Origin of the sequence: Pseudomonas sp. NPDC087598 (genome assembly GCF_044743525.1) — a bacterium.
In the GTDB taxonomy this organism is placed as follows: domain Bacteria; phylum Pseudomonadota; class Gammaproteobacteria; order Pseudomonadales; family Pseudomonadaceae; genus Aquipseudomonas.
In genome coordinates, this window is the sequence record NZ_JBIUWQ010000055.1 from 1 (window position 1) to 43214 (window position 43214).

Sequence of the window (43214 nt, forward strand, 5' to 3'; positions counted from 1 at the left end):
GAGGATTATACCTGAGCTATGACCTCACGCGCCAGTTGAGGTCGGGTTTGATGCGGAAACATTGCGACTTAGAAGGTCGCGCAGTTGATTTTTCTCTTCCAGGCTCAGTTCGCTTTGACGAGCTTTCCTGAGCAGTTGTTCCAGATTTCGCTCGCGTTGGCGGGCTGACAAGCTAGTAATGGTGTCGAAAAACTGTTGTTCAAGGTTATCTCCGTCAATCAGCCATTCCTTTTCTGCCAGTGCCTTGAGCAATCGACCCTGTTCAGTGCCGTGCCATCGCGCGATCAATTGAAATGAGTTTAGCTTGGGATTCTTCTGTACGGCTTCGAGCAACGCCACAAGCAGCTGGGCGTTGGTCTGATTTTCGTCCGCAATGTGCCCGGCATCTTCGACGCGCTCGGCCAGTTGCGGGTGATGAAGCAGTGTGCGCAGGGCAGTCAGGGTCGGTGACTCGACGCCGATTGGCGTTCGTGGACGTTGCTGATCGCGATCGCCGCCACGCTTGCCGTTCTTGTCCCAGGGTTTCTTGTCCCACTTCTTGCCGCCGGCACCGGGTTTTTTCGGCGTCCATTCCTGCTGCGGCACATACATGTCCTGTGCCTGCGGCTGATGGTAGTCGCTGTAGTCCGGCATTGCGTCGTAATCGATGCCTGGATCGTAAGCGGGCGGCGCTTCCTGTGGTGCACTTTGGGCGAGTTGACTGACGGTCTCGCTGCTCAGGCCGGTAATTTCGGTCAGGCGCTGGCGCATCAGGATGCGCAGGTTGGCGCCCGGCACTTTGTCGATCAACGGTGCGGCGAGGGTGGCCATGTGGGCCTTGCCTTCGAGCGAGCGCGGGTCAGCTTCTTCCGTCAGTTGCTGGAAAAAGTAATCTGCCAATGGTTGCGCGTGCTGATTGATCCGCGCTTTGAACGCGTCAGTGCCTTCAGCGCGCACCAGAGTGTCCGGGTCTTCACCTTCGGGCAGAAACAGGAAGCGCGCACGGCGGCCGTCCTGCAGGCTTGAAAGTGTTGCTTCCAGTGCGCGCCACGCCGCATTGCGGCCGGCCTGGTCGCCGTCGAAGCAGAACAATACGTTCGGGACGACCCGGAACAGGCGCTTCAAGTGTTCTTCGCTGGTCGCAGTGCCCAGTGTCGCGACGGCATTCTTCAGGCCTTGCTGGGCGAGGGCGATGACGTCCATATAGCCTTCAACGACGATGATTTCATCGAGGTTGCGGTTGTTCTTGCGCGCCTCATAAAGGCCGTAGAGTTCCTGGCCTTTATGGAATACCGGGGTTTCCGGTGAGTTCAGGTATTTCGGCTTGTCGTCGCCGAGTACGCGACCGCCGAAAGCGATGATGCGCCCCCGGGTATCGCGGATCGGGAACATCACGCGATCGCGAAAGCGGTCATAGCGTTTGCCGGTTTCGGCGTTTTCGATCAGCAGGCCGGCATCAATCATGGCTTTTTGCTGAAGCGTGTCGCTGCTCAAGTGTTTGAACAGGTTGTCCCAGCCCGGCGGAGCAAAGCCGAGGCCGAAATCCCGGGCGATTTCGCCAGTCAGGCCGCGGCCCTTGAGATAGTCCACCGCGGCTTTGCGCGATGGATGGCTCTTGAGCGCCTGACGGTAAAAGTCGGCGGCGGCGGTGAGCAGCGGATACAGCGGCGAATCTGTCGGTTGGCGCGGTTTGTGGGCGCGGCCGCTTTCTTCGCGGGGGATTTCCATGTCGGCGGCCTTCGCCAGATCTTCGACTGCCTGGGGGAAATCCAGGTTGTCGTGATCCATGAGGAAGCCGAGGGCGTTGCCGCCAGCGCCGCAACCGAAACAGTAGTAGAACTGTTTGTCGGGACTGACGCTGAAAGACGGGGTTTTTTCTTTGTGAAACGGGCAACAGGCGGTGTAGTTCTTGCCGGCCTTCTTCAATTGCACGCGCGAGCTGACCACGTCGACGATGTCGGTGCGGTTCAGCAGGTCGTCAATGAAGCTCTGGGGAATCAGCCCGGCCATGGCGTTCTCGTCGTCTGCGCTGTGAATAGTCCGATACGAAGGGCTGTCGGACGCGGGTCGTTACTGTAGGCACGCAAAATATGCGGCTCGACCGGTGTCGTCTGCGTAATCGCTGTCGGGAAGTGTATCTGCCGAAAATCCACTGACGTTAGTGCTCATCAGCCTTCGACTATTTGAAAGTGTTGCGCTGAATCCGCTGACGGCTGGTTTAGGGCCTCGGATAGCTCAATAAAGCGGGCACGCATGCAGGTGCCTTGGGCTGATCGTCGTAAGAGGAATCAGTGGGTGTGCTCGTCAGTAGCCTTGAAAGGCTCGTCAGAAAAGACGTGCACCGCTGGCAAAAGAGCCAGGTCTGACGCGTGAAGCAGATTTGTCTCGGTCGCGTCTGCGGCTTCGACGGTGAAGCATCAAGCGTTTTACGCAAATGCCATTAGCCCGGCTGAAGGCCGGGCTTAGGCAAGAAGCTTGCTACGAACGTCTGTGTATTAGTACAGACGAACGGCGCGGCGCTGTTCGCGCTGAACTTTCTTGGCGTGACGCTTAACAGCGGCTGCTGCTTTGCGCTTACGCTCAGAAGTTGGCTACTGATACAAATCGCGGATCCGAACTTCACCCAGAAAAACGGCTTTTTCGCAGGAGAGCTTTAAACGACGCAGAGCTACGTCGAAGGGTTCGCTCTCTTTACCTCTGACGGCTTGCATCCAGAGCTACCTTCATTCATTACCGGGGGCAACATCCTCGCGGCAAAAGAGCCCTTGAAGACGTCGGTTTTTAAGGGTTGCGGATGTTAACCCCTCATCGCTCGGAATGCAAAGCCTCTGATCGAAAACCGCTGGTCGGGGCATCACGTGGCGACTATTATGCGCGCCTTCGAATTCAGCCTAAACAAGGCGCAAACCCATGCTAGTACTGGGATTAGAAACCTCCTGCGACGAAACCGGTGTCGCATTATATGACAGTGAGCGCGGCTTGCTGGCCGATGCATTGTTCAGCCAGATCGACCTGCATCGCGCTTATGGCGGTGTGGTGCCGGAGCTGGCGTCGCGTGACCACGTCAAGCGCATGCTGCCCTTGATTCGTCAGGTGTTGGCCGAGGCTGACTGTGTGCCGACCGAGATCGACGCGATTGCTTATACCGCGGGTCCTGGCCTGGTTGGCGCGCTGTTGGTCGGTGCTTCCTGCGCGCAGGCGCTGGCGTTTGCCTGGGGCATTCCGGCCCTCGGCGTACACCACATGGAAGGCCATTTGCTGGCGCCAATGCTGGAGCCAAAACCGCCGGAATTCCCGTTCGTCGCTTTGTTGGTCTCCGGCGGCCATACGCAGCTGGTTCAGGTCGACGGCATTGGTCAATACACGTTGCTCGGCGAGACTCTCGACGACGCGGCGGGCGAAGCGTTCGACAAAACTGCGAAGATGATGGGCCTCAATTATCCGGGCGGGCCGGAAATCGCCAAGTTGGCAGAGAAGGGCGTCGCCGGACGTTTCACTTTCCCGCGGCCGATGTGCGATCGCCCGGGTCTGCAATTCAGCTTCAGTGGTCTGAAAACATCTGCTCTCAACGCTTGGCAACAGTGCGTCAGCGCCGGGGACGACAGCGAGCAAGCCCGTTGCGACATCGCGCTGGCGTTCCAGCAGGCCGTGGTGGAGACTTTGACCATCAAGTGCAAGCGCGCCCTGAAACAGGCGGGCATGAAACGTCTGGTGATCGCTGGCGGCGTCAGCGCCAACAAGGCATTGCGTGTTTCGCTGGAGAAAATGCTCGGTGACATGAAAGGCGATGTGTTTTACGCCCGTCCCGAGTTTTGCACCGACAATGGCGCGATGATCGCGTTTGCCGGTTGCCAGCGTCTGCAGGCCGGTCAGCAGGAAAGTCTGGCGATCAGCGTGCAGGCGCGCTGGCCGATGGAGCAGTTGTCGGCGTTGTGATGAGCGGCGCTCATGAACGGTATTTAAAAATGCCGTTCGCGCCCGGCAAACAGGTCGCGTAGATTGCCGCGGTGGCGCCAGACGATCAGCAGCGTCAATGCGCTCATCGGTAACAGCGCTTCCGGTTCCTGCCAGGCGAGCAACGGCAGGGTCAGCGGCGTCGCGATCAGCGCCGCCAGCGAGCTGGTGCGGGTCAGGTAGAACGTCAGCAGCCAGGCACAGACGGCCAGCAGCGCGGCGGGTGGGTACAGGCCCAGCAGCATGCCGGCAGCGGTGGCAACGCCCTTGCCGCCACGAAAACGGAAGTACAGCGGGAACAGGTGACCGATCACGGCGCACACGCCGATCCAGGCCTGATCCTGCAGCGAAAGGCCCGCAGCCGCTGCGATCAGCACCGGCAGCAAGCCTTTGCACAGATCACCGAGCAGGGTCAGGATCGCCAGTTTGCGACCGGCCAGGCGCAGCATGTTGGTGGCGCCGGCATTACCCGAGCCACTCATTCGCGGATCCGGATTTCCGGTCAGGCGGCTGAGCAAAATGGCAAAGGACAGCGAGCCGAGCAGGTAGGCGAGAATCGCCAGTAACCAAAACATGCTAACTATTCCGGGCGAGGACGCCCTGATTCTAACGGCGCATTGCGCCCTTGTCGTGCAGCGGAGAAAAGTGCTTGGACAGAGTGTTTATCGAGGGCCTGGAAGTTGACACCGTGATTGGTGCATACGACTGGGAGCGCGGCATCCGACAGTGCCTGCGTCTTGATCTGAGCTTCGCCTGGGACAATCGCCCGGCCGCCGCCGGTGACGACCTCACCCTGGCGCTCGACTACGCCAGCGTTTCCACGCGCATCCAGGCGTTTGCCGAGCAGGCGCAATTCCAGTTGGTCGAGACTTTTGCCGAGCGTCTGGTTGAAGTGCTGATGACGGAATTCAAGATTACCTGGATCCGCCTGAAGCTGACCAAGCCAGGCGCTGTGCCGGCCGCCAAGGGTGGTGTGGGTGTGGAGATCGAGCGCGGATGTCGCTGACTCAGGTGTACCTCGGGCTCGGTAGCAATATCGAGCGCGAACCCCATTTGCGCGCCGGTCTCGATGCGCTGGCCACGTTTCTGGTGGATATCCGCTGTTCGGCAGTGTTCGAAAGCCAGCCGGTGGGGATCAAGAGCGGGCCGTTCTTCAACTTCGTGGTGTCGGCGTATACCGACTTGCCGTTGATGGAACTGGATCGGCGCTTGAAGTTCATCGAGGCTGATAACGGTCGTTATGCGCCGGAGCGCAAGGGTTTGCCGCTGGATATCGACGTGCTGCTGTATGGCGATCTGGTGGGTAACTTCGACGGTCTGGTCCTGCCGCGGGCGGAAATCCTGAAAAATGCTTTTGTGCTGTGGCCGCTGTCGCTGATTGCGCCGGATCGTGTGCATCCGGGCGTGGGAAAAAGCTTCGCGACGTTGTGGGCTGAGGCGCAGATTGATCAGGTGTTGGCGCCGGTGCCTTTCGAGTGGCGTGGCGAACAACTGACCCCGCCGAATCTTTAAAGCAAAAGATCGCAGCCTGCGGCAGTTCCTACAGGGAAATGCATAACCCCATGTAGGAGCTGCCGAAGGCTGCGATCTTTTGATCTTGCTTCAAGCGCTCTCTTTGTAAGCCTTCAGTGCCTTGAGCCTTTCACGTTTCAGTGCCTCGCCCAGCTCTGGCCCTTTGAATCCCTTCTCCAGCAACGGCTGCACCGCCACGCCACGTGCAACAGTCGCCGCGCCACGCAGATAATCCGCCTGTGGATAACTTCTCTGCTCAAGCCCTTTGCGCCCGCGTGCATCCATCTCGCAAGCAGCAATGAACTCTTCAAAGCGCTGGGGGCGGCGATACACATCAAAACTTTGCAGTAATTCCAGCAGCGTCGAAGCTTTCAACTCCAGCGCACGATGTCCATGGGTGTGGTACTGGCCGACCAGTAGCGCCAATTCCTGACAGTCCTTCGGCGCCTTGAAGCGCTCGTTGACCGCTTTGATCAGCTTCAACCCTTTGTGCTCGTGGGCAATGTGCCGAGGCCATTCTTCTTTGGGCGTAAGGCCCTTGCCGAGGTCGTGCAGCAGGCAGGCCCAGCGCACGGTCAGCGGTTGTTTGTGCAGCGCTGACTGCTCCAGCACGCTCAAGGTGTGGATGCCGCTGTCGATTTCCGGGTGATGGATTTCCGGTTGCGGCACGCCAAACAAGGCATCGACTTCCGGCATCAGTACTTTCAGCGCTGCGCATTCACGCAGAACCTCGACGAACACCTGCGGCTGATCTTCCATCAGTGCCCGGGAGATTTCCTTCCAGCTACGTTCGGCAGTCAGCGCTTCCAGTTCACCGGATTCGCTGAGCTGACGCATCAGCTCCATGGTCTCGGGCGCGACGGCAAAGCCCAGTCCGGCATAGCGTGCTGCGAAGCGGGCAACACGCAGCACACGCAAGGGATCTTCGGCGAACGCCGGGGAAACGTGGCGAAGAATACGGTCTTCCAGATCGCGCTGGCCGTGATACGGATCGGTCAGGTTCTGTTGATCGTCTTCGGCCATGGCGTTGATGGTCAGATCGCGGCGGATCAGGTCTTCTTCAAGCGTTACTTCGGGGCTGGCGTGAAAGGTGAAACCGCCGTAGCCACGACCGCTTTTGCGTTCGGTGCGGGCGAGGGCATATTCCTCGCCGCTTTTGGGGTGAAGGAATACCGGGAAATCCGCGCCGACCGGGCGATAGCCCTGCGCGAGCATTTCTTCAGTGCTGGCGCCGACGACGACCCAGTCGATATCGGTGACCGGTTTGCCCAACAGGCGATCACGTACCGCACCGCCGACCTTATAAATCTGCATAAAAAACCTCCGTTAGCCCGACAGAATAACCCTTGCGTCGGACTTTCGGAGGCCAGAACCGGATCAAAGATGAATGACGGCCAGGTCGAGCCGACCGTAATCCCCTTCGCTGTGTTCACTGCGTGGCGGAACGTGATGGGTTTTCATGATCTGGTCGCCCTGCAGGGTTTCCAGATGAATATCGAAGCCCCACAGGCGATGCAGGTGTTTGAGCACCTCGTCGGTGGAGTCGCCCAGCGGTTTGCGGTCGTGTTGCTGGTGACGCAGAGTCAGGGAGCGATCGCCCCGTCGATCGATGCTGTAGATCTGCACGTTCGGCTCACGATTGCCGAGGTTGTACTGCGCTGCCAGGGTTTCGCGGATGATCCTGTAACCGGTTTCGTCGTGGATTGCCGGTACCAGCAGATCGTCTTTCTGGTCGTCATCGAGGATGCTGAACAGTTTCAGATCGCGGATTACTTTGGGCGACAGGTACTGCAGGATGAAACTTTCATCCTTGAAGCTGCTCATGGCGAACTTGATGGTCGAAAGCCAGTCGGTTCCGGCAATGTCCGGAAACCAGTGACGGTCTTCGTCGGTGGGCTCTTCACACATGCGCCGGATGTCACGGTACATGGCAAAGCCAAGTGCGTAGGGGTTGATGCCGCTGTAGTAGGGGCTGTCAAAACCTGGCTGGAACACCACGCTGGTGTGCGAGGTGAGGAATTCCATCATGAAACCGTCGGTGACCAGGCCTTCGTCATACAGGTCGTTCATCAGTGTGTAGTGCCAGAACGTTGCCCAGCCTTCGTTCATCACCTGAGTCTGGCGTTGTGGATAGAAATACTGGGCGATCTTGCGCACGATCCGCACAATCTCGCGCTGCCACGGTTCCAGCAATGGCGCGTGTTTCTCGATGAAGTAGAGGATGTTTTCCTGCGGTTCCGCGGGGAAGCGCGCATTGTCCTTGTCGCTGTATTTGTCTGCGCCTTTGGGAATCGTGCGCCACAGATCGTTGATCTGCTTCTGCATGTGCTCTTCACGATCCTTCTGACGCCGCCGTTCTTCTTCGGCGGAAATCGGATAGGGGCGCTTGTAGCGGTCGACGCCGTAGTTCATCAAGGCGTGGCAGGAGTCGAGCAAGTCTTCCACCGCGTCGATGCCGTGGCGTTCCTCGCATTGCATGATGTACTGCTTGGCGAATACCAGGTAATCGATGATCGAGCTGGCATCGGTCCAGGTGCGGAACAGGTAATTGCCCTTGAAGAAGCTGTTGTGGCCATAGCACGCGTGGGCCACCACCAGCGCCTGCATGCAGATGGTGTTTTCTTCCATCAGATAAGCGATGCACGGATCGGAGTTGATCACGATTTCGTAGGCCAGCCCCATCTGCCCGCGACTGTAGGATTTTTCGGTGCTGAGGAAGTGCTTGCCGTAGGACCAGTGGTGGTAACCCAGCGGCATGCCGACCGAGGCGTACGCGTCCATCATTTGCTCGGCGGTGATCACTTCGATCTGGTTGGGGTAAGTATCCAGCGCATAACCGGCCGCGATACGGGCGATTTCGCGGTCGTAGGTCTGGATCAGCTCGAACGTCCATTCGGAGCCGGTAGAAATGGGTTGGCGCTTCTGCTCTTTGGCGGTCATGTCACTAACCTGCGCTGGAAGAGTTCACGGAAGACCGGATAGATATCCCCGGCCGAGACCAGTTGCTGCTGGGCAAACGTGTCGGAAAAGGCTTCGGCGATGCGTTCGTATTCGTACCAGAGGGCCTGATGTTCGCGCGGGGTGATCTCCACATAAGTGTAGTACTGCACAAACGGCATGATCTGGTTGATCAGGATGTCGCGGCAGATCGGCGAGTCGTCGTTCCAGTTGTCACCGTCGGAAGCCTGTGCGGCGTAGATGTTCCACTCGTTGCTCGGATAGCGCTCGGCCATGATCTCCTGCATCAGTTTCAGGGCGCTGGAAACGATGGTGCCGCCGGTTTCCCGCGAATAGAAAAACTCCTCTTCATCGACTTCCCGGGCACTGGTGTGGTGGCGGATGAATACCACGTCGATCTTGTCGTAGTTACGCTTGAGGAACAGGTACAACAGGATGAAAAAGCGTTTGGCGATGTCCTTGGTCGCCTGGGTCATGGAGCCGGAGACGTCCATCAGGCAGAACATCACCGCTTTCGAGCTGGGGTTGGGCTGTTTGATCAGCAGGTTGTATTTCAAATCGAAGGTATCGAGAAACGGCACGCGATGGATGCGCGCACTGAGCTTTTCGATTTCGGCTTCGAGTTCCTGAATATCGCCGAAGTTGTCCGGTTCTTCGCGTCTCAGGCGCTCCAGCTCTTCTTTGACTTCGCGCAGTTTCGCCCGGCTGCTGCCGGACAGGGCGATGCGCCGTGCATGGGCCGAGCGCAGGGTGCGGATGATATTGATGCGTGACGGATTGCCTTCGTTGCTGATCCCGGCGCGTACGGTTTTAAAGGTGTCGGTGCCGCTGAGGTTGCGTTTGACCAGGTTGGGCAGTTCGAGATCTTCGAACATGAATTCGAGGAATTCTTCCTGGGTGATCTGGAAGACAAACTCGTCCATACCCTCGCCGGAGTTGCCGGCCTTGCCCGGCCCGCGTCCGCCGCCACCACCCGGTGGCCGGGCGATGTGTTCGCCGGCAGTGAACTCCTTGTTGCCGGGATGAACCACGGTCTGCTTGCCGCCGCGGCCGTGGTGAAGCACCGGCTCGTCGATGTCGCGACCGGGAATGCTGATCTGCTCGCCGTGCTCCATATCGGTAATCGAGCGCCGGCTGACCGCCTCTTCGACAGCCTTCTTGATGTGGTCACGGTAACGCCGCAGGAAACGCTGACGGTTCACCGTGCTCTTGTTCTTGCCATTGAGACGTCGGTCGATCACATAGCTCATAGACCCCTCCGGGGAGCTTCAAGTCATAAGCTTCAAGCTGCAAGTGAAAGCTATCCCGTCCTCGAGATCGGTTTTTGCTGTTCTCTTGCAGCTTGTCGCTAGAAGCTTGCAGCTGCTTTATTGCGATTTGCGGACCCGTAGGTACCATTCGGAAAGAAGCCGTACCTGTTTGTCGGTGTAGCCGCGTTCGACCATTCGTGTAACGAAGTCGTTGTGTTTCTGCTGATCCTCTTTGCTGGCCTTGGCGTTGAAGCTGATGACTGGCAGCAGATCCTCGGTGTTCGAGAACATTTTCTTCTCGATGACCACCCGCAGTTTTTCGTAGCTGAGCCAGGTCGGGTTCTTGCCGTTGTTGTTGGCCCGGGCGCGCAGGACGAAGTTGACGATCTCGTTGCGGAAATCCTTCGGATTGCTGATCCCGGCCGGTTTTTCGATTTTTTCCAGTTCCTCGTTGAGGGCCACGCGGTTGAGGATTTCGCCTGTTTCCGGATCGCGGTATTCCTGATCCTGAATCCAGAAGTCCGCATACAGCACGTAGCGGTCGAAGATATTCTGACCGTACTCGCTGTAAGACTCGAGGTACGCGGTCTGAATCTCTTTGCCGATGAACTCGATATAACGCGGTGCCAGGTATTCCTTCAGGTAGCGCAGGTAGCGCTCACGGGTTTCAGCCTGGAACTGTTCCTGTTCGATCTGCTGTTCCAGCACATAGAGCAGGTGCACCGGGTTGGCGGCGATTTCGTGCGGATCGAAGTTGAACACCTTGGACAGGATCTTGAATGCAAACCGGGTCGACAGACCGTTCATGCCTTCATCCACGCCCGCAGAGTCGCGGTATTCCTGAATCGATTTGGCTTTCGGATCGGTGTCCTTGAGGTTTTCGCCGTCGTAGACGCGCATCTTCGAATAGATGTTGGAGTTTTCCGGCTCCTTGAGGCGCGACAGCACGGTGAACTGCGCGAGCATCTTCAGGGTGTCCGGTGCGCAATGCGCCTTGGCCAGAGAACTGTTGAACAACAGTTTGTCGTAGATCTTCACCTCGTCGCTGACCCGCAGGCAGTACGGCACTTTGACGATGTAGATCCGGTCGATGAACGCTTCGTTATTCTTGTTGTTGCGGAAGGTGTGCCACTCCGATTCGTTGGAGTGCGCCAGCAGGATCCCGGTGAACGGAATCGCGCCGAGACCTTCGGTACTGTTGTAGTTGCCTTCCTGAGTCGCAGTCAGCAACGGATGGAGCACCTTGATCGGTGCCTTGAACATTTCGACGAATTCCATCAAGCCCTGGTTGGCCCGGCACAGCGCACCGGAGTAGCTGTAGGCATCGGCGTCGTTCTGTGGGTATTCCTCGAGTTTGCGGATGTCGACTTTACCGACCAGCGCGGAAATGTCCTGGTTGTTCTCGTCACCCGGTTCGGTCTTGGCCACGGCGATCTGGTTGAGGATCGACGGATACAGTTTGACCACGCGGAACTGGCTGATGTCGCCGCCGAATTCGGCCAGGCGTTTGGTCGCCCATGGCGACATGATGGTATTCAGATAACGCCGTGGAATTCCGAAATCTTCTTCGAGGATCGCGCCATCTTCGGTGGCGTTGAACAGACCCAGCGGCGATTCGAATACCGGCGAACCCTTGATTGCGTAGAAGGGCACTTTCTCGATCAGCTGTTTCAGCTTCTCGGCCAGGGACGATTTACCGCCACCAACAGGGCCGAGGAGATAGAGGATCTGTTTCTTCTCTTCCAGGCCTTGGGCGGCATGGCGGAAATACGAGACGATCTGGTCGATGCATTCTTCCATCCCGTGGAAGTCTTCAAAGGCCGGATAGCGACGGATCACCTTGTTGGAGAAGATGCGTGACAGCCTCGAGTTGGTCGAGGTGTCGAGCAGTTCCGGTTCGCCGATGGCCAGCAATAGACGCTCGGCGGCGGAAACGTAGGCGCTACGGTCTTTTTTGCACAGCTCCAGGTACTCTTGCAGCGAGAGTTCTTCCTGGCGTGTGGACTCGAAGCGTTGTTGGAAGTGGCTAAAGATACTCATGACGTCACCTCGCTCGATACGTGGAGCCGACGCCGGATCACTCAGTCGATGCTGGCAAGCAGCCGCTGTGGCAGCTGATTGTTTACCCCCCAGAACACTTTCACGACCGACAATCGTAAAAGTCACTCCCGATGACCCGTGCGCCGGTGTACCGGCTCTCCCCTGTTTTGGATGGCCTGGGCTTAAGGATAGTTGGGAATTCGGGAGGTAAAGGCGAGATACGTAATTATGTGTGGCAAGACCGTTCGTCTGCCCGCGCAGGCCCACGGGAGCCGGGGCCTGCACGTTACAAAAAAATTATTCGGAGGTGCCTTGCGCGGTTTCCGCAGGGTAGGTCGTACGCCAGAGTTCGAAACCGCCGTCCATGCTGTAGACGTCCGAGAAGCCCTGGCTGATCAGGTAAGCGGCAGCGCCCTGGCTGGAATTGCCGTGGTAGCAGACGACGACGGTCGGGGCGTCGAGGTCGGCGCCCTGAATGAAGGCATGCAGGGAATGATTGTCCAGATGCTTCGAGCCGCTGATATGCAGGGCAGCGAAGGTCGCTGGGTCGCGCACGTCGACCACAACAGCACCTTGCTCACGCAGGGCCTGAGCCTGCTCCGGGGGGATTCGTTTGAATTCGCTCATGGCGGGTTCCTGTTGCTCTGCTGAATGCGCAGTCTAACGCGGTGCGCTGACTGGCGAAGTTTCGGGGATAAGTGGTGCTACGGTCGGGGCGAGGCCGCCATGTTCGTCGCATTTGCACGACAGGCGTTCGCCGCTGTCGACGTTCATCAGGGTCAGGCTGCCGCCCCAGACACAACCGGTGTCCAGCGCAGAAATGCCTGGCTCATGGATATTGCCTTCCAGCGCCGCCCAGTGGCCAAAGATGATTCGCAGGCCTTTGGTCTTGCGGTCTTTGTGTTGGAACCACGGTTTGTAGCCTGGCGGCGCGGTGTCGAGGCCTTCCTTGCTCTTGAGGTCGAGCTTGCCCTCGGCGGTGCAGAAGCGCATGCGGGTGAAGTAGTTGGTGATGACGCGCAGGCGGGTCACGCCTTTGAGGTCGTTATCCCATTTCGCCGGATCGTTGCCGTACATGCCGTCGAGGTAAGCGGGAAACAGATTGTCGTCGCGCAGGGCGGTTTCGACTTCGTCGGCACACTTCAAGGCTCGGCGCAGCGACCACTGCGGGGGAATGCCGGCGTGGACCATGGCGACGTCGCGCGTCTCATCGTAGTGCATGAGCTTTTGCTGACGTACCCACTCAAGCAGTTCGGCGCAGTCTGGCGCGTCGAGAATCTCGCGCAGCGTGTCTGACTTCTTCAGGCGTTCGATGTTTTTTGCCGCCGCCAGCAGATGCAGGTCGTGATTGCCGAGGACGCAGACCAGCGATTCGCGCATGCCATAGAGAAAGCGCAGGGTTTCCAGTGACTGCGGGCCACGGTTGACCAGATCACCCACCAGCCAGAGCCGATCGAGTTTCGGATCGAACGCGACTTGCTTGAGCAGGCACTTGAGCGGTTCGAGGCAGCCTTGCAGGTCGCCGACGGCGTACGTCGCCATCAGTGCAGGGCTCCGGGGACGGCTAGGCGGAAGGGCTTGATGACTGCGTCGAAATGTTGGCCGTCACTGGCGACCATCTCGTAAGTACCTTGCATGGTGCCGACCTTGGTGGTCATGACCGTGCCGCTGCTGTAGGTGTGGCTTTTGCCTGAATCGATCAGCGGTTGCTGGCCGACGACACCCGCGCCGCGTACCTCTTCGACATGGCCGTCACCGTCGGTGATCACCCAGTGGCGTGACATCAGGCGTGCGGGTTGCTCGCCATTGTTCTGCACGGTGATGGTGTAGGCGAAGGCGAAGCGGTCGTGTTCGGGTTGCGATTGGTCTGCCAGATAGTGGGTAACGACGCTGACATCGACCTGATAACGAGGATCGGACATGCAAAAGGGCCTTAAACGAAGCGGAACGCGAGGCGTAGCTGATGGGGAATCAGTCTAGGCAAGTATCGGGCAGTAAACCAGAGTGGCGTCCTGCCCGATAGCGTTCATCGCCGGTCAGTCGGCGGCGGGTGCTGGCGGGACTTGTTCGCTGAGCTTGTCGGCCAGGCGCACGAACGCGGCCAGGTCGAGTTGCTCCGGACGCAAGCTGCCATCGACGCCGGCCGCTTCGATCTCGGCAGCGGTCATCAATTGCTTGAGCGTGTTGCGCAAGGTCTTGCGGCGCTGGTTGAAGGCTTCGCGTACGACGCGCTCAAGCAGGCGATGATCTTTTGCCGGGTGTGGCAGCACCGCGTGCGGCACCAGGCGGACGATCGCCGAGTCGACTTTCGGTGGCGGGTTGAACGCGCCCGGACCGACGTTGAACAGGTGTTCGACGCGGCAATGGTACTGAACCATGATCGACAGGCGACCCCAGTCACCGCCGCCCGGGCCTGCTGCCAGACGCTCGACCACTTCTTTCTGCAGCATGAAGTGCATGTCGCGAATGATGCCGGCGTTGTTCAGCAGGTGAAAAATCAGCGGCGTCGAGATGTTGTACGGCAGGTTGCCGACGACGCGCAGGCTGTTGGGGGCGGCATTGAGCGTGTTGAAGTCGAACTTCAGCGCATCGCCCTGATGCAGGTTGAAGTTGCTCTTGCCGGCGAACTGCTGATTGAGGATCGGGATCAGATCCTTGTCCAGTTCCACCACGTCCAGCTGCGCGCCAGAGTTGAGCAGGCCGGCGGTCAGTGCGCCCTGGCCCGGGCCGATTTCCAGCAGGCGATCTTCGGACTTGGCACTGATGGAGCGCAGGATGCGGTCGATAACGCCGGCATCGTGCAGGAAGTTCTGGCCAAAGCGTTTGCGCGCCTTGTGTTGGTATTGCTCGGTCATAAACGGGTCTCGGCCATCTGGTAGGCGGTTTCCAGGGCGACTTGCAGGCTGCCGGTGTCGATTTTGCCGCTGCCGGCCAGATCCAGGGCGGTGCCGTGGTCGACCGATGTGCGGATGATCGGCAAGCCCAGGGTCACGTTGACGGCAGCGCCGAAGCCTTTGTACTTGAGCACAGGCAAGCCTTGGTCGTGGTACATCGCCAGCACTGCATCGCAGTGCTCCAGATATTTGGGGGTAAACAGAGTGTCGGCAGGCAGCGGGCCACGAAGGTCCATGCCCTCGCCGCGCAGGCGCTCTAATGTCGGTTCAATGATGTCGATTTCTTCATGGCCCAGGTGTCCGCCTTCACCGGCGTGCGGGTTGAGCCCGCAAACGAGGATGCGCGGTTGGGCGATGCCGAATTTGTTTTGCAGGTCGCTGTGCAGAATCCGCGTGACTCGCTCCAGCCGCTCCGGCGTGATCGCATCGGCGATGTCGCGCAGGGGCAGGTGAGTGGTGACCAGTGCCACACGCAAACCGCGTGTGGCGAGCATCATCACCACTTGGGCGGTATGGGTCAGGTCAGCGAGAAATTCCGTGTGTCCAGAGAAGGCGATACCCGACTCGTTGATCACGCCCTTGTGCACGGGGGCAGTGATCATCCCGGCGAAATCGCCGTTGAGGCAGCCGTTGCCGGCGCGGGTCAGGGTTTCGAGGACGAAGGCCGCATTGGCCTTGTCCAGTTGTCCGGCCACCACCGGGGCGCTGAGCGGTGTATCCCAAACATACAGGCTGTTGGCCGGCGCCGGAGCGTCCGGCCATTGCCCCGGGCCGACTTCCAGCAAGTTGACGGCCAGCCCCAGCTGCGCGGCCCGCTTAAGGAGCAGGTCGCGGCTGGTGATGGCAATCAGGGGATGTGGCTGGGCTTGCGAGGCGAGCAGCAGGCACAGGTCGGGACCGATGCCGGCTGGTTCGCCGGGTGTCAGCGCGAAACGCTTGGGTTTCACTGCGCTGCCTGGTCTGCACCAGGGAGTTTGATCTCTACGTACGCTTCGTCACGGATCTGACGCAGCCAGGTTTGCAGCTCTTCGTCGTATTTGCGGTTACGCAGTACGGTCATGGCTTGCTGCTCGCGGGCCTGTTCGGTGCTGTCGGTGGCGCGACGGCCAAGGACTTCCAGAACATGCCAGCCGTATTGGGTCTGGAACGGCTTGGACAGCTGACCTTGTGGGGTCTTGGCCATCACTTCACGGAATTCCGGCACCAGTACGTTCGGGTCGATCCAGTTCAGGTCGCCACCGTTGAGGGCGGAACCCGGGTCTTCGGAGTAGCTCTTGGCCAAAGTGGCGAAATCTTCACCTGCCAGGATTCGCTCATACAGCGATTGCACCAGGGCTTTGGTCTTGGCTTCGTCGCGGATCGGGCTTGGCTTGACCAGAATGTGGCGAACATGCACTTCGTCACGGGTCTGCGCTTCGCCGCCACGCTTGGCCAGCAACTTGAGGATGATGAAACCACCTGGCGTGCGTGCCGGCTGAGTCACGTCGCCGACGGCCATGCTGCTCAACTCGCGATCGAACGGAGGTGGCAGTTGAGCGGCTTTACGCCAGCCCATGTCGCCACCTTCCAGTGCGTTATCGCTGGCGGATTTGGCCACGGCCAATTGACCGAAGTCGGCGCCTTGCTTGAGCTGCTGGTAAACCTCCATGGCCTGACGTGCGGCACTCTGAATCGCTTCGGAGTTGGCGCTTTCCGGGGTCGGAATCAGGATGTTGGCCAGGTGCAGCTCTTCGGACAGTTGCATCTTGCCCAGATCGGAGGCGAGGAAGTTCTTCACTTCCTGCTCGGAGACCTGAATGCGCTCTGCCACGCGGCGCTGACGGACACGGCTGATGATCATCTCGCGCTTGATCTGGTCACGGGCGTCGTCATAAGACAGGCCGTCGTGTGCCAGGGCGGCGCGGAACTGGTCAACAGTCATGTTGTTGCGCTGGGCGATGGTGCCGACAGCCTGGTTCAGTTCTTCATCGGTGATGCGGATGCCGGAACGCTCGCCGATCTGCAGTTGCAGGTTTTCGACGATCAAGCGCTCGAGCACCTGTTGATCCAGGACACCTGGAGGTGGCAAGCCACCTCCACGCTTGGCGATGGTCTGCTGAACTTCATGAACGCGCTGGTCCAGTTGGCTCTGCATGACCACGTCGTTGTCGACGATCGCTACCACTTTATCGATGGACTGTACGGCGGCGTTGGCCGCCGTACCCAGAAACAGCGCGCCCAGCACTAGCGGGCGCAGACAATCAGAAAGCTTGGTCTTCACGTTCACGATAACCTTGAATGCCTTTGTCGAGGAAGCTCTCTACCTTGGCGCCAGTGAGGCCACCGAGTCCCTTCAGAACAATTTGGAGGAAGACGCCATGGTCGCCTTTTTCGTTTTGCGGAGCTTCCTGGCTGAACTCGTCATAGGAAACCCAATAACGGTTGATCAGGCGCAGTTTCCAGCAGCAGTTGTCGTACTCGAAACCACCGAAGGCTTCCAGGGTACGGTTACGGTTGTAGTCGTACTGCCAGCGGCTGATCGCGTTCCACTGTGGAACGATCGGCCAGATTACCGAGAAGTCATGCTGCTGGATCTTGTAGTAGTCCTTCACGTAGCCAGGCTGGCCTGGAGTGCCGTAGTCACCACCACCCACAGCCCACTTGCCGGTGTTTTGGTCGTAACGAATCTGGTCATTGCGATAGCGATAGCCGGCGTTGATGACCTTGTTCGGGTTGTCTTCAGGCTGGTAGTGGAACATCGCACTGCCGGAACGTGGGCTGCGGCTGTCCGGATCCCAGTTGTAGTCGGCCGTGGTGCGCCAGTCGCGGTTCCAGCGGTATTCGTATTCCAGTGCGTATGGCGAAACGTTGGATTTCGCGTCGTCACGGGTTTTGGCATCGATACCTGGCAGTTGTACTTCACGATCCTTGAAGTACAGTGCCTGGCCGACGCTGATGCGTTGACGTTCGAAGCCGTTGTCTTCGATCCAGCGGCTGGTTACACCCAGCGACAGTTTGTTCTCGTCACCGACGCGGTCGGAGCCGGAGAAGCGGTTGTCGCGGAACAGCGACGAGTAGTTGAAGGTGTATTCGCTGGTGTCGAACACCGGAATATCCGACTGGTCTTTCTCTGGTACATAGAGATAGAACAGGCGTGGTTCCAGCGTCTGGCGGTAGTTCTTGCCGAAGAATGACGTATTGCGGTCGAAGTACAGGCCGCTGTCGATGCTGGCAATAGGTACGCCGCGGTTCTGGTTGCTGCCGAATTTCCCGTAGAGATTCTGGTTTTCCGGAGACATGGCAGCAATCTGCGATTTGCCGGTACCGTCCAGATCAAGTTGATACTGGGTGTACTGATACTTGAGCGACGGCTTCAGGAAGCCATAAGTCCAGTTCATCGGCAGGCTGACACCTGGCTTCAGGTTCAAACGGTCGCCATTGGCACGGGCCAGACCTTGAACGTTGGTGTCCAAGCGCGGCGACGAGTTGCCGTCTTCATCGATGAAGTTGCCGGTTTTCAAGTCACGATCAAATCGCACCAGCTCGGTTTCATAATCGAAGTTCAGACCTTCCGGGTGATACGGCAGCTGACCATTGAAGGTGATCTGCGGCAGACGGCCATAAGGTGTGATATTCGAAACGGTTGCCAATTGATACTGCTGTGCGTTCAGAATCGCGGTATACGAATCGCCTCGATAGGCAACCAGACCCTGCTGGTTCACGAAGTCAGAACTCTTCACACCAATCTGATCGGTCTGCAGATCCTGGAAGTAATAAGGATCGCTGATCTTGGTGTAGTCAACCTGAGTAAGCACACGGGAGTCGAGACCACCCTTGTGCTGCCAGTTGTACATGTAGCGGGTTTTTTCGTAATCGGTCTGCTTGCTGCGTTCGGTGTCGTCATCGTTCAGATACGCAGCGCCGAACTGGCCTTCGCTGGACTTGGTCAGATAACGGAACTCGCCTTCCACCAACATGCCACGCTTGCTCATGTAACGCGGGTACAACGTGGCGTCGTAGTTAGGCGCCAGGTTGAAGTAGTACGGAGTGACCAGCATGAAGCCGGTATCGCTGCCGCTGCCGATGGTCGGCGGCAGGAAGCCCGACTGACGACGATCGTCGATCGGGAAGTAGATGTATGGCGTGTACAGGATCGGAATGTCTTTTACGCGCAACGTCACGTTGGTCGCGGTACCGAAGCCGGTGGCCGGGTTCAGGGTGATGTTATTACCCTTGAGCTGCCAGGCGTTGCTGTTCGGTTCGCACGTGGTGTACGTGCCGTCCTTGAGGCGGATGATCGCGTTTTCAGCACGCTTGGCGTACAGCGCGTTACCGCGGATGCGCGATTTGTGCATCACGTATTCGGCGTTGTCGACCTTGGCTTCACCGGTGTCGAGCTGCACATCGGCGTGGTCGCCGACGATCAGCGCACCGTTGTCGCGGATGCGCACGTCGCCATTGAGTTCGGCGCGGCTCTCGGCCTGATACAGGCTCGCCTCGTCGGACTCGACCTGCATGCTGCCCTGACGCAGGACGACATCACCGGCCAACGTACCGACTTGATCATCGGTGTTATAGCGCGAAGCTTTTGCGCCGATAAAGGTCGGAGCATCGCTTTTATTCGTCTTGTCATTCATGCCAGGACGAATCGGTTCGATATAGGCACCAGAGCAGTAAGGACCGGTCTCGGCCAGCTGGGCGGCGGTGAGCTTCTCGCGCGGAACCCAGTCGAGGTGACTGAAGTCTTCGCTACGGGATTTCAGGCCACGGCCTTTGGCTTCGGTGACCAGTGCCGTTTTCGGGCCTGTGTCGGAAGTCGAACCGTTTTCGCTCGGGGCTTCGCCGGTGGCGCTGACGGCACTGCCGTCATGCACTGGACGCGGCGGCAATGCAGCGGCCGGCGTCTTGGGCGAACAGTCCCAGGCACCCGTAGCCGAGACAGAGCAGTCATACTGCTCGGCGGCGACAACGAATTGACTGGCCAGAGGTTGCATAGCCAGCAGACTGCCGGTTACCAACAACGGAAATTTTTTACGAAACGCGGGGGATTTCAATGCCATCTTATTTGTCCGGGCTTGCTGCGTGCCATCTGCCCGCGGTGTGGGCGGCTCGCCTCTGGAGGGTCTGAATAAGATGCTTGATAATTACGCATGACCCGCTTGACGGCTAGCGCCGTCGGAGACCCTTGCAATGCCTGACCAAGATGTACGCTTGCAACACCTGAAAGTTTGGCTCGATGAGCAGTTGGCAATCCTGTTTGCAGATCAGGGCTGGGGCGCCGTGCCCCCGGCCACGTTGACCGCGGCCAGTAGTGACGCGAGTTTCCGCCGTTACTTCCGCTGGGAAGGCGCGGGTCGCAGCTTCGTCGTGATGGACGCGCCGCCACCCCAGGAAAACTGCAAACCGTTCGTGGATATCGCCTTTTTGCTGGCGAAATCCGGAATAAATGTGCCGAAAATTTATGCCGAAGACCTCGAACGCGGTTTTCTTTTGCTCAATGACCTGGGCAACAAGACCTATCTCGACGTAATTAATGGCGAAAGCGCCGATGCATTGTTCAGCGATGCCTTGCAAGCGCTGCTGGCTTTTCAGCAGTTGCCGATGGTCGCACCGTTGCCGAGTTATGACGTTGCGCTGTTGCGTCGCGAGCTGGAACTGTTCCCCGAGTGGTACGTGAAGCGTGAGTTGGGCGTCGAATTCGATTCGATCCAGCAGCAACAGTGGCAGCACGTCAGCGACTTGCTTATCGACAGCGCCCTGGCCCAGCCGAAAGTGCTGGTGCACCGTGACTACATGCCGCGCAACCTGATGCTCAGTGAGCCGAATCCCGGCGTACTGGATTTTCAGGATGCGGTTTATGGCCCGGTGACTTACGACGTGACGTGCCTGTTCAAGGACGCTTTCCTCAGTTGGCCTGAAGAGCGCGTGCGTGGCTGGCTGGAAAGTTACTGGCAGCAAGCGTCGGCACTGAACATCCCGGTGCAGCCGGATTTCGAAGACTTCCTGCGAGCCAGCGACCTGATGGGCGTGCAGCGTCACCTGAAAGTCATCGGTATCTTCGCGCGTATCTGTCACCGCGATGGCAAGCCGCGTTATCTGGCCGACGTGCCGCGTTTCTTCTCTTATATAGAAGCGGTGATCGCCCGACGTCCTGAACTGGCCGAGCTGCAAGCGCTGTTCGCCAGCCTGTGGGGTGGAGCAACAGCATGAAGGCAATGATTCTGGCGGCAGGCAAAGGCGAGCGCATGCGCCCGCTGACCCTGACCACCCCGAAACCGCTGGTGCGTGCCGGCGGCGTGCCCTTGATCGAATATCACCTGCGCGCCCTCGCGGCAGCCGGTTTCAGTGAAATCGTGATCAACCACGCCTGGCTCGGTCAGCAAATCGAGGACTATCTAGGCGACGGCTCGCAGTTTGGTGTGAGCATCCAGTACTCGCCGGAAGGCGAGCCGCTGGAAACCGGCGGCGGGATTTTCCGTGCGCTGCCGTTGCTCGGTGACGATGCGTTTGTGGTGGTCAACGGTGATATCTGGACCGATTACGACTTCAGCGTGCTGCATCAGCCGATCAATGGTCTGGCGCATCTGGTGCTGGCGGACAATCCGGCGCATCACCCGAGCGGCGATTTCACCCTGACCGATGGAAAGGTACGCGATGGCCAGCCTGATGCGCAGACCCTGACCTATAGCGGTATCGCCGTGCTGCATCCGCAGTTGTTCGATGGCTGCGCGGACGGTGCCTTCAAACTGGCGCCGTTGCTGCGCAAAGCCATGGCTGACGGGCAGGTGACGGGCGAGCGGCTGAAAGGTCACTGGGTCGATGTCGGTACGCATGAGCGTCTGGCCGAAGCTGAAGCCTTGATAGAAGCGAGTCGCTGATATGTTGTGGCCAGGGACTCTGATTGGAGCCGGAGCGGGTTTTGCGATCGCCAGCATTCCGGGGGCCATGCTTGGGGCGTTGTTGGGACAGGCGCTGGATCGGCGCCTGCACTTGCAGAGCTGGGGGCATTTGCGGGAAAAACTCGGCGGCCGGCCGATGCTGCGCAACGACGAATTGTTGTTCGTGTTGCTCGGGCGTCTGGCCAAGAGCGACGGGCGGGTCACGGACGGGCATATCCAGCAGGCGCGTAACGAAATGCGCGCGCTGGAGATGAGCGAACCGGCGACGCGTCGGGCGATTGCGGCGTTCAACCGAGGCAAGTCCGGTGGCGATAATCTGCGCGGTTATCTGCGGCGCCTGAGTGCGCAGCCGCACGCGGCCGAAGGTGTGTTGCGAGCATGCTGGCGGATGGTTTGGGCCGATGGCCGGGCGGGTGTCAGCGAGCGGGAATTGCTGGCGCAGTGGGGTAAATGGCTGGGCTGGACGACGCATCAGGTGCAGGCGCTGGCCAGTGATTACGAACCCGGCAAGCGGCCAATCGTCAGTGCGGCGGTGAGCTATCAGGAAGCGATGCGCCTGCTCGGTGTGTCGGCATCCAGCGAGCCGGCGCAGATCAAACGCGCTTATCGGCGTCTGCTCAGTCGTCATCACCCGGACAAGATTGCCGGCAGTGGCGCGACGCCAGCGCAGGTGCGCGACGCGACCGAGAAAACCCGCGACTTGCACAATGCTTACACGTTGATTCGTGAGCGGCGGGATTTTCGCTAGCGGTCAGGTCTGTATCGTCTGCGCTGGCCTCTTCGCGAGCAGGCTCGCTCCCACAGTGGATTGTGTACGCCGATCCAATGTGGGAGCGAGCCTGCTCGCGAAGGGGGCGACGCGGTCTGCCGGTCAGTCCGTGTTCTGTGGGTTCAACCAGCCACGCACGCGGCGGAACAACTGCTCTTGCTCAGCCTTGTTATCCGGCAATGCCTTGAGCGCCACCTGGCTGAATGCCGAGGTCTTCAAACGCTTGCTCGCCTGCATGCGCTCCAGCGCTGCGTTGCGATCCAGCGGTTTGTCCATGTAAAAAATATCCGCCGTCGGCAGCTTCAGCGTCGGCGTCAGTTCCGCCAGTGCCGGCTTGACCTTGACCGGTGCCTGCGCGTCGACCATGACAAATTTTTCCACCTGCGCCGTTTGCCTTTCGCTCAAGTAACGCGCGGCCCAGTACGCACCGGTACCGTGACCGAGCACAACAATGCGCCGCGCACTTTGCTGTTCGGCATAGGCAATGGCTGCGTCGATTCGCGCGAAGATGCGCTCGGCATCGGCTTTGGATTGTTCTTCGGTCGTCTCGGCAATCACCTGATCGGCGACTTCAGCCTCACCGCCCGCCGCTTGCTCGATCGGTTGCGCGGTGGTCGAATCTTTGCTGCCCGACTCAGGCGCTTTCGGGGCCGCAGCCGCTTCGACCACGCGCGGCGCGATGGCATCGGCTTGCAGATCGGGCAGAGTGATACTCAGGCTGCTCCATTCAACGTCCGGCAACTTGCGCCGCAATGGGCCGATGGCCTGAGGCCAGTCAGCGGTTTCACCCGTGCCGGGGATGATGATCACCGCGCCTTTGGGCTCGGCAGTGTTGGCCGGTTTCCACAAGGCGAGAAAGGTGTCGCTGGCGGCCTGCAACTGTTGCTGTTCCTGCGCCGGGACTTTACGTTGCAGTGCGGCGGCCTCTTCCTGACTACGCTCAAGCAATGGCTGGCGTTCGGCCGGTTTTTCTGCGGCGGATTTTTCCGCAGCGGCGGCAGGTGCCGGATCGGCTGCGTTGACGGAAAACGCACAAGGCAGGATCAGCGACAGGCACAATGCTGGCATTGCCAGGCGGTAGACAGAGGGCATCGGTTATTCCAGGCCAGAAAAGTATCCCGGCAGCCTAATGGGTTGGTCAGAATTTGTCAGTGTATGAGACTTCAATGAAGCGATTTTGCTGCCTGTGGGTTATCGGCTGTTTGTGGCTTCCCTTGATGGGCTGGGCGGCGCCTGCGCCATCAGCGCACGTTGCGCAGTTGTCGGCGAGTGAGCGGCAATGGCTCGCGCAGCACAACGAATTGCGCGTTGGCCTGGTATTACAGGCGCCGTATGCGCAATACGACCGACGCTTGCAGCGCTTGTCTGGGGCCAACGTAGAGTTGATGAAGTTGTTGGCCAAGGCACTCAATGTCGAGCTGAGCTGGCGCAACTTTCAGGATCTGGCGCAGCTGGAGATGGCTGCACGCGAAGGCGAAATCGATATCGCCCCGGGGCTGACCCAGACGCCGAGTGGCCTGCGTCTTTGGCAGTTCTCCGACCCGTACATGCGTGTGCCGCAATTGGTGGTCAGCGATCAGAAGGCCAGCGGCGGGGTGGATCTGGAGAAACTCGACAGCCAGACCCGTGTCGCCGTGCGCATGCCGAGCACCACCGCCGACTATCTGCGCGGCAACTATCCGCATCTGAACCTGCAAGGCGTGCCCCTTGAGCGTCAGGCATTGCAGCTGTTGTTGAGTCAGCAAGCGTCATACGCGATCGTTGATGAAGCGCAGCTCGGTCGCCTCTCGGCAGAGCCGGAGTTTGCCGAACTGGTGGTGGTCGGCGACATCGGTCTGCCGCAACTGCTGCGGGTCGGCTCGCGCCGCGACTGGCCGGAACTCGCCGGTATCGTCCAGAGTGCATTGCGTGCAATCCCGGCGAAGGATCTCGAACATCTGCACAGCCAATGGCTGCAACCGAAATACCCGCGACTGTCGGAGTCGCCGGGGTTCTGGCAGAACCTCAGTCTGTTGTTTGCCGTCATGTTGCTCAGTTGCGTGGCCATCGTGTTCTGGCAGCGGCGCCAACAGCACAGTCTTGAACAGCGTCTGCTCGCCGCGCGCGAAGACATCGCCTTGCGTGCTGCCAGCGAAGAGGCCCTGCGGCTGACACAGTTTTCCATCGATCAAAGCACTGTCGGCATTCTTTGGGTCAATTGGGACAGCCATGTGCGCTACGCCAACCGGGCGGCGGAAAATATGCTCGGTTATCCATCGGGCGGGCTGATCGAACGACCGCTGATCGATTTCGAACCGGGTTTGCACATGGACCGCTGGCTCAACCTGTGGAAGCGCGCACGGGCCAGTGAAGAAGGGCCGTTGAGTTTCGAAACCAGCTGCGTACGGGCCGATGGCAGTGTGCTGCCGGCGGACGTATCGCTGAGTTTCCTGCGTTTTCGCGACAGTGAGTATCTGGTGGTCTATCTCACCGATGTCACCGAACGCCGGCGTGCGCTGGCGGCGTTGCAGGAGAGCGAGGCGCGTCTGCAAGGCATTGCCGCCAACGTGCCGGGGCTGGTGTTCCGGCTGGAGCGGGCGCCGGTGACCGGGCAGATCGACTTTGCCTACATTTCCGAGGGCAGTGAGAACCTGGTGGGTTATGCGCCGGCGGCCATCGCACACCGCGACATGGGCCTGCGCAGTCTGGTGCATCCGGACGACAGGGCCAGTTATCACCAGACCCAGGATCAGGCGCTGGACACTGACAGCGATTGGTCGTGGCAGGGTCGAATTCTCACGCGCCAGGGGCAACAGCGCTGGGCCGAGATCAAGGCGATCACCCGGCAACTGGAGGATGGCGCCTATGTCTGGGATGGCATCGTCTGGGACATCACCGAGAGCAAACGCATCGAACTGGAGTTGGCGGCATCGCGCGAGCAATTGCGCGAACTGTCGGCGCACCTTGAGAGCGTGCGTGAAGAGGAAAAGGCGCGAATCGCTCGCGAGGTTCACGATGAACTGGGGCAGATGTTGACCGTGCTGAAACTGGAGACGTCGATGTGCGAACTAGCCTACGCACAACTCGACCCCGGTCTGAATGAGCGGCTGAACAGTATGAAACGCCTGATCGCGCAGTTGTTTCAATTGGTCCGCGATGTGGCGACGGCGCTGCGACCGCCGATTCTCGATGCCGGGATTGCCTCGGCAATCGAATGGCAGGCGCGGCGGTTCGAGGCGCGCACGCAGATTCCGTGTCTGGTGCAGGTGCCGGACAATCTGCCGCCACTGAGCGATGCCAAGGCAATTGGCCTGTTCCGCATTCTGCAAGAGGCACTGACCAACGTCATGCGCCATGCCCAGGCGCATACTGTCGAACTGACGCTGACGCTGGAAGGCGATGAATTGTGTCTGACGGTCAGTGATGACGGCGTAGGATTTGTCGCCGTTGCCGGTCGGCCGACGTCGTTTGGACTGGTCGGCATGCGCGAGCGGGTGTTGATCATGGGCGGGCGGTTGACGCTGGAGAGTGAGCCGGGGGAGGGCACCAGTCTGATGGTGCGAGTGCCGGTGAGTGAGGTCTGAAAGTCTGTAGTGTTTGGGCTGACGCTATCGCGAGCAGGCTCACTCCCACATTGGAATGCACTTCCCAGTGGGAGCGAGCCTGCTCGCGAATGACCCTGGCGCTGAATAAGAACAATGGAGAAGAACGTGATCCGTGTACTGGTAGCCGAAGACCACACCATCGTCCGTGAAGGCATCAAGCAATTGATCGGCCTGGCCAAGGATCTGCAAGTGGTGGGGGAGGCGAGCAATGGCGAGCAGTTGCTCGAAACCCTGCGCAGCGTGCCGTGCGAGGTGGTCTTGCTGGACATCTCCATGCCCGGGGTCAACGGTCTTGAGGCGATCCCGCGAATCCGTGCGCTGAACAACCCGCCGGCGATTCTGGTGCTGTCGATGCACGACGAAGCGCAAATGGCCGCTCGCGCCTTGAAGGTCGGTGCGGCCGGGTATGCGACCAAGGACAGCGATCCGGCGCTGTTGCTCACGGCGATCCGCAAAGTCGCGGCGGGCGGGCGCTATATCGATCCGGATCTGGCTGACCGGATGGTCTTCGAGGTTGGCCTGACTGATGCGCGGCCGTTGCACTCATTGTTGTCCGAACGCGAGTTCTCGGTGTTCGAGCGCCTCGCCCAAGGCGCCAACGTCAACGACATCGCCCAGCAACTGGCCCTGAGCAGCAAAACCATCAGCACGCACAAGGCGCGGTTGATGCAGAAGCTCAACATCACCTCGCTCGCCGAACTGGTGAAATACGCAATGGAACACAAACTCCTTTAAATGCATCACAAAATCCTGTGGGAGCTGGCTTGCCAGCGATGGCGGTATGTCTGTTACTTCAACGCTGACTGATCCACCGCTATCGCTGGCAAGCCAGCTCCCACAGGTTTCTCTGTGTTGACTGAGAATGTGGGCATATCTGTTAGCGACAGCCGCTTTTGCTTGTTCTTGCGGCTTGCAGCTCGACGCTTGCAACTGCCTTGTCCATTAGCGCCATCCTTGTAGGGCAATCCCTACCCTCAACCTTCCATCCGGCTGAGGCGATTCTCTCCTGCGCCCCGATTTGCGTGCCTGCCGCCAGCCACTAGGCTTGATACACAAGCAGTCATCAACAACAAAGGTGTGGGTATGAGCCAGGTCGATACAAACGCAGGGGCCAGTGATGTGCTGGTCAGCTTTCGTGGAGTGCAGAAGAGCTACGACGGCGAGAACCTGATCGTCAAAGACCTCAACCTGGACATTCGCAAAGGTGAATTCCTGACCCTGCTCGGGCCGTCCGGTTCCGGCAAGACCACCAGCCTGATGATGCTCGCCGGTTTCGAGACGCCGACGGCCGGTGAGATTCTGCTGGCCGGGCGTTCGATCAACAACGTGCCGCCGCACAAGCGCGACATCGGCATGGTGTTCCAGAACTACGCGCTGTTCCCGCACATGACCGTCGCGGAAAACCTTGCCTTCCCGCTGACCGTGCGTGGCCTGAACAAAAGTGATGTCAGCGACCGCGTGAAGAAAGTCCTCAGCATGGTCCAGCTCGATGCGTTTGCCTCGCGCTATCCGGCGCAGTTGTCCGGTGGTCAGCAGCAACGTGTGGCATTGGCCCGCGCCTTGGTGTTCGAACCGCAACTGGTGTTGATGGATGAGCCGCTCGGCGCTCTCGACAAACAACTGCGTGAACACATGCAGATGGAAATCAAACACCTGCACCAGCGCCTCGGCGTGACCGTGGTCTACGTGACCCACGATCAGGGTGAGGCGCTGACCATGTCTGATCGCGTTGCAGTATTTCATCAGGGCGAAATCCAGCAGATCGCCCCACCGCGCACCCTTTACGAAGAACCGAAAAACACCTTCGTCGCCAACTTCATCGGCGAGAACAACCGCCTCAACGGTCGCCTGCTCAGCCAGAGCGGCGAGCGCTGCGTGGTCGAACTGGGCCGTGGCGAAAAGGTCGAGGCACTGGCAGTCAACGTCGGCCAGACCGGCGAACCGGTGACCCTGTCGATTCGCCCGGAACGCGTCAGCCTCAACGGCTCGAGCGACCAATGCGTCAACCGCTTCTCAGGGAGGGTGGCGGAATTCATCTATCTGGGCGACCACGTCCGGGTGCGCCTGGAAGTCTGCGGCAAGACCGACTTCTTCGTGAAACAACCGATTGCCGAGCTCGATCCCGCGCTCGCTGTCGGCGACGTGGTACCGCTTGGCTGGCAGGTCGAGCACGTTCGCGCGCTCGATCCACTTCTAGAGGCGCATTAATCGCCCCGGCAATACCAACACCAACCCTGCACGTGGAGAGAACAATAAATGTTGAGATCCCTGAAGTTCACCGCCCTGACCCTGGGCCTGATGGGTGCGGCCAGCGCAATGGCTGCTGGCCCGGATTTGACCGTGGTGTCGTTTGGCGGGGCGAACAAGGCGGCGCAAGTCAAAGCCTTCTATGCACCGTGGGAAGCGGCGGGTAACGGCAAAATCGTTGCCGGCGAATACAACGGCGAAATGGCCAAGGTCAAAGCCATGGTCGACACCAAGAGCGTGTCGTGGGATCTGGTCGAAGTTGAATCGCCGGAACTGTCCCGTGGCTGTGACGAAGACATGTTCGAGCAACTCGACCCGGCCCTGTTCGGCAAGACTGAAGACTACGTCAAAGGCGCAATCCAGCCTTGCGGCGTGGGCTTCTTCGTCTGGTCGACCGTGCTTGCCTACAACGCTGACAAGCTGAAAACCGCACCGACCAGTTGGGCGGATTTCTGGGACACGAAGAAATTCCCGGGCAAGCGTGGCCTGCGCAAAGGCGCCAAGTACACCCTCGAATTCGCGTTGATGGCCGACGGCGTTGCGCCGAAAGACGTCTACAAAGAGCTGGCGAGCAAGGGTGGTCAGGATCGCGCGTTCAAGAAACTTGATGAGCTGAAGCCAAGCATTCAGTGGTGGGAAGCCGGCGCACAACCGCCGCAGTACCTCGCTTCCGGTGACGTGGTCATGAGCTCGGCGTACAACGGACGCATCGCAGCCGTGCAGAAAGAATCCAACCTGAAAGTGGTCTGGAACGGCGGCATCTACGACTTCGACGCGTGGGCCATCCCGAAAGGTCTGGACGCCAAGCGTGCCGAAGCGGCGAAGAAATTCATTGCCTACTCGGTACAGCCGCAACAGCAGAAGACCTACTCGGAAAACATCGCCTACGGCCCGGCCAATACCCAAGCCGTACCGCTGCTGGCCAAGGATGTCCTGAAAGACATGCCGACCACCCCGGAAAACATCGCCAACCAAGTGCAGATCGACGTCAGCTTCTGGGCTGACAACGGCGAGCAACTGGAACAGCGCTTCAACTCCTGGGCTGCGAAATAACCACTGTTTTACCTGTATGAGGGCTCTTGTGGCGAGGGAGCTTGCTCCCGCTTGAGTGCGCAGCACTCACAAAATTGGCGCTGCCAACAAAATTTTGGGGCCGCTTCGCAGCCCAGCGCGAGCAAGCTCGCTCGCCACAGGGATTTCCTTTTGCTCGGGCGTGGTGTTTCAACACAACAGAGGTGGTTCTCCACCTCTGTAACGATCAAAGATTTGCGGAGTACGTCATGGCCATCGCCGTTCCCCTGAACGAGGGCACCAGCCCCACCTTGAAGCAGAAGCTCAAGCGCGCCGAGCGGGTCAACCGCTGGAAGGCCCAGGCGCTGATTGCGCCGCTGGTGCTGTTTCTGTTGCTGGTGTTCCTGGTGCCGATCGTGGCGCTGCTCTACAAAAGCGTCGGCAACCCCGAAGTGGTCGGCGGCATGCCGCGCACTGTGGCGGCCATCGCCAGTTGGGACGGCCGCGGCTTGCCCGCTGAACCCGTCTACAAAGCCGCCGGCGAAGACCTCGCCGAAGCACGCAAAAACCAGACGCTGGGCGATTTGTCCAAGCGCTTGAACATGGAGTTGGCCGGCTATCGCAGCCTGCTGACCAAAACCGCCCGGGCGCTGCCTTTCGCCAGCGAACCGGCCTCTTATAAAGACGCACTGGAAGCGCTCGACGAGCGTTGGGGCGATCCGGCCTACTGGCAAGCGGTGAAACGCAACACCAGCAGCATCACCCCTTACTACCTGCTGGCGGCGGTCGACCACCGCATCGACGACCTCGGTGAAATCGCCCCGGCCACACCGGACCAGGCGATCTACCTCGACATCTTCGCCCGCACTTTCTGGATGGGCCTGATCATCACCGTGATCTGCCTGCTGCTCGCTTATCCACTGGCGTATCTGCTGGCGAACCTGCCATCGCGCCAGAGCAACCTGCTGATGATTCTGGTGCTGCTGCCGTTCTGGACCTCGATTCTGGTACGGGTCGCGGCGTGGATCGTGCTCCTGCAATCGGGCGGACTGATCAACAGCGCGCTGCTGGCCATGGGCATCATCGATAAACCGCTGGAACTGGTGTTCAACCGTACCGGCGTGTACATCTCGATGGTGCACATCCTGCTGCCGTTCATGATTCTGCCGATCTACAGCGTAATGAAAGGCATCTCGCCGACCTACATGCGCGCCGCGATTTCGCTGGGTTGCCATCCGTTCGCCAGTTTCTGGCGGGTGTACTTCCCGCAGACTTACGCCGGTGTTGGCGCCGGTTGTCTGTTGGTGTTCATCCTCGCCATCGGCTACTACATCACTCCGGCGCTGCTCGGTAGCCCGAACGATCAGATGGTCAGCTACTTCGTCGCGTTCTACACCAACACCAGCATCAACTGGGGCATGGCCACTGCGCTGGGCGGGCTGTTGCTGCTGGCGACCGTGGTGCTTTATCTGATTTACAGCTGGCTGGTGGGCGCCAGTCGCCTGCGCCTGAGCTAAGGGGAGTTTGAAATGCTGAGTCCTTACATGTCGCCCATCGAACGGGTGTGGTTCTACAGCTTGCGGATCCTTTGCGGCCTGATCCTGCTGTTCCTGATTCTGCCGGTGCTGGTGATCGTGCCGCTGTCGTTCAACTCGGGCAGTTTCCTCGTGTACCCGCTGCAAGGTTTTTCGCTGCACTGGTATCAGGACTTCTTCGCCTCGGCGGAATGGATGCGCGCACTGAAGAACAGCATCATCGTCGCCCCGGCCGCAACCGTGCTGGCGATGGTCTTTGGCACGCTGGCGGCGATCGGCCTGACCCGTGGCGACTTTCCCGGAAAGTCGCTGGTGATGGCGCTGGTGATTTCGCCGATGGTAGTCCCGGTGGTGATCATCGGCGTGGCGAGTTATCTGTTCTTCGCACCGCTGGGGCTGGGCAACAGTTTCTTCTCGCTGATCGTGGTGCACGCAGTGCTGGGTGTGCCGTTTGTGATCATCACCGTGTCGGCAACGTTGCAGGGCTTCAACCACAATCTGGTGCGTGCTGCCGCAAGTCTTGGCGCTTCGCCGCTGACCGCATTCCGTCGGGTGACCTTGCCGCTGATTGCGCCGGGGGTGATTTCCGGCGCGCTGTTTGCCTTTGCGACGTCGTTTGATGAAGTGGTGGTGACGCTGTTTCTCGCCGGGCCTGAGCAAGCGACGTTGCCTCGGCAGATGTTCAGCGGCATTCGGGAGAATTTGAGTCCGACGATCGCAGCTGCCGCGACTCTGTTGATCGCTTTCTCGGTGATCCTGCTGCTGACCCTGGAATGGCTGCGGGGCCGCAGCGAAAAACTGCGTACCGCTCAGGTCTGAATTAGTATGCGGTCAAAAATGTGGGAGCGAGCCTGCTCGCGAAAGGGGTGTGTCAGCTGGCCAATCAGTTGAGTGGAGCACCGTATTCGCGAGCAGGCTCGCTCCCACACTTGATGGGCGTTGCGCTCGGGTTAGTCATTCATGGCCTGAATAGCAGACAACGCCAAACCCTCAGCTAATCTTGTGCCCAGCTCCCACATCTATAAGAGGCTGCGCACGATGAGTCTGTCCCAGTTCAAAATCGCTCACAAATTGATCACCGGCGCCGCAGCCATCGAGCAACTGGCGGCCGAGCTGACACGCCTCGACATCGACAACCCACTGATCGTCACCGACGCCGCCCTGGTCAAGTCCGGCACGGTAGAGCTGGCGCTGTGCCAATTGGGTGGGCGCGAGTACGAGATTTTCGACCGTGTCCTGCCGGACCCGGAAATCGCCATCGTCGAAGACTGCATGCGCGTTTACCGCGAAGGCGGGCATGACGGCTTGATCGGCCTTGGCGGTGGCAGTGCCATCGACATCGCCAAAAGTGTCGCGGCCTATGCCGGTTACCACGGTGCGCTGGAAGATTTGTTTGGTGTCGATCAGGTGCCGCGCAAAGGCCCGCCGCTGATCGCCATCCCGACCACCGCCGGTACCGGGTCGGAAGTGACCAACGTCGCCATCCTCTCCGACAAGGTTGCCCAACTGAAGAAAGGCATCGTCAGCGACTTTCTATTACCGGACGTGGCGCTGGTCAGTCCGCAGATGACCCTGACTTGCCCGCGAAGTGTCACCGCCGCCAGTGGCGTTGATGCGCTGGTGCACGCCATCGAGTCCTATCTGTCGGTGAATGCTTCGCCAATTACCGATTCGTTGGCCATCGGCGCCATCAAACTGATCGCCAAAGCGTTGCCCAAGGCCTACGCCAATGGCGCCAATCTGCAAGCGCGCGAGGACATGGCCACCGCCAGCCTGATGGCCGGCATGGCGTTCGGCAATGCCGGGGTTGGCGCTGTGCATGCGCTGGCCTATCCGCTGGGCGGGCGTTACAACATCGCTCACGGGGTCAGCAATGCCTTGCTGCTGCCGTATGTCATGACCTGGAACAAGATGGCCTGCGTCGAACGGATGCAGGATATTGCCGAAGCCATGGGGGTGAAGACCGCTCATCTGAGTGCCAGCGAGGCGGCGGATAAAGCCGTGCAGGCGATGACCGATTTGTGTGCGGCAGTGGAAATTCCTGCCGGTCTGCGCAGTTTCGGCGTGCCCGAAGAGGCGATTCCAGCCATGGCCGTAGAGGCGGCGGGCATCGAACGCTTGATGCGCAACAACCCGCGCAAGCTCAGCGCCGTGGACATTGAGAAGATTTACCGCGCGGCGTACTGAGTCGGCCTCGGTCACCGGTCATGGCACAACCCAATCATCGCGGTCACGGTGCGCGCGCGGAAACTTGAGGTATACAATGCGCGCCATCGTGATTTAGCTCAGAAAAGGTGCGTCATGCAGCCCTTCGTAATTGCTCCGTCGATTCTCTCCGCCGACTTCGCCCGCCTCGGCGAAGAAGTAGACAACGTTCTGGCCGCCGGTGCCGACTTCGTGCACTTCGATGTCATGGACAACCACTACGTGCCGAACCTGACCATTGGTCCGATGGTCTGCGCGGCTCTGCGCAAATACGGCGTCACCGCGCCGATCGACGCACACCTGATGGTCAGCCCGGTGGATCGCATCGTCGGCGACTTCATCGAAGCCGGCGCGACTTACATCACCTTTCACCCGGAAGCCACGCTGCACGTTGATCGCTCGCTGCAACTGATCCGTGAGGGCGGCTGCAAATCCGGCCTGGTGTTCAACCCGGCAACCCCGCTGGATGTGCTCAAGTACGTGATCGACAAGGTCGACATGGTCCTGCTGATGAGCGTCAACCCGGGTTTCGGCGGGCAGAAGTTCATTCCCGGCACCCTCGACAAACTGCGCGAAGCGCGGGCGATCATTGATGCCTCGGGCCGTGACATCCGTCTGGAAATCGACGGCGGCGTCAACGTCAACAACATCCGTGAAATCGCTGCCGCTGGCGCCGACACGTTTGTGGCCGGCTCGGCGATCTTCAACGCGCCGAACTATCAGGAAGTCATCGACAAGATGCGTTCCGAGCTGGCGCTGGCACGTCCATGAGCGGTTTTGAGCAGCTGTTCCCGGGCAAACTGCCACGGTTGGTGATGTTCGATCTGGATGGCACGCTGATCGACTCGGTTCCCGACCTGGCGGCAGCGGTGGACAACATGCTGCTCACCCTCGGCCGCCAACCTGCGGGCATCGAATCGGTACGCGAGTGGGTCGGCAACGGCGCGCCGGTACTGGTGCGTCGCGCACTGGCCGGTGGCATCGATCATTCTTCCGTGGATGACGTCGAGGCCGAGCACGCGCTGGAGGTTTTCATGGAGGCTTACGGCGCCAGCCATGAACTGACCGTGGTCTATCCCGGCGTGCGCGACACCCTCAAGTGGCTGCACAAGCAAGGTGTGGCCATGGCGCTGATCACCAACAAGCCGGAGCGCTTTGTCGCACCGCTGCTGGATCAGATGAAAATCGGCCGCTACTTCAAGTGGATCATCGGCGGCGACACGCTCCCGCAGAAGAAACCTGATCCGGCCGCGCTGTTTTTTGTAATGAAAATGGCCAACATTCCGGCCTCGCAATCGCTGTTCGTCGGCGACTCGCGCAGCGATGTGCTGGCGGCGAAAGCGGCGGGGGTCAAATGCGTGGCGCTGAGTTACGGCTATAACCATGGCCGGCCGATTGCCGAGGAATCCCCGGCGCTGGTGATCGACGATCTGCGCAAGCTAATTCCCGGTTGCCTCGTTACGGCCGCTGAGATAACGTTGCCCGACGCTTCTCAATCCCCTTCTGGAAACGCCCTCGTGGTGGTCACTCGCAAACTCTGGATGAAAGTCATCAAGGCCCTGGCCCGCTGGCGTTGGCGCGCCTGACTTGTTCCTGGCCGGCCTGCCGGCGCGTTTGCACACCTGACTGATTTGCCCCTCACACCACGAGGCACCTTATGATCCGCGAAGAATTCCTGCGCTTGGCCGCCGACGGCTACAACCGCATCCCGTTGGCCTGCGAAACCCTGGCCGACTTCGACACACCGCTGTCGATTTACCTGAAACTGGCTGACCAGCCCAATTCCTACCTGCTCGAATCGGTGCAGGGTGGCGAGAAATGGGGCCGTTATTCGATCATCGGCCTGCCGTGCCGCACAGTGCTGCGGGTTCATGACCATCACGTCAGCGTGACCGTCGATGGCGTCGAGACCGAAAGTCATGACGTTGAAGACCCGTTGGCCTTCGTTGAAACCTTCAAGGCTCGCTACAACGTACCGACGATCGCTGGCCTGCCGCGCTTCAACGGTGGTCTGGTCGGTTACTTCGGTTACGACTGCGTGCGCTATGTCGAGAAGCGCTTGGGCAAGTGCCCAAACCCTGATCCGCTGGGCGTGCCGGACATTCTGCTGATGGTTTCCGACGCTGTTGTGGTGTTCGACAACCTCGCCGGCAAGATGCACGCGATTGTGTTGGCCGACCCGGCGCAGGCCGATGCTTTCGAACAAGGTCAGGCGCAACTGCAGGCGCTGCTGGAGAAACTGCGCCAGCCGATCACCCCGCGTCGTGGCCTGGACTTCAGCAAGCAGCAAGCGGCTGACCCGGTGTTCCGTTCCAGTTTCACCCAGGACGATTACGAAAAAGCCGTCGACACCATCAAGGAGTACATCCTTGCCGGTGACTGCATGCAGGTTGTGCCGTCGCAGCGCATGTCGATCGACTTCAAGGCTGCGCCGATCGATCTGTACCGTGCACTGCGTTGCTTCAACCCGACGCCGTACATGTACTTCTTCAACTTCGGCGATTTCCATGTCGTCGGCAGTTCGCCGGAAGTGCTGGTGCGAGTCGAGGACAACCTGATCACCGTGCGCCCGATTGCCGGTACTCGCCCGCGTGGCGCGACCGAAGAAGCCGATCTGGCGCTGGAAGAAGACTTGCTGTCGGACGACAAAGAGATCGCCGAGCACTTGATGCTGATCGATCTCGGTCGTAACGACACCGGGCGCGTTTCGGAAATAGGTTCGGTGAAGTTGACCGAGAAAATGGTCATCGAGCGTTATTCCAACGTGATGCACATTGTTTCCAACGTCACCGGGCAGTTGAAGGCCGGGTTGACCGCGATGGACGCACTGCGGGCGATTCTGCCAGCGGGCACCTTGTCCGGCGCGCCGAAAATTCGTGCGATGGAAATCATCGACGAACTGGAGCCGGTCAAGCGTGGCGTGTATGGCGGCGCAGTCGGTTACTTCGCCTGGAACGGCAACATGGACACCGCGATTGCGATCCGCACAGCGGTGATCAAGAACGGCGAACTGCACGTGCAGGCCGGTGGCGGTATCGTTGCCGACTCGGTGCCGGCGCTGGAATGGGAAGAAACCCTGAACAAGCGCCGCGCGATGTTCCGCGCTGTCGCCCTGGCCGAGCAAACCCCGGAAAGCAGAGCCAACACAAAACCCTGTGGGAGCGAGCCTGCTCGCGAAAGCGCTGTGTCAGCCAACATTAATGGTGGCTGACACATCCTCTTCGCGAGCAGGCTCGCTCCCACAGTGGGCTTTGTGTTCGGCAATAAAAAAGCGGCGCCTGCGAGGGCGCCGCTTTTTTGTGCCTGCCCTTTAGAAGTCCAGCACGACGCCGACGTTAACCCCCTGCTGGGTAAAGTCATCATCCTTGCGCAACGTATACCCGCCGCGTAGCGCCAGATCCGCCGTGAGCTTGTGGCTGACGCCCAGACTCAAGCGGTTCAAGTGACTCTGCGGTGTATAGCCTTCAAGTTTGAAGTCGTTGGCCGGCAGGGTATTCAGTGCAATGTTGACCTTTTGCACGTCATCTTCGTACTCACGCTCATGAGCGTATTCACCGAATACCTGGGTTTGCGGCGTGAAGTTGTACTTGCCCTGAATGCCGAGGCCCAAACGTTTCGAGTCGCGAGCCTGGTCATCGAAGGTCAGTGCCGTGGCGCGGTTGCTCTTCTCTGAATAGCCATCGACGTCGACGCTGGCGTAATCGGCGCTGACGAACGGCGACAGATGCCATTCGCTGCCCGGCTGGGCAATGTCGTAACCGACACGGGTGCTGAACGCCCACAGATGGCCGTCGGTATCACCCTTTTCCGCACCCTCGCTGGCACCCAGGTCGAACTTGCGCTTGAGGTTGTCGTAGTCGAGTTTACCGCCGGTCAATGCCGCGTCAGCCCACCAACGGTTTTGCTGGAACTGGGCAAACGCTGTAGCCAGATAACTGTTGAGTTTGTAGTCCGAGTCGTTATGACCGGCCTCCAGATTCTGCCGGTAGAAACCCGCCGCCACGCCAACACGCCATGCGTCATTGAGTCGATAACTGCCGCCGACATTCAGGTTGTAACCACTGCCGTCGGCGCTGGCGCCGCTGCTTTGGCTGTCGACATCCAAGTGCTGGCCGCCAGCGGAGACAATTGCGCGCCATTGGCCGACCGCCTGCCAGTTCTCCCAATCCGCCTGCCATTGGCTGCGCAGTTCGTCCTGATGCGCACGCAACGTGGCGTGGGCCATTTCCGGTAACAACGTCAGTTCCCACGGTGCAGCGAGCAGGGAGTAGGCGTAATCGGAGATCAGTTTCTGTCCGGCTTCGGTCGGGTGCACGCCGTCGTTGTAGATCAGCTTTGTCGGGTCGGGTGTTGCACTGTTGATCCCGTACCGAGCGTTCTCGGTGCAGCCGCTGCCGCTGAAGCAGGTCGCGGTCAGGTTCTGATCGGTCGCGAGGCCAAAACGCCCCGGGTCGGCGAACACTTCCGACAACAACACCGGAATGTTCAGCGGAATGATTTCGGCGTTGATGCCTTGCAGGCGCGTGACCAACTGACTGTTGAACTGGGTGGCTAGCTGGCTGCTGAAGGCTTGTAGTGGCGTACCGTTGATGGCCGGCGTCAGCCCCACATCAGGCAACAGCCAGACCATTACGTATTTGGCGCCGGCGGTTTGCAGCGTTTGCACGCTGTCTGCCAGTCGATCCGCTGCGGCGTTGGCTTGGGGCAGGCTGAGAATCCGGCCTTGCAGGAAGTCGTTGCCGCCGCCGGAGATGTAATACAGCGCATTCGGATCAGCGCGGAAACCGTTCGACGGCAAGTAGCCTGCGCGGGTGCGTTCGCCGGTCGCGGATTGAGTGGTGATCGAGTCGAGGATCTGGTCGGTACGATATCCGCCCACCGCCCAGTTGTTGCCATCCGGCAGGCCTTCGTTGGCACGTACAGCCGAACTTGAAGACGCTGTCTGATCAGCGGTAAAGCCCAAGCGGCCCCCCAGCAATTGCGTGGAGTTCAGCGAGCGCAGTTCACCGCTGCCATCCAGATAGACCGGGCCGGTACGGTTGGTATAGCGCTGAGTAGCACCGGCGGGACCGCCGGTGTCGGTGAAGGTGCCAGCATCGTTGAGGCTGTCGCCGAAGACAATGAAACTCGAGTAGGGATTGGGTGCAGCATTCGCCTGGGCGCAGGCCAATGCGAGCAAGCATCCGGTCAGCGGTACAAACAACGTCTGTTTGATCATGAGCAAGTCCGTTTATTTATTGTTGTAGGTGAACGAAACGACAGTACCAAAAACTTCCGGCCTTTTGCCATCGGTCGCGAATTCTCCCCCGGTTTTATCTCCCGCAAGCCCCGCCATATTGCACGCTCCGCCCAGCTAAGTTACTGTGCCGGAACGTATGAACGAGACCTTCCCCGTGTTGATCACCAGCAAACTTCTGGATCAAGTCATCAAGGCACACGCCCGCTGGCGTTGGCGCGCCTGAATCTTTTCTGCCGGCCCCGCCGGATCTGTATCGCTTTGCCTTCCTTGCCCGTTTGAAATGCCGCTTTGCCGACGCCACTGGCGCGTCCGACATCGTGCAGCGCCCTGCGGGCAAGTCATCTGAAGGCTGTCTTCAAGTCAGAATTCAAGAGGTTCGAAACGCCATGTTGCTGATGATCGACAACTACGACTCCTTTACTTACAACGTTGTGCAATACCTCGGCGAGTTGGGTGCCGAAGTCAAAGTCGTGCGCAACGACGAACTGACCATCGCCGAAATCGAAGCACTCAAACCTGAGCGTATCGTGGTGTCTCCCGGTCCTTGCACGCCGACCGAAGCCGGCATCTCCATCGAAGCCATCAAGCACTTTGCCGGCAAACTGCCGATCCTCGGTGTCTGCCTCGGCCACCAGTCCATCGGCCAGGCCTTTGGCGGTGATGTGGTACGTGCCCGCCACGTCATGCACGGTAAGACTAGTCCGGTATTCCACGAGGACAAGGGCGTTTTCGAAGGCCTCAACCATCCGCTGACCGTTACCCGTTACCACTCGCTGATCGTCAAGCACGAGACGTTGCCCGATTGCCTCGAGCTGACCGCGTGGACGCAACACGATGACGGCAGCGTCGACGAAATCATGGGCCTGCGTCACAAGACCCTGAACATTGAGGGCGTACAGTTCCACCCCGAGTCGATCCTGACCGAACAGGGTCATGAACTGTTTGCCAACTTCCTCAAACAAACCGGCGGCACGCGCTAAGGACTTCCCATGAATATCAAGACAGCCCTGAGCCGTATCGTCGATCACCTCGACCTCAGCACCGATGAAATGCGCGACGTGATGCGCGAAATCATGACCGGCCAATGCACCGACGCGCAGATCGGCGCTTTCATGATGGCCATGCGCATGAAGAGCGAGAGCATCGACGAAATCGTCGGCGCCGTGTCGGTGATGCGTGAGCTGGCCGATCAGGTTGAGCTGAAGACCCTCGACGGCGTGGTTGATGTGGTGGGTACCGGCGGTGACGGTGCCAACATCTTCAACGTCTCGACCGCTTCTTCCTTTGTTGTCGCAGCGGCCGGTTGTACCGTGGCCAAGCACGGCAACCGTGCGGTCTCGGGCAAGAGCGGCAGTGCCGACTTGCTGGAAGCTGCCGGCATTTATCTGAACCTGACGCCGGTGCAAGTCGCCCGTTGCATCGACAACGTCGGCATCGGTTTCATGTTTGCCCAGACCCACCACAAAGCCATGAAGTACGCCGCCGGCCCGCGCCGCGATCTCGGCCTGCGTACGCTGTTCAACATGCTCGGCCCGCTTACGAATCCGGCCGGTGTGAAACATCAGGTGGTGGGCGTGTTCACTCAGGCCTTGTGCCGGCCGCTGGCTGAAGTCTTGCAGCGTCTGGGCAGTAAACACGTACTGGTGGTGCATTCGAAGGACGGCCTGGACGAGTTCAGTCTCGCCGCGCCGACCTTTGTGGCTGAACTGAAGAACAACGAGATCACCGAGTATTGGGTCGAACCTGAAGACTTGGGCATGAAGAGTCAGAGCCTGCACGGTCTGTCGGTCGAAGGCCCGGAAGCGTCGCTGGCGCTGATCCGCGATGCCCTCGGCAAGCGCAAAACCGAAAACGGCCAGAAAGCCGCCGAAATGATTGTGCTCAATGCCGGTGCGGCGCTGTATGCCGCTGACCTGGCCAGCAGTTTGAAACAGGGCGTGGAGCTTGCGCACGACGCTTTGCACACTGGGCTCGCTCGGGAAAAACTCGAAGAGCTGGGTGCCTTTACCGCGGTATTCAAAGTGGAGAATGAGGGATGAGTGTACCGACGGTTCTGGAAAACATTCTGGCGCGCAAAGTTCAGGAAGTCGCCGAGCGTAGCGCTCGCGTCAGCCTGAGCGAGCTGGAAAGTCTGGCCAAGGCGGCCGATGCACCCCGTGGTTTTGCCCAGGCATTGCTGGCGCAAGCCAAGAAGAAGCAGCCGGCAGTGATTGCTGAAATCAAAAAGGCATCGCCGAGCAAAGGCGTGATCCGCGAGAACTTCGTGCCGGCCGACATCGCCAAAAGCTACGAGAAGGGCGGGGCAACCTGTCTTTCTGTACTGACCGACATCGATTACTTCCAGGGCGCCGACGTTTACCTGCAGCAGGCCCGTGCCGCGTGCAAGTTGCCGGTGATCCGCAAGGACTTCATGATCGATCCGTACCAGATCGTCGAAGCCCGCGCGCTCGGCGCTGACTGTGTGCTGTTGATCGTCTCCGCACTGGACGACGTGAAAATGGCCGAGCTGGCGTCGGTTGCCAAGAGTGTGGGTCTGGATGTGCTGGTGGAAGTGCATGACGGCGATGAGCTGGAGCGTGCGTTGAAAACGCTCGACACGCCGCTGGTCGGGGTCAACAACCGCAACCTGCATACCTTCGACGTCAGCCTGGAAACCACCCTCGACCTGTTGCCGCGTATTCCGCGCGATCGTCTGGTCATCACCGAGAGCGGCATCCTCAACCGTGCCGACGTCGAGCTGATGGAAATCAGCGACGTTTACGCGTTCCTGGTCGGCGAAGCGTTCATGCGCGCGGAAAGCCCGGGGACTGAGTTGCAGCGTCTGTTCTTCCCCGAACGTGGCGTGCCGATCAGCGGTTCGACCCTCGACTGATCAAGTCTTTGAAGGCGCCCGTGTCCCCTGTGGGAGCGGGCTCGCCCGCGAAGGCGGCATAAGATTCACCTCAGACTCGTCGTCCTACGGAAACCTTATGATCCCCACCTCCCTGACCATCGAATCCGGCCTGCAAGCCGAGCAGGATTTACTGGCCTCGATCTGCGCCGGCGACGCCGAATTCGGCCTGCTGTTCTGGCAGCCCAGCGACCGTGCTCTGGTCATGCCCCGTCGTCTTAACCGTCTACCCGGATTCGAACACGCCTGCGAAGTCTCCGCTGCTGCCGGTTGGCCGGTCCTGTTGCGCGAAACCGGCGGCGAACCCGTCCCGCAGTCTGCCGCCACGATTAATATCGCCCTGGTCTACGCCCCGCCGCGCAGCGAAGGCGATCTGAATCGGATCGAAACCGGTTATCGGCGTCTGTGCGATCCGATCTGTCAGTTGCTGGATGAATTGGGGGGTGTTTCGTCGCTGGGTGAAATCGACGGCGCATTCTGCGACGGTCGTTTCAACGTCAATCTCGACGGACGCAAGATGGTCGGCACCGCGCAGCGCTGGCGCCAGAGTCAGGGCGGACAGCGTCCGGTTGGCTTGGTCCACGGTGCGATGCTGATGGATAACGAACGGGAATCGATGGTCGCTGCGGTCAATCGCTTCAATGAAGCCTGCGGCCTGGAACAGCGGGTGCGGGCGCAAAGCCACATTGCCCTGCACGAAAAATTCAACGCGCCACAAGCGTTGGCGCGTCTCGATGAGCTATTCCGTTTAATGCTGGCGCAGATGTACAGCGCCTGATTTTATCGGCTTATCGCGTGCCGAAGACCACCATGGTCTTGCCTTTCACATCGACCAGGTTGCGTTCCTCAAGATCCTTGAGCACGCGACCGACCATCTCCCGCGAACAGCCGACAATCCGTCCGATTTCCTGCCGGGTTACCTTGATCTGCATGCCGTCTGGATGAGTCATGGCATCCGGTTGCTTACATAATTCCAGCAGGCAACGGGCGACACGACCGGTCACGTCGAAAAACGCCAGATCGCCAACCTTGCGAGTAGTGTTGCGCAGGCGTTGTGCGATTTGTCCGCTGAGCACGTAAAGAATGTCTGGATCCTGCTGGGACAATTCGCGGAACTTGGCGTAGCTGATCTCTGCGATTTCACACTCGACCTTGGCTCGCACCCAGGCGCTTCGCTCTTGCTCCTGACCTGCCTGTTCGAACAGGCCCAGTTCACCGAAGAAATCCCCGGCGTTCAGGTAAGCGATGATCATCTCGCGGCCGTCGTCGTCCTCGATCAGGATCGTCACCGAGCCCTTGATGATGAAGTACAGCGTGTCCGAACGGTCGCCAGCACAAATAATGTTGCTCTTGGCCGCATGGCGGCGACGCTGGCAATGCATCAACAGCTTGTCGAGGTTCTTGATTTTGGGTGTTGGGGTAATAGCAACCATGGTTGTATCCCGAAAAGACTGCACGGTGATGTTTGATTTTTTTATGAGGCGCTGGAGGCGGTCGCTACACAGCTGGCATGGGCGCCAGCGAATTGGCGCCAGCTTACCAGACACTTCGTCGAAAATTCGAGAAATTACCTACGCTGTAGAGGCGTCCGTCCTAGGATCGCTGCTCGCTGTCAGAGCGGGGCGCTGTGCTAAGCTGGCGACCCTTTTTTCTACAGTGGAGTCTTGGCGATGAAGGCACGCATCCAATGGGCTGGCGAAGCCATGTTCCTCGGCGAATCCGGCAGCGGTCATGTCGTGGTCATGGACGGTCCGCCGGACGCCGGTGGTCGTAATCTGGGTGTTCGCCCGATGGAAATGCTCCTGCTGGGCGTCGGTGGTTGCAGTAACTTCGATGTGGTCAGCATTCTGAAGAAGTCCCGTCAGGCGGTTGAAAGCTGCGAAGCCTTCCTTGAAGCCGAGCGTGCGACTGAAGATCCGAAGGTGTTCACCAAGATCCACATGCACTTCGTGGTCAAGGGACGAGGCCTGAAAGAAGCCCAGGTCAAGCGCGCCATCGAGCTGTCCGCCGAAAAGTATTGCTCGGCCTCGATCATGCTGGGCGCCGCTGGTGTGGCAATCACCCACGACTACGAAATCATCGAACTCGGTTGAGCCGACATTCAACTATCATAAAAGCAGTGCAGACTCTGGCGATCCCCCGCTGACGTCTGCATAATGCGCCACTTTTTTCAGGCGGATGAACCCTCGGTTGACCCGTCACAGCCCGGAAAAAAATGGCGCCATATGCAGAAGTCAGCCGGGGGTAGCCAGAGGATGCACAGCGTTTA

Annotated in this window: 36 protein-coding genes and 2 pseudogenes; 21 read left to right on the plus strand and 17 right to left on the minus strand. The window is 59.6% G+C overall.

All coding sequences use genetic code 11. The annotated features are described in order from the left end of the window. Positions 1-24: 24 nt before the first annotated feature. Together dnaG and rpsU are read right to left on the minus strand one after the other, a co-directional pair. Positions 25-1989, minus strand: coding sequence for a DNA primase (gene dnaG / locus ACIOWE_RS23785; protein ID WP_401396553.1), 1965 nt, complete (start codon positions 1987-1989; stop codon positions 25-27). A 485-nt stretch (positions 1990-2474) separates the two neighbouring features. Beyond that, a pseudogene (gene rpsU, locus ACIOWE_RS23790) lies at positions 2475-2690 on the minus strand (30S ribosomal protein S21). 199 nt (positions 2691-2889) lie between these two features. Between rpsU and tsaD the strand changes: the two are divergent. After that, positions 2890-3915 carry a tRNA (adenosine(37)-N6)-threonylcarbamoyltransferase complex transferase subunit TsaD gene (gene tsaD, locus ACIOWE_RS23795; RefSeq protein WP_401396556.1) on the plus strand — a complete coding sequence of 342 codons (1026 nt, stop codon included), beginning with the start codon at positions 2890-2892 and terminating at the stop codon, positions 3913-3915. Positions 3916-3938: 23 nt separating this feature from the next. On the opposite strand, the gene plsY is transcribed toward tsaD, so the two are convergent. Next, positions 3939-4508: a glycerol-3-phosphate 1-O-acyltransferase PlsY gene (gene plsY / locus ACIOWE_RS23800; protein ID WP_103304415.1), complete on the minus strand. Its 570-nt coding sequence runs from the start codon at positions 4506-4508 to the stop codon at positions 3939-3941. Between the two features lie 74 nt (positions 4509-4582). Between plsY and folB the strand changes: the two genes are divergently transcribed. Next, a complete protein-coding gene (gene folB, locus ACIOWE_RS23805; protein ID WP_201236570.1) occupies positions 4583-4939 on the plus strand; it encodes a dihydroneopterin aldolase in 357 nt (118 codons plus the stop codon). Further along, on the plus strand, positions 4930-5445 hold the full coding sequence (gene folK, locus ACIOWE_RS23810) for a 2-amino-4-hydroxy-6-hydroxymethyldihydropteridine diphosphokinase (RefSeq protein WP_401396559.1): 516 nt from the start codon (positions 4930-4932) through the stop codon (positions 5443-5445). Before folB ends, folK begins: the two co-directional genes overlap by 10 nt. Before the next feature lie 90 nt (positions 5446-5535). Here the strand turns inward: folK and ACIOWE_RS23815 are convergent, their stop codons facing one another. The 11 genes from ACIOWE_RS23815 to ACIOWE_RS23865 form a co-directional block, all read right to left on the minus strand. Further along, positions 5536-6759, minus strand: a complete 1224-nt coding sequence (locus tag ACIOWE_RS23815; RefSeq protein ID WP_401396562.1) for a multifunctional CCA addition/repair protein — start codon at positions 6757-6759, stop codon at positions 5536-5538. 63 nt (positions 6760-6822) lie between these two features. Continuing rightward, a complete protein-coding gene (locus tag ACIOWE_RS23820) occupies positions 6823-8385 on the minus strand; it encodes a SpoVR family protein (RefSeq protein WP_201236573.1) in 1563 nt (520 codons plus the stop codon). Next, positions 8382-9653: a YeaH/YhbH family protein gene (locus ACIOWE_RS23825; RefSeq protein ID WP_007910114.1), complete on the minus strand. Its 1272-nt coding sequence runs from the start codon at positions 9651-9653 to the stop codon at positions 8382-8384. Before ACIOWE_RS23825 ends, ACIOWE_RS23820 begins: the two co-directional genes overlap by 4 nt. 117 nt (positions 9654-9770) lie before the next feature. Then, positions 9771-11693 (minus strand): PrkA family serine protein kinase, encoded by a 1923-nt coding sequence (locus ACIOWE_RS23830; RefSeq protein WP_007910115.1) that lies wholly within the window; start codon positions 11691-11693, stop codon positions 9771-9773. 297 nt (positions 11694-11990) lie between these two features. Next, positions 11991-12320, minus strand: coding sequence for a thiosulfate sulfurtransferase GlpE (gene glpE / locus ACIOWE_RS23835; protein WP_008061556.1), 330 nt, complete (start codon positions 12318-12320; stop codon positions 11991-11993). A gap of 33 nt (positions 12321-12353) precedes the next feature. After that, positions 12354-13235: a symmetrical bis(5'-nucleosyl)-tetraphosphatase gene (locus tag ACIOWE_RS23840; protein ID WP_401396566.1), complete on the minus strand. Its 882-nt coding sequence runs from the start codon at positions 13233-13235 to the stop codon at positions 12354-12356. Continuing rightward, on the minus strand, positions 13235-13615 hold the full coding sequence (apaG, locus tag ACIOWE_RS23845; RefSeq protein ID WP_401396569.1) for a Co2+/Mg2+ efflux protein ApaG: 381 nt from the start codon (positions 13613-13615) through the stop codon (positions 13235-13237). Before apaG ends, ACIOWE_RS23840 begins: the two co-directional genes overlap by 1 nt. 114 nt (positions 13616-13729) lie before the next feature. Then, positions 13730-14548, minus strand: a complete 819-nt coding sequence (rsmA, locus tag ACIOWE_RS23850) for a 16S rRNA (adenine(1518)-N(6)/adenine(1519)-N(6))-dimethyltransferase RsmA (protein WP_103304408.1) — start codon at positions 14546-14548, stop codon at positions 13730-13732. Beyond that, positions 14545-15534: a 4-hydroxythreonine-4-phosphate dehydrogenase PdxA gene (gene pdxA / locus ACIOWE_RS23855; protein ID WP_401396572.1), complete on the minus strand. Its 990-nt coding sequence runs from the start codon at positions 15532-15534 to the stop codon at positions 14545-14547. Before pdxA ends, rsmA begins: the two co-directional genes overlap by 4 nt. Further along, a complete protein-coding gene (gene surA / locus ACIOWE_RS23860) occupies positions 15531-16853 on the minus strand; it encodes a peptidylprolyl isomerase SurA (RefSeq protein ID WP_201236577.1) in 1323 nt (440 codons plus the stop codon). Before surA ends, pdxA begins: the two co-directional genes overlap by 4 nt. Further along, entirely contained in the window at positions 16828-19626 is a 2799-nt protein-coding gene (locus ACIOWE_RS23865; protein WP_401396575.1) for an LPS-assembly protein LptD, read from the minus strand. Before ACIOWE_RS23865 ends, surA begins: the two co-directional genes overlap by 26 nt. 130 nt (positions 19627-19756) lie before the next feature. Between ACIOWE_RS23865 and ACIOWE_RS23870 the strand changes: the two genes are divergently transcribed. The 3 genes from ACIOWE_RS23870 to ACIOWE_RS23880 are packed head-to-tail and all read left to right on the plus strand — an operon-like array spanning position 19757 to position 22213. Continuing rightward, complete coding sequence (locus ACIOWE_RS23870; RefSeq protein WP_401396578.1) at positions 19757-20776, plus strand: aminoglycoside phosphotransferase family protein; 1020 nt, start codon at positions 19757-19759, stop codon at positions 20774-20776. Further along, positions 20773-21444 (plus strand): N-acetylmuramate alpha-1-phosphate uridylyltransferase MurU, encoded by a 672-nt coding sequence (murU, locus tag ACIOWE_RS23875; RefSeq protein WP_401396581.1) that lies wholly within the window; start codon positions 20773-20775, stop codon positions 21442-21444. The genes ACIOWE_RS23870 and murU overlap by 4 nt, the downstream gene beginning before the upstream one ends. Position 21445: 1 nt before the next feature. Beyond that, the gene (locus ACIOWE_RS23880; RefSeq protein WP_401396584.1) at positions 21446-22213 is read left to right on the plus strand and encodes a TerB family tellurite resistance protein; all 768 of its coding nucleotides are present in this window, start codon (positions 21446-21448) and stop codon (positions 22211-22213) included. A 123-nt stretch (positions 22214-22336) separates the two neighbouring features. Here the strand turns inward: ACIOWE_RS23880 and ACIOWE_RS23885 are convergent, their stop codons facing one another. Then, the gene (locus tag ACIOWE_RS23885; RefSeq protein ID WP_401396587.1) at positions 22337-23326 is read right to left on the minus strand and encodes an alpha/beta hydrolase family protein; all 990 of its coding nucleotides are present in this window, start codon (positions 23324-23326) and stop codon (positions 22337-22339) included. 74 nt (positions 23327-23400) lie between these two features. Here ACIOWE_RS23885 and ACIOWE_RS23890 point away from each other — a divergent pair, with 74 nt between their 5' ends. The 10 genes and pseudogenes from ACIOWE_RS23890 to trpE form a co-directional block, all read left to right on the plus strand. Then, positions 23401-25797, plus strand: a complete 2397-nt coding sequence (locus tag ACIOWE_RS23890) for a PAS domain S-box protein (RefSeq protein WP_401396590.1) — start codon at positions 23401-23403, stop codon at positions 25795-25797. Between the two features lie 114 nt (positions 25798-25911). Continuing rightward, positions 25912-26553, plus strand: a complete 642-nt coding sequence (locus ACIOWE_RS23895; protein WP_401396592.1) for a response regulator — start codon at positions 25912-25914, stop codon at positions 26551-26553. Between the two features lie 348 nt (positions 26554-26901). Continuing rightward, positions 26902-28026 (plus strand): ABC transporter ATP-binding protein, encoded by a 1125-nt coding sequence (locus ACIOWE_RS23900; RefSeq protein WP_134177997.1) that lies wholly within the window; start codon positions 26902-26904, stop codon positions 28024-28026. 48 nt (positions 28027-28074) lie between these two features. Next, a complete protein-coding gene (locus tag ACIOWE_RS23905) occupies positions 28075-29118 on the plus strand; it encodes an ABC transporter substrate-binding protein (RefSeq protein ID WP_008085222.1) in 1044 nt (347 codons plus the stop codon). A 227-nt stretch (positions 29119-29345) separates the two neighbouring features. Continuing rightward, on the plus strand, positions 29346-30593 hold the full coding sequence (locus tag ACIOWE_RS23910; protein ID WP_401396597.1) for an ABC transporter permease: 1248 nt from the start codon (positions 29346-29348) through the stop codon (positions 30591-30593). A gap of 12 nt (positions 30594-30605) precedes the next feature. After that, a complete protein-coding gene (locus ACIOWE_RS23915; protein WP_064589486.1) occupies positions 30606-31430 on the plus strand; it encodes an ABC transporter permease in 825 nt (274 codons plus the stop codon). 219 nt (positions 31431-31649) lie between these two features. Beyond that, positions 31650-32798: an iron-containing alcohol dehydrogenase gene (locus ACIOWE_RS23920; RefSeq protein ID WP_201236586.1), complete on the plus strand. Its 1149-nt coding sequence runs from the start codon at positions 31650-31652 to the stop codon at positions 32796-32798. A gap of 114 nt (positions 32799-32912) precedes the next feature. Then, positions 32913-33587: a ribulose-phosphate 3-epimerase gene (rpe, locus tag ACIOWE_RS23925; RefSeq protein ID WP_007918813.1), complete on the plus strand. Its 675-nt coding sequence runs from the start codon at positions 32913-32915 to the stop codon at positions 33585-33587. After that, a complete protein-coding gene (locus tag ACIOWE_RS23930; RefSeq protein WP_401396601.1) occupies positions 33584-34402 on the plus strand; it encodes a phosphoglycolate phosphatase in 819 nt (272 codons plus the stop codon). The genes rpe and ACIOWE_RS23930 overlap by 4 nt, the downstream gene beginning before the upstream one ends. A gap of 71 nt (positions 34403-34473) precedes the next feature. Continuing rightward, a pseudogene (trpE, locus tag ACIOWE_RS23935) lies at positions 34474-35949 on the plus strand (anthranilate synthase component I); the annotation flags it as partial. A gap of 177 nt (positions 35950-36126) precedes the next feature. Here the strand turns inward: trpE and estP are convergent. Next, complete coding sequence (estP, locus tag ACIOWE_RS23940; protein WP_401396604.1) at positions 36127-38034, minus strand: esterase EstP; 1908 nt, start codon at positions 38032-38034, stop codon at positions 36127-36129. 407 nt (positions 38035-38441) lie between these two features. Here estP and ACIOWE_RS23945 point away from each other — a divergent pair, with 407 nt between their 5' ends. From ACIOWE_RS23945 to ACIOWE_RS23960, 4 genes are all read left to right on the plus strand, one after another. After that, positions 38442-39035 carry an aminodeoxychorismate/anthranilate synthase component II gene (locus ACIOWE_RS23945; RefSeq protein ID WP_401396607.1) on the plus strand — a complete coding sequence of 198 codons (594 nt, stop codon included), beginning with the start codon at positions 38442-38444 and terminating at the stop codon, positions 39033-39035. Between the two features lie 9 nt (positions 39036-39044). Then, complete coding sequence (gene trpD, locus ACIOWE_RS23950) at positions 39045-40094, plus strand: anthranilate phosphoribosyltransferase (protein ID WP_103304391.1); 1050 nt, start codon at positions 39045-39047, stop codon at positions 40092-40094. Next, a complete protein-coding gene (gene trpC / locus ACIOWE_RS23955; protein WP_201236591.1) occupies positions 40091-40927 on the plus strand; it encodes an indole-3-glycerol phosphate synthase TrpC in 837 nt (278 codons plus the stop codon). Before trpD ends, trpC begins: the two co-directional genes overlap by 4 nt. A 97-nt stretch (positions 40928-41024) precedes the next feature. Next, positions 41025-41723, plus strand: a complete 699-nt coding sequence (locus ACIOWE_RS23960) for a biotin/lipoate A/B protein ligase family protein (protein ID WP_401396610.1) — start codon at positions 41025-41027, stop codon at positions 41721-41723. Between the two features lie 10 nt (positions 41724-41733). Here the strand turns inward: ACIOWE_RS23960 and crp are convergent, their stop codons facing one another. Further along, positions 41734-42378, minus strand: a complete 645-nt coding sequence (gene crp, locus ACIOWE_RS23965; RefSeq protein WP_103304388.1) for a cAMP-activated global transcriptional regulator CRP — start codon at positions 42376-42378, stop codon at positions 41734-41736. Between the two features lie 237 nt (positions 42379-42615). Between crp and ACIOWE_RS23970 the strand changes: the two genes are divergently transcribed. Further along, the gene (locus ACIOWE_RS23970; protein ID WP_007941657.1) at positions 42616-43038 is read left to right on the plus strand and encodes an OsmC family protein; all 423 of its coding nucleotides are present in this window, start codon (positions 42616-42618) and stop codon (positions 43036-43038) included. Positions 43039-43214 lie beyond the last annotated feature (176 nt).

Coding starts and splice junctions, on each gene's coding strand:
- dnaG (WP_401396553.1), bottom strand. CDS start 1,989: ATGGCCGGGCTGATTCCCCAGAGCTTCATTGACGACCTGCTGAACCGC.
- tsaD (WP_401396556.1), top strand. CDS start 2,890: ATGCTAGTACTGGGATTAGAAACCTCCTGCGACGAAACCGGTGTCGCA.
- plsY (WP_103304415.1), bottom strand. CDS start 4,508: ATGTTTTGGTTACTGGCGATTCTCGCCTACCTGCTCGGCTCGCTGTCC.
- folK (WP_401396559.1), top strand. CDS start 4,930: ATGTCGCTGACTCAGGTGTACCTCGGGCTCGGTAGCAATATCGAGCGC.
- ACIOWE_RS23815 (WP_401396562.1), bottom strand. CDS start 6,759: ATGCAGATTTATAAGGTCGGCGGTGCGGTACGTGATCGCCTGTTGGGC.
- ACIOWE_RS23820 (WP_201236573.1), bottom strand. CDS start 8,385: ATGACCGCCAAAGAGCAGAAGCGCCAACCCATTTCTACCGGCTCCGAA.
- ACIOWE_RS23825 (WP_007910114.1), bottom strand. CDS start 9,653: ATGAGCTATGTGATCGACCGACGTCTCAATGGCAAGAACAAGAGCACG.
- ACIOWE_RS23830 (WP_007910115.1), bottom strand. CDS start 11,693: ATGAGTATCTTTAGCCACTTCCAACAACGCTTCGAGTCCACACGCCAG.
- glpE (WP_008061556.1), bottom strand. CDS start 12,320: ATGAGCGAATTCAAACGAATCCCCCCGGAGCAGGCTCAGGCCCTGCGT.
- ACIOWE_RS23840 (WP_401396566.1), bottom strand. CDS start 13,235: ATGGCGACGTACGCCGTCGGCGACCTGCAAGGCTGCCTCGAACCGCTC.
- apaG (WP_401396569.1), bottom strand. CDS start 13,615: ATGTCCGATCCTCGTTATCAGGTCGATGTCAGCGTCGTTACCCACTAT.
- rsmA (WP_103304408.1), bottom strand. CDS start 14,548: ATGACCGAGCAATACCAACACAAGGCGCGCAAACGCTTTGGCCAGAAC.
- ACIOWE_RS23865 (WP_401396575.1), bottom strand. CDS start 19,626: ATGGCATTGAAATCCCCCGCGTTTCGTAAAAAATTTCCGTTGTTGGTA.
- ACIOWE_RS23870 (WP_401396578.1), top strand. CDS start 19,757: ATGCCTGACCAAGATGTACGCTTGCAACACCTGAAAGTTTGGCTCGAT.
- murU (WP_401396581.1), top strand. CDS start 20,773: ATGAAGGCAATGATTCTGGCGGCAGGCAAAGGCGAGCGCATGCGCCCG.
- ACIOWE_RS23880 (WP_401396584.1), top strand. CDS start 21,446: ATGTTGTGGCCAGGGACTCTGATTGGAGCCGGAGCGGGTTTTGCGATC.
- ACIOWE_RS23885 (WP_401396587.1), bottom strand. CDS start 23,326: ATGCCCTCTGTCTACCGCCTGGCAATGCCAGCATTGTGCCTGTCGCTG.
- ACIOWE_RS23890 (WP_401396590.1), top strand. CDS start 23,401: ATGAAGCGATTTTGCTGCCTGTGGGTTATCGGCTGTTTGTGGCTTCCC.
- ACIOWE_RS23895 (WP_401396592.1), top strand. CDS start 25,912: ATGGAGAAGAACGTGATCCGTGTACTGGTAGCCGAAGACCACACCATC.
- ACIOWE_RS23900 (WP_134177997.1), top strand. CDS start 26,902: ATGAGCCAGGTCGATACAAACGCAGGGGCCAGTGATGTGCTGGTCAGC.
- ACIOWE_RS23905 (WP_008085222.1), top strand. CDS start 28,075: ATGTTGAGATCCCTGAAGTTCACCGCCCTGACCCTGGGCCTGATGGGT.
- ACIOWE_RS23910 (WP_401396597.1), top strand. CDS start 29,346: ATGGCCATCGCCGTTCCCCTGAACGAGGGCACCAGCCCCACCTTGAAG.
- ACIOWE_RS23915 (WP_064589486.1), top strand. CDS start 30,606: ATGCTGAGTCCTTACATGTCGCCCATCGAACGGGTGTGGTTCTACAGC.
- ACIOWE_RS23920 (WP_201236586.1), top strand. CDS start 31,650: ATGAGTCTGTCCCAGTTCAAAATCGCTCACAAATTGATCACCGGCGCC.
- rpe (WP_007918813.1), top strand. CDS start 32,913: ATGCAGCCCTTCGTAATTGCTCCGTCGATTCTCTCCGCCGACTTCGCC.
- ACIOWE_RS23930 (WP_401396601.1), top strand. CDS start 33,584: ATGAGCGGTTTTGAGCAGCTGTTCCCGGGCAAACTGCCACGGTTGGTG.
- estP (WP_401396604.1), bottom strand. CDS start 38,034: ATGATCAAACAGACGTTGTTTGTACCGCTGACCGGATGCTTGCTCGCA.
- ACIOWE_RS23945 (WP_401396607.1), top strand. CDS start 38,442: ATGTTGCTGATGATCGACAACTACGACTCCTTTACTTACAACGTTGTG.
- trpD (WP_103304391.1), top strand. CDS start 39,045: ATGAATATCAAGACAGCCCTGAGCCGTATCGTCGATCACCTCGACCTC.
- trpC (WP_201236591.1), top strand. CDS start 40,091: ATGAGTGTACCGACGGTTCTGGAAAACATTCTGGCGCGCAAAGTTCAG.
- ACIOWE_RS23960 (WP_401396610.1), top strand. CDS start 41,025: ATGATCCCCACCTCCCTGACCATCGAATCCGGCCTGCAAGCCGAGCAG.
- crp (WP_103304388.1), bottom strand. CDS start 42,378: ATGGTTGCTATTACCCCAACACCCAAAATCAAGAACCTCGACAAGCTG.
- ACIOWE_RS23970 (WP_007941657.1), top strand. CDS start 42,616: ATGAAGGCACGCATCCAATGGGCTGGCGAAGCCATGTTCCTCGGCGAA.